Source organism: Ruminococcus sp., assembly GCF_016283395.1.
The window spans coordinates 1-57,671 of record NZ_JAEEMU010000051.1 but is presented as its reverse complement, the minus strand read 5'-3'; the positions used below and the strand labels follow the sequence as shown (position 1 = coordinate 57,671).

Annotated in this window: 44 protein-coding genes, 2 tRNA genes and 1 riboswitch (1 of these 47 running past the window's edge); of the genes, 15 read left to right on the top strand and 31 right to left on the bottom strand. The window is 42.0% G+C overall.

Annotated elements, in window-relative coordinates:
* Nucleotides 1–1,596, bottom strand: partial view of a hypothetical protein gene (locus tag QZZ41_RS13405; RefSeq protein ID WP_295073146.1) — the 5' portion only. It extends 885 nt beyond the left edge of the window; 1,596 of the gene's 2,481 nt are visible here — the first part of the coding sequence; the start codon lies at nt 1,594–1,596; its stop codon lies off the left edge, out of view.
* 542 nt (nt 1,597–2,138) lie between these two features.
* On the opposite strand from QZZ41_RS13405, the gene QZZ41_RS13400 reads away from it, so the two are divergent.
* The 5 genes from QZZ41_RS13400 (at nt 2,139) to QZZ41_RS13380 (ending at nt 10,320) form a co-directional block, all read left to right on the top strand.
* A complete protein-coding gene (locus QZZ41_RS13400) occupies nt 2,139–4,076 on the top strand; it encodes a nucleoside-diphosphate sugar epimerase/dehydratase (protein ID WP_295073144.1) in 1,938 nt (645 codons plus the stop codon).
* Nucleotides 4,077–4,348: 272 nt separating this feature from the next.
* Complete coding sequence (locus QZZ41_RS13395; protein WP_295073141.1) at nt 4,349–6,445, top strand: glutamine synthetase III; 2,097 nt, start codon at nt 4,349–4,351, stop codon at nt 6,443–6,445.
* Between the two features lie 176 nt (nt 6,446–6,621).
* Nucleotides 6,622–8,265 (top strand): histidine kinase N-terminal 7TM domain-containing protein, encoded by a 1,644-nt coding sequence (locus QZZ41_RS13390; protein ID WP_367267480.1) that lies wholly within the window; start codon nt 6,622–6,624, stop codon nt 8,263–8,265.
* Nucleotides 8,262–8,888: a response regulator transcription factor gene (locus QZZ41_RS13385; protein WP_295073139.1), complete on the top strand. Its 627-nt coding sequence runs from the start codon at nt 8,262–8,264 to the stop codon at nt 8,886–8,888. The genes QZZ41_RS13390 and QZZ41_RS13385 overlap by 4 nt, the downstream gene beginning before the upstream one ends.
* 109 nt (nt 8,889–8,997) lie before the next feature.
* Entirely contained in the window at nt 8,998–10,320 is a 1,323-nt protein-coding gene (locus QZZ41_RS13380) for a threonine/serine exporter ThrE family protein (RefSeq protein ID WP_295073137.1), read from the top strand.
* Nucleotides 10,321–10,352: 32 nt separating this feature from the next.
* Here QZZ41_RS13380 and QZZ41_RS13375 read toward each other — a convergent pair whose 3' ends face one another.
* The 10 genes from QZZ41_RS13375 to QZZ41_RS13330 form a co-directional block, all read right to left on the bottom strand.
* Nucleotides 10,353–13,112, bottom strand: coding sequence for an ABC transporter permease (locus tag QZZ41_RS13375; RefSeq protein WP_295073135.1), 2,760 nt, complete (start codon nt 13,110–13,112; stop codon nt 10,353–10,355).
* Nucleotides 13,109–13,792 carry an ABC transporter ATP-binding protein gene (locus QZZ41_RS13370; protein ID WP_295073133.1) on the bottom strand — a complete coding sequence of 228 codons (684 nt, stop codon included), beginning with the start codon at nt 13,790–13,792 and terminating at the stop codon, nt 13,109–13,111. Before QZZ41_RS13370 ends, QZZ41_RS13375 begins: the two co-directional genes overlap by 4 nt.
* A gap of 111 nt (nt 13,793–13,903) precedes the next feature.
* Nucleotides 13,904–14,908, bottom strand: a complete 1,005-nt coding sequence (locus tag QZZ41_RS13365) for a sensor histidine kinase KdpD (protein ID WP_295073131.1) — start codon at nt 14,906–14,908, stop codon at nt 13,904–13,906.
* A complete protein-coding gene (locus QZZ41_RS13360) occupies nt 14,905–15,576 on the bottom strand; it encodes a response regulator transcription factor (RefSeq protein WP_295073129.1) in 672 nt (223 codons plus the stop codon). The genes QZZ41_RS13365 and QZZ41_RS13360 overlap by 4 nt, the downstream gene beginning before the upstream one ends.
* An 86-nt stretch (nt 15,577–15,662) precedes the next feature.
* Nucleotides 15,663–16,607 carry a DMT family transporter gene (locus QZZ41_RS13355; protein WP_295073127.1) on the bottom strand — a complete coding sequence of 315 codons (945 nt, stop codon included), beginning with the start codon at nt 16,605–16,607 and terminating at the stop codon, nt 15,663–15,665.
* Nucleotides 16,600–17,712, bottom strand: a complete 1,113-nt coding sequence (locus QZZ41_RS13350) for an ABC transporter ATP-binding protein (protein WP_295073124.1) — start codon at nt 17,710–17,712, stop codon at nt 16,600–16,602. Before QZZ41_RS13350 ends, QZZ41_RS13355 begins: the two co-directional genes overlap by 8 nt.
* The gene (locus QZZ41_RS13345) at nt 17,705–18,727 is read right to left on the bottom strand and encodes an iron ABC transporter permease (protein ID WP_295073122.1); all 1,023 of its coding nucleotides are present in this window, start codon (nt 18,725–18,727) and stop codon (nt 17,705–17,707) included. The genes QZZ41_RS13350 and QZZ41_RS13345 overlap by 8 nt, the downstream gene beginning before the upstream one ends.
* A gap of 6 nt (nt 18,728–18,733) precedes the next feature.
* A complete protein-coding gene (locus tag QZZ41_RS13340) occupies nt 18,734–19,846 on the bottom strand; it encodes an ABC transporter substrate-binding protein (RefSeq protein WP_295073120.1) in 1,113 nt (370 codons plus the stop codon).
* A 1-nt stretch (nt 19,847) separates the two neighbouring features.
* Nucleotides 19,848–20,783: a hypothetical protein gene (locus QZZ41_RS13335; RefSeq protein ID WP_295073116.1), complete on the bottom strand. Its 936-nt coding sequence runs from the start codon at nt 20,781–20,783 to the stop codon at nt 19,848–19,850.
* 65 nt (nt 20,784–20,848) lie between these two features.
* Entirely contained in the window at nt 20,849–21,898 is a 1,050-nt protein-coding gene (locus QZZ41_RS13330; RefSeq protein WP_295073113.1) for a sirohydrochlorin cobaltochelatase, read from the bottom strand.
* 138 nt (nt 21,899–22,036) lie between these two features.
* Nucleotides 22,037–22,240, bottom strand: a riboswitch (cobalamin riboswitch).
* A gap of 249 nt (nt 22,241–22,489) precedes the next feature.
* Between QZZ41_RS13330 and QZZ41_RS13325 the strand changes: the two genes are divergently transcribed.
* The 4 genes from QZZ41_RS13325 to QZZ41_RS13310 all read left to right on the top strand — a co-directional run bounded on the left by QZZ41_RS13325 (nt 22,490) and on the right by QZZ41_RS13310 (nt 28,076).
* Nucleotides 22,490–25,213: a family 43 glycosylhydrolase gene (locus QZZ41_RS13325; RefSeq protein ID WP_295073110.1), complete on the top strand. Its 2,724-nt coding sequence runs from the start codon at nt 22,490–22,492 to the stop codon at nt 25,211–25,213.
* Between the two features lie 160 nt (nt 25,214–25,373).
* Entirely contained in the window at nt 25,374–27,749 is a 2,376-nt protein-coding gene (locus QZZ41_RS13320; protein WP_295073107.1) for a clostripain-related cysteine peptidase, read from the top strand.
* 126 nt (nt 27,750–27,875) lie between these two features.
* Nucleotides 27,876–27,952: transfer RNA gene (locus tag QZZ41_RS13315), tRNA-Pro, on the top strand.
* A gap of 40 nt (nt 27,953–27,992) precedes the next feature.
* Nucleotides 27,993–28,076: transfer RNA gene (locus tag QZZ41_RS13310), tRNA-Leu, on the top strand.
* Between the two features lie 216 nt (nt 28,077–28,292).
* On the opposite strand, the gene QZZ41_RS13305 is transcribed toward QZZ41_RS13310, so the two are convergent.
* Complete coding sequence (locus tag QZZ41_RS13305) at nt 28,293–29,873, bottom strand: dockerin type I repeat-containing protein (RefSeq protein WP_295073104.1); 1,581 nt, start codon at nt 29,871–29,873, stop codon at nt 28,293–28,295.
* Nucleotides 29,874–30,195: 322 nt separating this feature from the next.
* On the opposite strand from QZZ41_RS13305, the gene QZZ41_RS13300 reads away from it, so the two are divergent.
* Both QZZ41_RS13300 and QZZ41_RS13295 read left to right on the top strand, forming a co-directional pair.
* Nucleotides 30,196–30,750 (top strand): RNA polymerase sigma factor, encoded by a 555-nt coding sequence (locus QZZ41_RS13300; protein ID WP_295073101.1) that lies wholly within the window; start codon nt 30,196–30,198, stop codon nt 30,748–30,750.
* On the top strand, nt 30,737–31,672 hold the full coding sequence (locus tag QZZ41_RS13295; protein ID WP_295073098.1) for a hypothetical protein: 936 nt from the start codon (nt 30,737–30,739) through the stop codon (nt 31,670–31,672). The genes QZZ41_RS13300 and QZZ41_RS13295 overlap by 14 nt, the downstream gene beginning before the upstream one ends.
* A 38-nt stretch (nt 31,673–31,710) precedes the next feature.
* On the opposite strand, the gene QZZ41_RS13290 is transcribed toward QZZ41_RS13295, so the two are convergent.
* Nucleotides 31,711–32,730 (bottom strand): hypothetical protein, encoded by a 1,020-nt coding sequence (locus QZZ41_RS13290; protein ID WP_295073095.1) that lies wholly within the window; start codon nt 32,728–32,730, stop codon nt 31,711–31,713.
* Nucleotides 32,717–33,271, bottom strand: coding sequence for an RNA polymerase sigma factor (locus tag QZZ41_RS13285; RefSeq protein ID WP_295073091.1), 555 nt, complete (start codon nt 33,269–33,271; stop codon nt 32,717–32,719). The genes QZZ41_RS13290 and QZZ41_RS13285 overlap by 14 nt, the downstream gene beginning before the upstream one ends.
* Nucleotides 33,272–33,512: 241 nt before the next feature.
* Here QZZ41_RS13285 and QZZ41_RS13280 point away from each other — a divergent pair, with 241 nt between their 5' ends.
* Nucleotides 33,513–35,222, top strand: coding sequence for a hypothetical protein (locus QZZ41_RS13280; protein WP_295073088.1), 1,710 nt, complete (start codon nt 33,513–33,515; stop codon nt 35,220–35,222).
* A gap of 69 nt (nt 35,223–35,291) precedes the next feature.
* Here QZZ41_RS13280 and QZZ41_RS13275 read toward each other — a convergent pair whose 3' ends face one another.
* Both QZZ41_RS13275 and QZZ41_RS13270 read right to left on the bottom strand, forming a co-directional pair.
* Complete coding sequence (locus QZZ41_RS13275; protein WP_295073086.1) at nt 35,292–36,254, bottom strand: hypothetical protein; 963 nt, start codon at nt 36,252–36,254, stop codon at nt 35,292–35,294.
* A complete protein-coding gene (locus tag QZZ41_RS13270; RefSeq protein WP_295073083.1) occupies nt 36,247–36,801 on the bottom strand; it encodes a sigma-70 family RNA polymerase sigma factor in 555 nt (184 codons plus the stop codon). Before QZZ41_RS13270 ends, QZZ41_RS13275 begins: the two co-directional genes overlap by 8 nt.
* A gap of 223 nt (nt 36,802–37,024) precedes the next feature.
* On the opposite strand from QZZ41_RS13270, the gene QZZ41_RS13265 reads away from it, so the two are divergent.
* Both QZZ41_RS13265 and QZZ41_RS13260 read left to right on the top strand, forming a co-directional pair.
* Entirely contained in the window at nt 37,025–37,582 is a 558-nt protein-coding gene (locus QZZ41_RS13265; RefSeq protein WP_295073080.1) for a sigma-70 family RNA polymerase sigma factor, read from the top strand.
* Nucleotides 37,579–38,805, top strand: a complete 1,227-nt coding sequence (locus QZZ41_RS13260) for a hypothetical protein (protein ID WP_295073077.1) — start codon at nt 37,579–37,581, stop codon at nt 38,803–38,805. Before QZZ41_RS13265 ends, QZZ41_RS13260 begins: the two co-directional genes overlap by 4 nt.
* A 43-nt stretch (nt 38,806–38,848) precedes the next feature.
* On the opposite strand, the gene QZZ41_RS13255 is transcribed toward QZZ41_RS13260, so the two are convergent.
* Nucleotides 38,849–39,982, bottom strand: a complete 1,134-nt coding sequence (locus QZZ41_RS13255; protein WP_295073074.1) for a hypothetical protein — start codon at nt 39,980–39,982, stop codon at nt 38,849–38,851.
* 320 nt (nt 39,983–40,302) lie between these two features.
* Here QZZ41_RS13255 and QZZ41_RS13250 point away from each other — a divergent pair, with 320 nt between their 5' ends.
* Nucleotides 40,303–41,895: a sodium:solute symporter gene (locus tag QZZ41_RS13250; protein ID WP_295073071.1), complete on the top strand. Its 1,593-nt coding sequence runs from the start codon at nt 40,303–40,305 to the stop codon at nt 41,893–41,895.
* 80 nt (nt 41,896–41,975) lie between these two features.
* On the opposite strand, the gene QZZ41_RS13245 is transcribed toward QZZ41_RS13250, so the two are convergent.
* The 14 genes from QZZ41_RS13245 to QZZ41_RS13180 form a co-directional block, all read right to left on the bottom strand.
* Nucleotides 41,976–42,848, bottom strand: a complete 873-nt coding sequence (locus QZZ41_RS13245) for a dockerin type I domain-containing protein (RefSeq protein ID WP_295073068.1) — start codon at nt 42,846–42,848, stop codon at nt 41,976–41,978.
* A gap of 14 nt (nt 42,849–42,862) precedes the next feature.
* On the bottom strand, nt 42,863–43,540 hold the full coding sequence (locus QZZ41_RS13240) for a 5'-methylthioadenosine/adenosylhomocysteine nucleosidase (protein ID WP_295073065.1): 678 nt from the start codon (nt 43,538–43,540) through the stop codon (nt 42,863–42,865).
* A 104-nt stretch (nt 43,541–43,644) separates the two neighbouring features.
* The gene (locus QZZ41_RS13235) at nt 43,645–44,184 is read right to left on the bottom strand and encodes a hypothetical protein (RefSeq protein ID WP_295073062.1); all 540 of its coding nucleotides are present in this window, start codon (nt 44,182–44,184) and stop codon (nt 43,645–43,647) included.
* Nucleotides 44,184–44,963 (bottom strand): SDR family oxidoreductase, encoded by a 780-nt coding sequence (locus QZZ41_RS13230; RefSeq protein WP_295073059.1) that lies wholly within the window; start codon nt 44,961–44,963, stop codon nt 44,184–44,186. Before QZZ41_RS13230 ends, QZZ41_RS13235 begins: the two co-directional genes overlap by 1 nt.
* A gap of 16 nt (nt 44,964–44,979) precedes the next feature.
* Nucleotides 44,980–46,116, bottom strand: coding sequence for a DHHW family protein (locus QZZ41_RS13225; RefSeq protein WP_295073056.1), 1,137 nt, complete (start codon nt 46,114–46,116; stop codon nt 44,980–44,982).
* A gap of 11 nt (nt 46,117–46,127) precedes the next feature.
* Nucleotides 46,128–47,507 carry an MBOAT family O-acyltransferase gene (locus QZZ41_RS13220; protein ID WP_295073053.1) on the bottom strand — a complete coding sequence of 460 codons (1,380 nt, stop codon included), beginning with the start codon at nt 47,505–47,507 and terminating at the stop codon, nt 46,128–46,130.
* Entirely contained in the window at nt 47,497–48,096 is a 600-nt protein-coding gene (locus QZZ41_RS13215; RefSeq protein WP_295073051.1) for a toprim domain-containing protein, read from the bottom strand. Before QZZ41_RS13215 ends, QZZ41_RS13220 begins: the two co-directional genes overlap by 11 nt.
* 10 nt (nt 48,097–48,106) lie before the next feature.
* Nucleotides 48,107–49,189, bottom strand: a complete 1,083-nt coding sequence (gene holA, locus QZZ41_RS13210; protein WP_295073048.1) for a DNA polymerase III subunit delta — start codon at nt 49,187–49,189, stop codon at nt 48,107–48,109.
* Nucleotides 49,189–51,243 carry a ComEC/Rec2 family competence protein gene (locus QZZ41_RS13205; RefSeq protein WP_295073045.1) on the bottom strand — a complete coding sequence of 685 codons (2,055 nt, stop codon included), beginning with the start codon at nt 51,241–51,243 and terminating at the stop codon, nt 49,189–49,191. Before QZZ41_RS13205 ends, holA begins: the two co-directional genes overlap by 1 nt.
* Before the next feature lie 11 nt (nt 51,244–51,254).
* Nucleotides 51,255–51,794 (bottom strand): phosphoribosyltransferase family protein, encoded by a 540-nt coding sequence (locus QZZ41_RS13200; protein WP_295073042.1) that lies wholly within the window; start codon nt 51,792–51,794, stop codon nt 51,255–51,257.
* Nucleotides 51,795–51,806: 12 nt separating this feature from the next.
* The gene (locus QZZ41_RS13195) at nt 51,807–52,163 is read right to left on the bottom strand and encodes a histidine triad nucleotide-binding protein (protein WP_072949211.1); all 357 of its coding nucleotides are present in this window, start codon (nt 52,161–52,163) and stop codon (nt 51,807–51,809) included.
* A 54-nt stretch (nt 52,164–52,217) separates the two neighbouring features.
* Nucleotides 52,218–54,845 carry an alanine--tRNA ligase gene (gene alaS, locus QZZ41_RS13190; protein ID WP_295073039.1) on the bottom strand — a complete coding sequence of 876 codons (2,628 nt, stop codon included), beginning with the start codon at nt 54,843–54,845 and terminating at the stop codon, nt 52,218–52,220.
* A 450-nt stretch (nt 54,846–55,295) separates the two neighbouring features.
* Complete coding sequence (locus QZZ41_RS13185; protein ID WP_295073036.1) at nt 55,296–56,726, bottom strand: hypothetical protein; 1,431 nt, start codon at nt 56,724–56,726, stop codon at nt 55,296–55,298.
* A 154-nt stretch (nt 56,727–56,880) separates the two neighbouring features.
* Nucleotides 56,881–57,671: AMP-binding protein (locus QZZ41_RS13180; protein WP_295073034.1), on the bottom strand; the 791-nt coding region annotated here is incomplete at its 5' end.

The window sequence follows — 57,671 nt, the reverse complement described above, 5'->3', positions numbered from 1 at the left end:
TGCTGTGATAAGAGTGAAAAGCTTGTACTGCTGTGTTGAGAGAAGGATTATACCTGCTAATCCGAGATTTGAATATACAGCCGCTTCAGATTTGATCTTCTTGCCAAATGGTGTACAGAGTATAATTGCTGCAAAGCCTATGAGAAGTCCTGCGAGTATGCTCATGCAGATGATATTGTTAAAGTAGTATTCCTGTGAAACGATGTAATATCTTGAGATAGTCATAACTGCACTTGCAGGTATAACAGGTGTAAAGAGTCCTGCAAGTATCTTTACTGTTGGATCACTGCTGAATAAGTAAGAATCAACTATAACTGATGCTATTGCTGCGATCATAAGATAAGGTACAAATGAATTTGTTCTTATCATTCCTATGCATAAGAATGTTGTGAACATAACTGATAAAAAAGTGATAAGCTCTGCGAATTTGTTCTTTAATATAGGAACAAAGCGGTGTATAAAGTAGATGACCATTGTTATAAGTGAAAATGCTATTATGCCGAGTTTATCGCTGTATGCATTTGAAAGCGAAACGTATATCATAAATGAGAGTATCAGTGAAAGAACTGATTCAACGCCGATAAGAGTTGAGATCTTCTTGTAAATTCCGTAAAAAGCAAACTGAATGACAGCTGCTGCGATTATGAAATAGCTTGCGAATGTTGGTGCTGAAAGAGTTGTTATGACATAGCTTAATGCCGATGAGCCAAAGATAATTGCTGTTACTGTGCCTACATTTTTTACAGGTGCTTCGTATTTGCTGCTCTTGAGCGGAGCTGCCAGATATATGAAAGCTGTTATTACTATCTGAGCTGCTGCGAAAAGAACTGAACGCGAAGCATATGTGTCAGCTACATGTATAATAGTAAATAAAAGTGAGAGTGCTGCGGCTGAAAGTGAAGTGTATACAAGAACGATATTCCTGAAAAGCTTTGCGCCTATGAACATGAGAGCTGCTGCTATAATTGATGAGAATGCAAGCAGTGCAAATGCTCCGTCACCATCAAATGAGAACCATTTTCCCATTATCTGATAGTAGCCAGCTGTAAGTAATGCTGTGGATACGAAACCTGTACCAAGCACATAAAACGACATAGATGTGCCTGAGAGTTTAAGTGACTTTGATACTACGCAACTGAGGATATACGCGATAACTGCTGCTGCAACTATTATGAGAACTCGACCTGTGTGAGATGTGTTTACCCAGCTTGCAACGCCAAAGGCAAGTCCTGAAAGAACTACAAATACTGTACCGATAAGAAACAGTATATTTGAAACTGTCATATCAGGCTTTGATTTCTTTGGCTTTTCAGGCTCAGCTTTCTGCAACGCAGGTGAAGGAGCTTTTTCTGTCGGAGCTTGAGGACTTTTAGGAAGAGGCGTAGGAGTATTTCCAAAGCCTTCGGGAGCAATATTGCTGTTGCTGATATTGTAACCCGGATTGTTGTAATCGTAAGGCTGATTATTGTTATAGTAAAGATACTGTGGATAATTGTTGCTGTTCTTATTTCTGTCCGAAAGCTTAACTAAGCCTATTACAATAAGCGGTATCGTTATCGGCATTAAAATAAAGATAAAAGTCAATAAATCTGTCATAATGACCATCCTTTCTGTAAGGAGCTTTTGTTTTTGCTGTGACTATATAATATCACGTTTTCGGAATTCTTTTAAGATGTCGTTCGTCATTTTCTTCGTGACAAATGTCACTTTATGAATGACAAAAAGCACTCTCAAACAAAATAATTAATAAAATATGTATTTGATTAATGCTGATACTAATTAATTTTTGATTTACAAAGTGTTATATCATTACGAAGTACTTGTAGTATAAAACATCTAAGCAAATACAAAACGCTAAAAAATAGCTGAATAAATGACCTAATGAGCAGCTAAAATCACTGTGTTATTTGTGATATGTAACAAAAAATAATAAACTTTTTTAGTGATAACTGTTTTGCTCTTGATTTTTTTGCAACAATAAGTATAATTGAATTGTATTAGTTTAGATGAGATTTATATATAAATAAAATCTTTAGTTTACTGCATTAAATATTCTGTGATGTTTTAATAATATCTTTATACTTTATGTGGTGAGCGATCAAGCAATACAATGGTCGGGGTGAAGGGAGTTTTATATTATGAGAGATCTGTTTAGAAGCTTTAAGTGTCGGAAAATCGTTCTTGCTGTAGCTGACGTATTTATAATATGTGTTGCAGCACTTATCGCGAATTTTTGCTTGTCATTTGTCGGGCGGGACATTGATGAGTCAAAACTTGTGATATCAGGTGCTGTGAGTGCCATATGCTGTATCGGCGGAATGTTCATAGCGGGTGCTTATCACAAGCTGTGGCGATACTTCAACAGTAAAGATTATCTTACTTGTGTTTACGGTTCAATAGTCGGTATCGTTTGCTCAACGGCTATCGTTTATATAATCGACGGCACATATGAGCTAAGTTATTCATTTTTTCATCTTGCACTTATTGTCTTGGGTGTTTGTCTTTTCAGATACTTTTTCAAGACAGCGTTCATAACTCTTGCACAGCCAAAGTCCTTCAATGGTAAGCGTACAATGGTTATCGGCGGTGGTCAAGCCTGCAAGACTATACTCAAGGAAATACACAACGCTCAGAATTCTCCGTATTCGGAAGACAAGCAGGTAACAATGTTTGATCCTGTCTGCATTATCGACGATGACAAGGAGAAGATAGGTTCTGAGATCAGCGGTGTTCAGATCGTAGGAACTACTGCTGAGATCTACAGATTCGTCAAGGAGAAGAATATCGAACAGATACTCTTTGCTATCCCCTCTTGTTTTGAGGACGAGAGAAAGCGCATACTTGACATATGTGCAGATACTAAAGTACCTGTAAAGGTCGTTCCTTTTATCGGAAACCTTGTTTTTGACGATAAAAACAAGACTATCATCAATCAGATACGTGATATCAAAGTTGAGGATCTTCTCGGCCGTGATCCTATCAAATTTGATAATGCGGATATCAAAAACTTCATAGGCAGCAAGGTATGTATGGTAACAGGCGGCGGCGGAAGCATTGGCTCGGAGCTTGTTCGTCAGATATCAAAGTACTCTCCTAAGAAGGTCATAATCGTTGACATCTATGAGAACAACGCCTACGAGATAGAGCAGGAACTGAAGATGGAATACGGCGATGAGCTTGATCTTGTAACTCTTATCGCTTCTGTACGTGATTACTTCCGTATGAATCAGATATTCGATACTTACAAGCCCGATGTTGTTTTCCATGCAGCTGCACATAAGCACGTTCCGCTTATGGAAGTATCCCCTATGGAAGCTATCAAGAATAACATTGTTGGTACTTTCAATGTTGCTACACTTGCTCAGTTCCACAACGTTGAGAAGTTTGTAATGATATCTACAGATAAGGCTGTTAATCCTACAAACGTTATGGGTGCGTCAAAGAGATGCTGTGAAATGATAGTTCAGTATCTTGCACAGCAGCATGAAGGAAGAACTGAATTCGTTACAACGCGTTTCGGCAACGTTCTCGGTTCAAACGGTTCTGTTATCCCGCTTTTCAGAAAGCAGATAGAACAAGGCAGACCTGTTACTGTTACACACCCTGATATAATCCGTTACTTTATGACTATACCTGAGGCTGTAAGTCTCGTAATGGAGGCTGCTGCTATTGCTCACGGCGGCGAGATCTTCGTTCTTGATATGGGACAGCCTGTAAAAATAGTTACTCTTGCCGAAAATCTTATCCGTATGTACGGAAAAGAGCCGTACAAGGATGTTGAGATCAAGTTCACAGGTCTCCGCCCCGGTGAGAAGATTAAGGAAGAGCTTCTTATGAATGAAGAAGGTCTCCAGAAAACTTCCAATAAGCTCATATTTATCGGTAAGCAGATAGAGATCGATGAAATGTCCTTTGCTTTCAGACTCAATGCACTGAGAAATGCTGCACTTGAAAACAATGAAAAGATCGCTGTTGAAGCTCTGCATGATATGGTTCCTACATTTACCACACCTGATGAATTCAACAGCAAAGAGCTTAAAAAGGAAACTCTTGTATCTGCTGCGGAGTCAGCTTAATAATGTCAATAATGTTCCTTTCATGGGAATGTACGACGTACTGCCGATCAATGATCGGCAGTATTTTTGTCATACCAATTTTTGCACAAAACTCCGTCCTTGTCATAATATACCTTTTTTAACATGGAGTTGCGGTTATTTTGTATCAACATGGAAAAGTGATGTTGTTAAGGCTGTCCTTATATTGACAAAAAGCTGATGGAGTGATATAATTTTAAATTATGATGGAGTATTGTATATTAAGAGCTTCTATGCTCTGAGGAGGAAATTCTATGTCAATTAATATCCCCGAGATCTTTGCGTGCAATGTGTTCAATGAGGAAGTAATGAAAAACCGACTTCCCAAAAATGTTTATAAAGCTCTCAAGAGAACCATGCAGAACAGTGAGCCTCTTGCAGATATGGCTACAGCCGATGTTGTTGCAAATACAATAAAGGAATGGGCTATTGAAAAAGGTGCTACTCATTATACTCACTGGTTCCAGCCTATGACAGGCTCTACTGCTGAAAAGCATGACTGCTTTATCAGCCCTGCTTCAAACGGAATGGCTATTATGGAGTTCTCAGGCAAGGCACTTGTAAAAGGTGAGCCTGATGCTTCTTCTTTCCCCTCAGGCGGTCTGAGACAGACAAGTACCGCAAGAGGATATACAGCATGGGATCCGACTTCTTACTGCTTCGTTAAGGAAGGCAGCCTTTATATCCCTACAGTTTTCGTATCCTATACAGGTGAAGTACTTGACAAGAAAACACCTCTGCTTCGCTCTATGCAGGCTCTCAGCAAGACTGCTGTCCGCTTCCTCAAGCTTTTCGGAAACGACAGAGTTACAAGAGTTACCTCTACAGTTGGTGCAGAGCAGGAGTATTTCATCATCGATAAAAAAATGTATGATAAGCGTGAAGACCTTATCCTTACAGGAAGAACACTTTTCGGTGCAAAGCCTCCTAAGGGACAGGATCTTGACGATCAGTATTTCGCAAATCTTCGTCCGAGAATAGCTGCTTATATGGCTGATCTTGATGAGGAACTCTGGAAGCTCGGTATATATTCAAAGACCAAGCATAACGAAGTTGCACCTGCACAGCACGAAATGGCTCCTATATTCACTACTTCCAACCTGGGTACAGACCAGAACGAGCTTGCTATGGAAGTAATGGAGAAGGTAGCTCTCAGACACGGACTTGTTTGTCTGCTCCACGAAAAGCCTTTTGAGGGTGTAAACGGTTCAGGTAAGCACAACAACTGGTCTATGTCCACAAACGACGGTCAAAACCTTCTCGATCCGGGAGATACTCCTATGGATAATCTCCAGTTCCTTACTATACTCTGTGCTCTTATCAAGGGCGTTGATGAGTATGCAGACCTTATGAGACTTTCTGCTGCTTCCGCTGGAAACGACCACAGACTCGGTGCAGACGAAGCTCCTCCTGCTATCGTATCCATGTTCCTCGGTGAAGAACTTGAAGCTGTATTACAGGCTATAGAGGACGATACAGAGTACAAGACAAAGACTCGTGCTTTCAAGATAGGTGTTGACGCTCTTCCTTCATTCCCCAAGGACTCCACAGACAGAAACAGAACTTCACCTTTTGCTTTCACAGGAAACCGCTTTGAATTTAGAATGGTAGGTTCTTCCGATAATATTGCTTGTCCTAATGTTCTTCTCAATACTATCATGTGTGAGGAGCTCAGTCAGTTCACTGAAATTCTTGAACCATTCAAGGGCAAGGATAATTTCGATGCAGAGGTAAGAAAGCTCCTCAAGAGCGTTATCAAGGATCACAGAAGAATTATCTTCAACGGTGACGGTTATTCTGCTGAGTGGGTCAAGGAAGCTGAAAGAAGAGGACTTCCTAACTATGTTTCAACTGTTGACTGTATGCCTCACTATACTGACGAGAAGAATGTACGTATCTTCCGCAAATTTGAGATATACAATCAGAACGAGGTAGCTGCAAGAACTGAGATACATCTCGAAAAGTACTCAAAGACTATCCGTATCGAAGCACGTACAATGGTAGAAATGGCAAGAAAACAGCTTCTTCCTGCTACTATGGATTACGTTCAGACTCTTTGCGAGTCTATCGCTACAAAGAAGCAGATAGGCTTTACAAGCAAGACTGATGAGAAGATCGCAAATAAGCTCAACGACCTTGCTGACCGCTTCTATGAGTCTATCGAGAGACTCGAACAGAGAGTAACCGAGGCAAACGCAGTAAGCGGTATCCAGAAGCAGGCTGAATTCTTCCACGATGTTGTACTTGCTGAAATGGATATCATGAGAAGCATCGCAGACGAGATCGAGCTCAATATGCCTGCTGCTAAATGGCCTATCCCCGCTTATTCAGAGATCATCTACAACGTATGATAAAAGCCGCACTTGTTTTGGTGCCGACATAAATACTTTTATGCTTATTAATGAGAGTCCCCTTTTAAAGAGGACTCTCTTTTTTTTTCATGATAACTTCTATATTGCACCGCTTATAATTCGGCATATTTTTTACAAAAAAATATTGCCTAAAAACATCTCATGTGTTATAATAAATATATAATTTTTGTTTATGGAGGTGCATTACTACGTCAACAATAGTTTCCGCCGTACTTCTGATACTCGGACTGTGCGGTATGCTTATATCTGTCACATGGGTACTTCGCCGCGGTAACAGCAACAGGCTTACTCACCTTTTTCTGAGCTGTCAGCTTTCAATTGTTCTATGGTTGGTATCTGAGATACTTATATTGTTTTCATACACAAAACAGCAATTCTGGATAAGCTATGTAATAGGCAATATTGGAATAAGCTGCTTCGGCCCTTTGTGGCTTTGGCTGTCTCAGGAGTACACCTTCAGTTCAAAGAAAAAGCCTCGTTTTCTCTGGCTGCTCCCGCTTATTACAATATCTGCTGTATGCGTAGTACTGACTAATCCGATACATCATCTTTACTACGACTCATTTGTAGACAAACGTTTTACTTACGGACCACTTTTCTACGTATATCAGGTAATATACTATGTATGCATCGTCACAGGTATTACAATAATCTGCCTGAAGCATACAAGGAGCTCATCACAGATAACAAAGCAGTCTTTTCTGCTTATCCTTTCAGCAGCTATCCCCCTCGGAGTAAATACCCTTTCTCTCACGGGAGTTTTCCATTCAAAAGTTACACTTACACCGTTGTTCTTCGGAATATCAAGTATACTTATAATTATTGCCCTCGGACGATACGGACTGCTCAATATAAACAGCATAGCTATCCGCGAAACTATAAATAATATAGACAGCGGAGTAATGATCTTTGACAACAACAACAGGATAACCTATAAAAACAAGTTTTCAGAGAATATCCCCTTTTTAAAGAATATAAATACTTCCTATGAATTCATGCGGCTCATATCCGAAATGATGAACGAGGAGATACCAAGTGATTTCAGTCTTATGGAACTGAAATATGAAAATGAATATTACAACATCAAGCAGAGATACTGCCAGAACAACAGCGGAAACGATGTTGCGCGAGTAATAACTATCAATAATGTTACCGAATACCACGATCTTGCGAAAGCAGAAAAAAAACTCAGCCTTGAACAGGAACGCAACAGGATAGCGCAGGAGATGCATGACTCGGCAGGTCATACCTTTACAATGATAAGCTCTCTGGCAAGAATACTCAAATACGATGCCGAACAGCCAAATCCTGACAAAGAAAAAATGCTTGAGAGCATTTCCGAGATCGACGGACTTTCACGAAGCGGCGTAACGCAGCTAAGATGTACCATAAACAATCTTCGTGACGATGAATTCATGAAATCAGTCACAAGCGCAGTACAAACCGTTATCACAGCCGTAAGAGGCGTAGATATTGAGCTTTGCATACAGGGTGATGAAGACGAAAGACACAGCTTCTGCATAAAGGAGATGTATGATAACTGCCGCGAGACAATAACAAATGCTCTTAGATATTCCGAGGCATCAAGGATAGATGTTATTATCAAGTTCCTTGATAACGCCATAGAGATGTACATACTCGACAATGGAAAAGGCTGTGACAGTATTTCCGAGCATAACGGACTGAGAGGTATCCGCGAACGCACAGAAGCTTTGGGAGGTACTGTAAGGTTCTCCTCGGTCAAAGGTGAAGGTTTCAATACGATAATAAAAATTCCGATAGGTGGGGTGGAGAAATGATAAATGTAATTATAGCTGATGATGTAAAAATACTCCGAACAGGACTTAAAGCCGTCCTTTCGGGCGACAGTGAGATAAATGTTGTAGGAGAAGCTTCCGATGGTAAAGAAGCATATGAAATGAGCATAAGACTGAGACCTGATGTAGTCCTCATGGATATGCGTATGCCCGATTACGACGGCGGATACGGCACAAGAAAGATAAAGGATACTCTTCCCGATATAAAGGTACTGGTACTTACAACATTTGACGACAAGGAAACTGTTGACAAGGCTATCGCAAGCGGTGCAGACGGTTATATCCTCAAGGAAATGGACAATGACAAGATAATCAACTCTATAAAGGCAGTATCAGGCGGTATAAATGTATTCTGCAATAATATTTTCCGCTCTATAAAGAAAGATGTTGTTGTACAGCAGGACGCAAAGAATTTCGACCTTACAGAACGTGAGATAGATTTTATCCGTCTTATATGCGAAGGCTACGACAACAGAGAGATAGCCTCAAAGCTTTTCCTTGCCGAAGGTACAGTGCGCAACGGTATTTCCAGACTTCTCGAAAAGCTCGGAATGAAGGACCGTACACAGCTTGCTGTGTTTGCTATAAAAAATAACATTATATAAACTATCACTAAAACGGAAGGATTTTCTTCCGTTTTATTTTTCTTGATTTTTCATTATAAATGTGATATAATATAAAATTGGCTCAACAAATTACATAAGGAGTGTATTTATGAGTAAATTCAGAAAACAGCATATGCCCATCAACTGGCATGAGATCGTTGACAGCGAAAGCTCGGAACCTGCCATTAACGCCACGCTGAAAGAAAAGGCTACTCTCGTAGGCAGAGTCGGGCTGATGATGCTTTCGGTTGGAACAGGCGCATGGAGAGTCAGAGCTTCTATGAACAAGATAGCCCGTGCTCTCAACATCACCTGCAATGCGGATATCGGTCTGCTGTCGATAGAATATACCTGTATCAGCGGCGGAGAGATGTATACAAATGCTATCTCGCTGAATACCACAGGTGTAAATACAGATAAGCTGAATGAGCTTGAAAATTTTGCTGACAGCTTTGCAGAACGTGCAGGAAAGTATTCGGTACATCAGTTTCATATGATACTTGACAAGTTTCAGGACATGAAAGGCAATTATAAGGCGTGGAACTTAGGTCTTGCCTCTGCACTCGCCTGCTGCGCCTTCACCTTTCTTCTCGGAGGCGGACCTGCGGAAATGATATGTGCATTCTTCGGTGCAGGTATCGGCAATTTCGTAAGGAAGCTCCTGCTTGAAAGGCATATCACTCTTTTTGCCAACGTAGCCGCAGGCGTTGCATCTGCCTGCTGTACATATGTACTTTTCATAAAGCTTGCAGAGATGCTTTTTGATGTATCGGCAGTACATCAGGCGGGATATATCTGCTCCATGCTTTTTGTAATCCCCGGATTTCCTCTTATTACAGGCGGTATCGACCTCTCGAAGCTCGACCTGAGATCAGGCATAGAAAGAATAACATACGCACTCCTTATTATCATAATGGCTACACTCACAGGCTGGGTCAGCGCACTTATTTTCAATTTTCATCCGCAGGATTTCGTTGAATACAAGATATCTCCCCTGCTCCGCTTCTGCCTTATAATGCTTACAAGCTTCTGCGGAGTCTACGGCTTTTCACTTATGTTCAACAGCAAACGCAAAATGGCTGCGCTTGCAGGTGTTATCGGCATGATAGCAAATACCCTGCGTCTTGAACTTATAGATATTTTTTGCATACACGTAGGACTTGCCGCATTTATCGGTGCTCTCAGCGCAGGTCTTATGGCATCCGCAATAAAGCATTGGATAGGATATCCGCGTATAACTCTTACTGTTCCATCGATTGTCATCATGGTACCCGGTATGTTCATGTATAAGGCAATATACTACATTGCCCTGAATGACATATCAACAGGCGGACTTTGGCTCACAAAGGCAATTCTAATCGTTATGGCACTTCCTATCGGACTTATATTCGCAAGGATACTCACAGACAAAAATTTCCGCAAAAGCAGCTGAAAAAAGACCTTCCTTAACGGAAGGTCTTTCTTTTACAGATTTTCATTTTTCAGTGCGTCTATCGTATTATCCTTTCTGATCTTGATCATCGAGAACATCATTGTGGAGAAAACAACAATGAAAACACTGAGAACTGCAACTATAACGGCTGTCCACGGAATAAAGAACTCCGTATCTACTCCTTCATTTACAGCGCGATATATAAGATATGTAACAACTGCCGACACCGGCAGACCATAGAGAAGTGCCTTTGTACCGTACAAAATACACTCAAAATTCAGCATTTTTCTCATGCTCTTAGAGCCCATTCCCACAGACCTGAGCATAGCGAATTCTCTCCTTCTAAGGCTGATATTGGTTGTTATTGTGTTGAATACATTAGCTGCTGCGATAAGTGATATCAATATGATAAATCCGTAAGCAAATACCTTGATAATAATTATCATATTTCTGTTTGACTCAGCCTCATCTGCATAGTTGTACAGCCCATCAGTAGAAAGTCCGTTTTCCTTTAATGAGTTTTTCAGTGCATCATATCCTTCATAAACATCATCAGATTTTATGCAGAATTCAAAATGGTTTACATTATTTTCTTGCTTATCACCATATAGTAATTTAAAACTATTTAACGGGAAAACTATACACTGTGTGTCCGAATAAACGAAAAACGGTCTTTCATCTATAACTTTGCTTATATGTATGGATATATCCTTACTGCAATCTTCTGCAGGCACCTTTATCGAATTATCTTCAGTTACTTCAAAAGCATTCTTATCAACATAAACAGCATTTCCGTCTTCATCGAGCTCGTTGAAATAATATCCATCCATTTTATCATATACACGCGTACCAATATCAAATTCAGAAGCTTTGAACATTTTCAAACGCTTCATTTTCTCAGACTCTCCGTCAAAATACAGTGTATTATCCAGAGCTATACCATTAAGAGTGCTCTTGTCAAAAAATGCATCAGGATCGACATTGCAATCCTTTGCAAACTTTCTGAATGATTCATCATCTACAAAGAATATATCCATATTTTTATAATTCTTTCCGTTTTCTGACGGCATAGATTCTGATCTGTCAAATACAAATCCATCTTTGAGAGCACTGTCATTAATATACTTGCTGTCGATAGATACTGGTATATTATCATATTCGATAAATGTTGAATCGGTGATAAAGTCTGTATTCTTTATGATATCATTGATCTTCTCAGCAGAAATCTCCGTGATCTTGCTTGTATTATACATTGAATAGGTATAATCCATGCCCATAGTATCATGAGTGTCACTGACTGCACTGACAAGATAAGCAGTAAAAGAATAAGCTGATATGAACAGAACTATGCTCATAAAAAGACTGATAACAGTTGCGCGGTACTTCTTTTTGCTGCGCTTGAAGTATTTATGAGCCAGCATACCGGGAAGTCCGAATATTTTGGCAATGAACTTAGGTGTTTTGATATATTTTTTCTGTGTTATATCCGAATTCTGTCTGATAGCTTCAACAGCTGATATCTTAGTTGCTCTTTTTGAAGGTATCCACGCAGATACGGATATGGTGATAAAAGCGATCACACAGGCCGCGATTATAGCAACAGGTGAAACACATACGCGCAGCGGTTCCTGATAGCTGTTATTTGAAAAGGAAACAAATTTGCTTCCGATAGCAAGGAAGGTTATCCACATACCTACAATTCCGACGATTATACCGATAGGGATACCGATTATACTTAATGCATACGCCTCAAATCTGACCATTTTTTTCAGCTGCTTCTTTGTAGCACCAATTGAAGAAAGCAGACCGAACTGCTTTGTTCTTTCCGAAACAGAAATAGAAAAAGCATTATATATGAGCATTATAGAGCCGAACATTATAAGTCCTATAATTATAGCAGCCAATCCGAAAACAACACTGTAGAAGCTGTCATATCTTGACACACCTGTAAGCAAAAGTATCTCACTGTGAGTTCTTCCGCCAATCTCGTTATCCTTTATGAAGTCATATATATCCTTACCATTCTTCATACGGTAATATACACTGACTTCTGTATTATCATCTATATCATCAGCAACAGTAAGTGCTGTATATCCGGGAGCAACATATGGCTCAAAATCAGGACGCTCATAAGTGCCTACAACTGTATATTCTATTGTTTCTTTTACATCAATGTATTCAGATGAAAAAAACAAATTATCATTAGAATCATAACCATATACAGGACAATACTGTGTAAGAACAGCGTTATCATCATAAGCAGCATTTTCTTCTGAATCTATAAATGATTCTGCCGCCTGATCAGAGTCGATCTTTCTGTCACCAACTTCAAGAGTTATCTTATCGCCGTCTTTATAGGATACTCCGCCGTTTTCATCAAGATGATCAGGAATAATTATCTCATTTCTGTTCTGCGGCATACGTCCCGATTTAAGATGGACAGGGATAAGACCGTCTATATTCTCTTCAAAGCCGCATATATAAAGATAAGGCTTGTATTCGTTTATGCTGCCTATTTCCGCATATCCTATATAACTAAGACTGCCTGTACCTGCAACTTTATCCGAGCTTTTTATTTTATTATAAGTATCCACATCACTTTCGCTGACAAGTCCGTGCCACTTTCCGTCAACATACTCATAATAGCTAACTGCATACTTCTGAACAGAAGCGATAGAAGTAGTTACAGCACAAATAAGAGCTGTTGAAAGTATGATACCGATAATAGTTACGATAGTTCTTGTTCTGTTCTTTTTCAGTGATTGTACTGTTACTTTACTGAATACATTCATTTGCGTATCACCTCATCACGAGTGATCTTGCCATCTTCAATAGCAATTATCCTGTCAGCCTGCAATGCGATATTCTCATCGTGAGTAATTATTATAAGAGTCTGATCGTATTTCTGGTTAGAGAGTTTCAGCAGTTCAACTATCTCCTGACTGTTCTTACTGTCAAGATTTCCTGTAGGTTCATCAGCGAGAACAACAGCAGGAGCATTCATCAGTGCTCTTCCTATAGACACACGCTGCTGCTGACCGCCTGAAAGCTGATTTGGAAGATGTTCCTCACGTCCATTAAGCTTCAAAGTTTCAATAAGCTCTTTCAGACGCTTATCGTTGACTTTCTGACCGTCCATAAGAACAGGAAGAGTAATATTCTCTGTTACATTCAATACAGGGATAAGATTGTAGAACTGATAGATGAGTCCCACCTGTCTGCGTCTGAAGATAGCAAGCTGCTCATCATTCTGAGAGTAAACATCATTTCCGTCCATGAACACCTTACCCGAAGTAGGCTTGTCAACACCTCCGAGAATATGCAGAAGAGTTGATTTACCCGAACCCGAAGGACCTATTATTGCAACAAATTCACCTTTTTCTACTGAGAAGCTTACATTGTCAAGCGCACGGACTTCATTTTCGCCGCTTCCGTAAGTCTTGCACAGATTTTCAACTTTTAATATTTCCATATAGACACACCCTTTCTTAGTTTCTGAATACATTCTATCATGTCAAGATGACTATTCAGTGACTTTAAAATAACAAATCTGTCACAAAAGAAAAAGGCAGGAGCACCTGCCTTAAATCGTACCTTTATAAAATCTGATCGTAAACATTGCACCGCCGCTGTAATTCTCGGCTTTTAAAGTGCCGTTCTGTTCCGTGATTATCATACGTGCAAGTGCAAGACCGATACCGAAGCCGCCCTTATCTTCAGAAGCACGTCCCTTATAGAAGCGTTCAAAGATATGCGGAAGGTCCTCAGCGTCGATACCGCTGCCGCTGTCAGTGATGACTATTTCCGAATAAAGCGCATTTTCACTGCCAACGACCTTTATAGTACCTCCGTCGGGAGTATGCTCCATACAGTTCTTTACGATGTTTCCTATAGCCTCACAGCTCCATGCTATGTCACATTCAAGCTCACCGTCAGCCTCGACCACAAGCTCCTGACAATGCAGTTCGATAGGAACTCTTACAGGCATACAAGCCTTTTCGAGGAGCTGCTGCATGGTTATTTTTTCTCCATGGAATTTTACAGTACCTGCATCTATTTTGGACATTTTCAGAAGAGCATTAATGAGCCAGTCGATACGTGAAAGAAGCCCGTAAAGCTTATGAACGGTCTGCTCGCGCTTTTCAAATGATATATCAGGCTCAGCCAACATAGAAACAAGTATATTTATGGAAGTGAGCGGAGTTCTTATCTGATGCGAAACATCAGCAAGAAAATCCGCAAGATATACCTTGTCCTCAATAAGTTTAGACTGCTGTTCACGAAGTCTTACAGTCATTTTATGTATCTCACTCTGAAGCAGTGCAAGCTCACCTTCGTTGTAATCCTCAAGGCATATATTCTCATTTTCATGAAGTATCCTGTCAATATTGTTGGTGAGCTGTGATATCTTTCTGTATCTGAAAAAAACAGTTAAGAAATGTATAGCAGTAAATCCGCTGCACAAACCTATCACAGGAACAAGAAATCTGTCATCATATATCCATACTGCTATAACAGCCGCAAGCGAGAGAATGAGAAAAGCAATGACAGAACGAAAAATTTCAATATTTCTCAAAAGCTTCATCATAAGTCAACTCTGTACCCCATACCTCTTACAGTCTTTATGATCGTTGGATTTTGCGGATCGTCCTCTATTTTTTCTCTCAGACGCTTTATATATACAGTAAGCGTATTGTCATTGACAAATTCTCCTGCTATATCCCATATGGACTCAAGCAGCTTTGTACGTGTCATAACAGCTCCCCTGTTATTAATGAACACAAGGAGCAGTCTGTATTCAAGTGCGGAAAGGAAAAGGTCTTTTCCGTTCTTTGTGGCAGTACCCTTAACAGTATCCACAAGTACATCGCCGAGCTGTGCAACAGTACCCGTACTTCCTGTAAGTCTCAGAATATTCTTGATACGCGAAACCAGTTCACGGGGACGGAAAGGCTTAGCAATATAATCATCTGCGCCGAGGTCGAAACCGGTAACGGTACTGAATTCATCACCTGAAGCTGTAAGGAAAATAACAGGTATACAGGTATTTGCTTTTATAGCTGAGCATACAGCAAAACCGTTTCCCTCAGCAAGAGAAACATCAAGGAGCACAAGATCAAAAGGTTCATTTTCAACCATTTCAAGAGCCTTTGTCTGTCCGTTGGCGTTTTTTACGCTGAAACCTTCTCCCGAAAGGTATTCAGTAAGGTTTGCGATTATTTCCTTATCATCTTCTACAAGCAAAATTTTATTCAAGGCATCACAACTCCGTTCAAATAAACTTAACAATTGTATTATAGCACATAAATGCTGCAAAAGCAAGAAACAAAAAGCAGCACTTATCATGCTGCTTTTTCTTTGTCTTTTTGTAACGGTGAAATATTCACGATAATGATACCTGCGGCAACAAGAACAAGCGCAGCCGCTACCTTATACGGACCTGCGTCACTCTTTTCTGACAATAGCAGATACGAGAGTATTACGCCGAAAACAGGATTCATAAAACCGAAAACCGATATCATTGAAACGGGATTATGTTTCAGCAGTACTCCCCATATTGAAAACGCAGCCGCAGAAACAAATGCAAGATAAACCAGCATAAGAACTGCTTTGGTATTAGTGATCGTTACCCTTCCGCCTGCAATATAACCGATGGCAGTCATAAAAATGCCGCCTATAACGAACTGCCAGCCGCTTAGCAGCACAGTATCCTCTGTGCGAGAATAGCGTTTGATAAGTCCTGCTGAGAACGCATAGGACAGCGCGGACAGGAACACAAATCCCTCACCCGTAAATCTAAAACCTCCGCCGATACCGCTTAGATTAATAAGAACTACTCCCGAAAAACCGATAAGACAGCCTGCTATTTTACGTAAGGTGAGCTTCTCGGTACGAAATACCAAAGCAGCTACAATAATAGACAGAAACACATTTGAAGCCGTAATGACCGAGCTTTTCATGCCTGTGCTCCTTGTAAGTCCGATATAGAAAAATGTATATTGCAGTATAGTCTGAAAAAGTGACAGCTTTGCAGCTTTAGGAAATGAACTTTTTTTCGCAACAAGAGGCTTTCTCTCAATGATACTGCCGATAACGAGCGCAAGTATCCCTGCGAGAGTAAATCTAAGTCCCGCATACAATATCTGTGCAGCAGTATCATCTGAGGATATATGGGAATATCCGCAGCCAAGCTTTATGCACGGGAAAGCACTTCCCCACAGCAGACAGCACAGCATAGTCAGTGGCAGCACAACTATCTTTTTAGTAAGTAAAGGCTTTTCACTCATATGACTCTATACCTCTTAAAATACCCGTTTTTTCAGCTTCGACCATGAGCTGCCTGCATTTTTCATTCATAGTACCAAAGCTTTTCAGCGTACAAACAGCATTTCCGCAGCTTCTCATAAGTTCCAGTGCTTCCTTATATTTCTCATCTGAAACAGCTTCAAAAGCCTGCTCCGATACAAGCTCCGAAGCAAGAGCAGCTGCAACGGGATATTCGACATCATTTTCGTGGATTATACCTGCCGCAAAGGCGATACCCTTTCGGCGCAGACTTCGGTACAAAGCGATCGCGCTACCGCCTCCTCCTATAACGAACACCTCGGGAGGTGAAGAGAGCTTTCCAAGCTCAGGTGAACCGTAGGCTTCGCAGAAGCTTCCCTTTTCAACTCCGTAAAGCTCCTCAATACAGCCTCCCGAGAATATTTCCTGCGGAGTACCTGTGCGATAGATACCTTTACCCTTGATACATATGATAGTATCGGAAACGCGCTGAGCCAGCTCCAGCTCGTGGAGCGACATGATAACGGCTATATGACGCTCATCGGCAAGCTTTTTCAGTATCTTCATAAGCTCCAGCTTATACTTTATATCAAGAAAAGTGGTAGGCTCATCGAGTATAAGAATATCAGGCTCACGGCAGATAGCACCTGCAAGCATTATCCTCTGACGCTGACCGTCGCTTATCCTGTCGAAGTCACATTCAGCGATATCCTCAGCATCAACGAGCCTGAGTGCTTCTCTGACCTTTTCCCTGTCCTTATCAGACAGCACTCCCAGCCTGCCCGTATAGGGATAACGTCCTGTCTCAACAACGTCTATGCACCGCATATATTCGGTCTTTACCCTGCCTGTGAGAAGCACCGATACCGACCTTGCAAGCTGATTGCCGCTGAAATCTTCAAGCTTGTCTTTTCCGATATAAACAGCACCGCCCAAAGGACTGAGCTGTCGGCAGATAGTTTTCAGTATAGTTGATTTTCCTGCACCGTTAGGACCTATGAGAGTCAGTATCTTACCCTGCTCCGCATTTATCTCCACGCCCTCAACAATGACCTTTTTGGCATAACCTGCCGAAAGAGCTTTTGTACTCAGCATTATCTCATTCATTTCCGCCTCTCCTTTCCTTGTGAAGAAGCATATATATAACAACAGGCGCACCGAATACAGCAGTTACTGTACTGATACTCAGCTCTGTTGGAGCAAAAAGCGTCCTCGTTATCAGGTCACACAGCAGACAGAATACCGCACCTCCGAGAAAACAGGCAGGCAGTATACGTATAGGCTTTGCCGTACCAAATCCGCTTTTAATGATATGTGGAACTGCAACACCCACAAAGGAAACAGGACCTGCAAAAGCTGTAACGCAGGCGGAAAGCACACTTGAAAGCAGTATGAGAGAAGCTCTGAAAGCTTTGATATGTACTCCCGAATTTACCGCATATTCCTCACCCAGCTGATAAGCGTTCATAGGCTTTGACAACAGAAAAGCAAGTACACATGCAGGAAAAACTATAGCTGCCGAAGTAATTACATCGCCTTTTCCGATACCCGAAAAACTTCCCATTGACCAGTTATGCAGATTAACGATATTAGAGTCGTCAGAAAAATTCACCACAAGCTCAGTAATAGCCGAGCATATATAGCCTATCATTACACCGCACACAATAAGCACGGACATACGCTTTACCTTACCCGATATGAGCAGAATTATCCCCATTGATATCATTGAACCCACAAATGCCGCCGTTACCATGCCGAATGAATTCACAGCAAAGCCCTGTGACAATGAGAATACCATGAGCAGTGCCACCATAAGCTTTGCACCTGATGATATACCGAGGATATAAGGACCTGCAATAGGGTTTGCAAAGAAATTCTGAAGTAAAAATCCCGAGACTGACAAAGCCCCTCCGAGGATAACAGCCGCAGCAGTACGAGGAAGTCTCAGTCCTGTTATTATATTGTACGCAGCTTTATCCGTATCAGGCTCGCGGAGCGCATTTATCATTCTATGAACGGATATATCCGCACTTCCTGCACAGATATTCAATACAGCAAGAAATATAAGCATAACGGTGAGGATAATATATCCCCATATCATACGCTGCCGCTGAACTTTCATTCATTATCACTCCAGACGATACATAAAATTCATTTTGTCATCAGCTTCACCCTTGAAAACGCTGTGAAACTCCTTTATCATATCAGCAGCACCTGTTGTCTGCTGATAAATATTCTTTTCCGTACACCAGACCTCACCGTTTTTCACAGCCTTGAAATCCCTGAGCAGAGGATATTTTTTTATAATATCATCTATACTTGCGACACTTCCTGTGATATCGCTGTTATAGAAAATAATATCAGCATCACACGCCTTCTCATAAAACGACTCAGGCTGAATAGTCATTGAAGAAAGTGCGTTCTCATCAGTTTTCAGGTCATCATTGGTAAAAATGTACTCTCCCCCTGCCATTCTCATCATTTCGGGAACGTAATCCGAGGGCTTGCGGACTACCACACCGCCTGCGGAGTTGATATAGAAAAACGCAGCTTTTCTGCCTGTATTTTCTTCCGTGAGTATTTCTTCTATCTGCTTTGTCTTATCATCAAACAGCTTCTGCGCCTGCTCCTCGCAGTTAAAGATAAGCCCGTAAAGCTTTATCCACTCCATTCTGCCGAGAGGGTCTTTTTCATAGCTTGACCTCTCCACAAGAACAGGTATACCGAGAGCTTCTATCTGCTCCTTGACTTCAGGACTGTGATATATCATAGTAGATTCAACAGCAAGACCACATTCCTCTTCGAGGAGAGCCTCATAATCAGGCGCACTGTACTTGCCGATATATGTTATATCGCCGCTGTCTATCCTGTCACGGATACTCTGCAAGCTCCAGTCATCATACTTTGTGGAAGTCATGGTCACATCATCAAGCGCACCTGCCCCGTCAATAAGGTCCATAGCAGAAGAAGCTGCATTATACACATTATCCACGGGCTGCTGAATAACTACAGCATCACCTGCCGACTTCGGAGCTTCACTGTTCTCAGGCACTATAACATATTTGTCATCAGCAATAGTTACAAGTACACAGTCGTTGTCGATATACTCCGCTGAAAACTGCTGAGCATATTTCAGCTCCAGCATTTTTCCACCGTGAGAAACAGCATCTGTACTTTTTTTACTGCCGCAGCCAACAAGCAAAACTAAAGCAGCAGCTCCGCAAAATACACGTTTAAGCATTTTATTCGGTTATTGTGGAAGAATCAAAGAAAAGAGTATACTCTATCTCGTGGGGAGTACTCATAGCTGTAGTATCAGCCTTGACAGGCATTTTGTAGTCAAAGCCTGTAACAGGTATCTCAAATATAGAAAATTCCTCTGTACTTACAGGAAGTATCTTCTCATCGCCGACTATCATGTAATCGTACTTGTTGCTGCTCCAGATAATTTCAGCAGCAGCCTTACCGTCCTTTACAGTAAGCTTTGCAGGCGAAACAACAGATGCTTTTCCCGAGCCGCCCTCAAGCTTTACATCTACATTGTATTCTCCGTCCTTTATGCCGAGAGACTCAACAGTATTATATCTGCTTTCAGAGAAAGCCTCATCAGGAAGTGAATCAGCGCGGAATACAAGCTTTCTGTCGTACCACTGTTCCTTGCGCTTGCTGAAAGCAGCACAGTCAATCTCCTTGTCAAGGGCTTCAACAGGAACAGTGAAAGCCACTACATCGCCGCTCTCCTCTGCATTGATGTAATCGCTTTCGGAAGCCTTTGCTGCATCTTCGCCTGTACCCATGAATAAATACTCATAGCCGCTTCCGCTCATAGTCATTTTAGCTGTCATCTTACCGTCTGCAACTGTAAGCTTACATTCGGTTATCTTGAACATTGACGAGCTTGAATCAACATTTATATCGTACTCACCGTCTTTGAGTTTGTCAGCAGCAACAGCCACCATGCCCTCATATCCGACTTCCTGCTGAGGTGCAGTGACCTGTTCGGTAGTAGTCTCAGCTTCGGTCTCGGCAACAGTAGTAGTTGTTTCCGCTTCTGTTGTAGTCTCAACAGCAGCAGTTGTAGTCTTTGCCTCATTTGAAGAAGTTTTTTCCTTATCGCCGCATGAAGTAAGTACAGCAGCAGACAATAAAAGTGAGATCAGTGCGATTTTTTTATACATAAAAATTACCTCTTAGTGAAGCAGCCGACATAAAGTCGGCTGCGGTCATAATTTTACTTATATTATTACTTTACAGAGTCGATAGCCTTCTGAGCGTGTTCAACGTATATCTTCTGGATATCTTCGTTCTCACCGAGACCTCTCAGCACACACTCAACGTCATAACCCTCAGCAAGGAATATGGACTTCCATGAATCCTCTTCATCGCCTGCCATATCATTGTTAGCGTGGTCGCCTGCAACAACCATAAGCGGCTCAAGGACTACCTTCTTGTAATTGCCTTCCTTTACCTTTGCAAGAACATCTTCAACTGAAGGAGTTGCCTCAACAGTTCCTACATAGTAATTCTTGAAGCCGTCAGCTGTAAGGAGATCCTGCATCTTCTGATATACAGCATTTGACTCAGCTTCTGTACCGTGACCCATGAAGCAGATAGCAGTCTCTCCGTCATCATACTCCTTTGTCCATTCTGTGATAGCCTTTTCTACCTTAGCAAAGTCGTCATCGCTTGTAAGAAGCGGCTCGCCGATAACTACCTTGTCGAAAGCATCTGAGTATTCAGCGATCTTTCCTGTAACTTCCTCATACTCAAGACCGTTCATAAGGTGAGTAGGCTGAACAACGAGAGTCTTTACCTTATTGTCAACAGCTCTTTTAAGAGCAGCATCTATATCATCAATGAGAATACCGTCTCTCTTATTAACATGATCTATAACGATATTAGCTGTGAAACCGCGGCGTACAGAGTAATCAGGGAATGCCTTTTCGAGAGCATTCTCGATAGCACCGATAGTAAGACGGCGGCTGTCGTTGAAGCTTGTACCGAAGCTTATAACGAGGAGCTCACTGTCACCGATCTCGTCCTGATTTCTGATGTTATCAAGTGAAGCATCGCCTGTATCGTAGTTCTCCTCATCGTCCTCTTCCTCAGCCTCAGTAGTTGTTTCAGCTTCTGTTGCTTCGGTAGTATCAGCATCAGTTGTTACAGCAGTTGTAGTAGCTTCTGTTGCAGCGTTATTACCACTGTCCTTCTTTTCGCTGTCACCGCATGAAGTGAAGCAAGCAGCAGTAAGTGTAAGTGCAGCAGCGGCTGCGATCATTCTTCTCATTTTCATTTTCTTTTCCTCCTGTTTTTTCAGGAGACATAGGTCGTGCGCAAAAAAACCTTCCGCTCAGGCAGAAGGCATCAAAATAAACCCGTTAACTTTACGGGCAGCAATGGTACGATCAATGCCTCGTGATCCTGGGAATTATCCCATGTACCGATAAGCGGCAGGTTTCCTGACTTACAGGCAATAGCACATTTTTCTGCCTTCCCGTTTTTACACAGTGGCTGTGCGTGAGCACATAGAAAAATGCTGTCTGATTACAGTGACGAGTTCGTTCAGGTTTCGCACCTGCTTCCCTTTTACCCTTCCGTACCGAAGCTGGAAGGCACCGTTTACCTTATTTCATTTAAATTATCAATGAATACAAGTGACATTATAGCACAGATTTTCCATAATTCCAATAGTTTGGTTCAAAATCGTAACTTTTGACAAAAAAAGCTCATTCTTTTACAAAAAAATATATGCAAGAGCCCACGATATGAATATTTACACTATATGTAATAGTTTGAATACTTTTGTACACTTCTTATCCATTGACACTTTGACTAAAAAAATGCTATAATTATATAAACATTTCTATGTTTGGAGGGTATTAAAATGAAATTGAAAAAGTTAATATCAGCAGCTGTCTCAGGCTGCATATTCTTGTCGGCTTTCACAGGACTGAACTCTTTTGCAGCAAATCAGCGTGTATCCGTACATGATCCTTCCATAGTCAAGGATAACGGTACTTATTATGTATTCGGCTCACATATCGAAGCTGCCAAAACAACGGACCTGAAGAACTGGAGACGTTTCTCAAACGGCTATGCTACCACAAATAATGTGGAGTTCGGCAACCTTTCTCAAAACCTGAAGAAAGCCTTTGCATGGTCAGGTGAAGACCTTGAGGACTGCGCAGGCGGATTTGCCGTATGGGCACCTGACGTGGTATGGGATGCAGACTACATAAACTCTGACGGCAGCAAAGGCGCGTACCTTATGTACTTCTGCACCTCCTCAACATATATGCGTTCCGTAATAGCTTATGCCGCAGCCAAGAATATCGAAGGACCGTACACCTTTGTGGAAACACTCATCTATTCAGGCTTTACAAATAATGACGCATACGTAAAGAGCACAACAAAGAACGTCAACAAAAAGTACACTTCAACGAATATAGATGAGCTTATTGCCGCAGGACAGGTAAGCTTCAATAACAGCTGGTTCAGGAACAACGACTTCAACAACCAGCTTTTCCCAAACGCCATCGACCCTACCATATACTATGATACGAACGGAAAGATGTATATGTGCTACGGCTCATGGTCAGGCGGTATCTTCACCCTTGAAATAGACCCGAAAACAGGACAGTGCATACACCCGAAAACAGGCACTACCTCTGACGGCCGAATGGTGGACAGCTACTTCGGTACGAAAATATCGGGAGGCTACGGCAAATCAGGTGAAGGACCTTTCATCGAATACAACGCAGATACAGGCTACTATTATTTATGGGTAACATTCGGTGGACTCACTTCGACAGGCGGATATAATATGCGTGTATTCCGCTCTGCATCGCCTCTCGGACCGTTTACCGATCCCGCAGGCAGACAGGCAGTCCTCCCCACAAATCCCAATCTTGACTCCACAGGTCTTAAAGTCATGGGCAACTACAAATTCAGCTCACTGAGCAAAGCTTACATGGCTTGCGGACATAACTCCGTACTCCGCGATGATGACGGCAAATGGTATCTTGTATATCACACCCGATTTGACGACGGCGCAGAATTCCACGAGGTACGTGTACACTCCATGTACTTCAACGAAGAAGGCTGGCCTGTTGTAGCACCATACGAATACGCAGGCGATGAAATATCCGCATCGGGCTACGATGACTCCAACATTATCGGTGACTATGAATTCATCAAACATGGTACTTCCACAGACGGAAAGATAATAAACTACAGCAGCATAAAGCTAAATTCCGATGGTACAATAAGCGGTGCAGTTACAGGAAAATGGTCACAGTCACAGGAGAGCTCGGCTGCCGAGATAACTATAGGCGGTCAGAAATACAGCGGTTACTTCCTTGCAGCCAGGGACGAAAACGGCAAGAAAGTAATGTCATTCACCGCAGTAGGCAGCAATAATCAGACCATATGGGGCGTACAAACGAAAGAATTTAACGGCAAGGAGCGTCAGGTCGGTATCCCCGACTACACCGACAAGGACTCAAAGATAGTCTATTCCACGGATTTTCTGCTGCCAAGCAGCTATATCCCCTATATTTCAAGTACGGAGCTACATTCCGACGTATCATATTATATCATCAACCGCAACAGCGGCAAGGCTGTTGATCTGCCAAACGGAAGCCTTGATATCAGCACTAATATACAGCAGTGGGAATTCAACGGCAGCTGGGCACAGCAGTGGAAGCTCACAGCTATCGATGAAAAGTATTTCTATATACTTTCAGCAGGCGATGAGCACAAATGCATCGGACTTGCCGAAAATTCAAACGGTGACGGCGTGAACATTGAATTGCAGGAGTTCACAGGCGCAGAAAATCAGAAATTCATGTTAAAAAAGCAAGGCTCATACTACGGTATTGTTACCGCTTATTCCAATGAAAAAAGCGGTTTTGACGTATATGAATGGTCAAAGGAAAACGGCGGAAACATCAATCAATGGGAATACAGAGGCGATGACTGCCAGCTGTTCAGCCTTGAACCCGTTCACCCTGCCGTAGCTGACGGTTCATACTCCATACGTGACACTTCATCAGACTGCCTGTACAATTCTTCAGACAGAGAATTCGGTTTAGACAGCTATATGCAGATTCATGAAATAAACGGCGACTCATTAAATCACGCAGACGACCATATCTGGAAATTCACCAAGCTTGATGACGGCAGCTATACAATTATAAACAAGTACGGTGATGCACTCACATCTGACAGTGCAGGAAATATCACCACAAAGGAATACAATGCCGAAAGCTCACAGAAATTCAAAGTCACCTGCAATAAAGACGGCTCATATTCACTTGTACAGAACGAAAAATGCGTTACTGTTATCAGTGATTCTTCCGCACTCAACTACCGTCTTGAAGAATACAAGGGCACTGAAAACCAGAAGATAATACTCTCTCCCGAAAAAGCGCGTACAGGCGATGTGAATTACGATACAGACGTAACCGTTGCAGACCTTGTAATGCTCCAGAAATTCCTGCTGAAAAACGAACCTGTAACAAGCTCTGCATATGCAGATATAAACTATGACGGAGTTGTTGATATCTTCGACAGTATCGGACTAAGAAAGCTTCTCATAATCAAATAACCGATCTCAGCGCAGTTGCAAGCCATAAACTTGCCGCTGCGCTTATTTTTTACAAAATACAAATAATTCATTTTAACTTGACATTCTATGTGAAAGTGTGTAAAATATTAATAAGTAGGTCTATTTGACCTGCTAAAGAGAAAAAATTACGGAGGTTAATATGGATCCAAGACAAAACAGACCGCAGAACAGACGTAAAAACGTCACATCCGGCGGAAATGGAGCACATAGACGCGGCGACGGACTTGGCACAGGTCCTGTCGGTTCGGGAAGCTATTCAGGCGGATCAACAGGCGGCGGTGGCGGCGTAAAGAGAGCAGCTGCCGGCGGCGGCGGAATAATGACGCTCCTTATAATCGGTTTCCTTTTATTTAAATTTATGGGCAGCGGTGCAGGCGGCGGAGGCGGCAGCAACAGCGGCGGTTCAGGCGGAGCCGGAAATCTCCTCGGCTCACTCTTAGGCGGCGGTTCAGCACCATCAGGCTTTGATTTCAGCACTGAAGATACAGCCACAGGAAGTGCTACAAGCGATACCGCAGTAGATACATCTGTTGCAACAGGTTCAAGAGAGAAGCGCACAGTTATCAAGGGCAACAACGAGGACGTTGTAACTATAATGATATATATGTGCGGTACCGACCTTGAATCAAAATACGGTATGGCTTCTTCCGATATGCAGGAAATGGCAAGTGCTTCCTACGGTGACAACGTAAACGTTATCGTGTACACAGGCGGCTGCTCAAAATGGAAGTCAACAGGTATAAGCAATAAAGTCAACCAGATTTATCAGATAAAGAACGGACAGGTCATGAGGCTTTCCGATGATGAAGGCTCTAAGGCAATGACTGATCCTAACAACCTTGCATCATTCATACAGTACTGCTCAAAGAAATTCCCTGCTAACAGAAACGAGCTTATCCTCTGGGATCACGGCGGCGGATCAGTTACAGGCTACGGCTACGATGAGAAGAACAAGAGCAGCGGTTCAATGAGCCTTGCAGGTGTTAATCAGGCACTAAAGAGCGGCGGAGTTAAGTTCGACTTCGTTGGCTTTGACGCTTGCCTTATGGCAACTGCAGAAACTGCACTCATGCTCAACGAACACGCTGATTACCTTATCGCATCTGAGGAAACAGAGCCGGGTATCGGCTGGTACTACACAAACTGGCTCACAAAGCTTGGCAGCAATACTTCCATGGCAACACTTGACATTGGCAAGAATATCGTAGACGATTTCGTTTCCGAGTGTGCAAAGAAGTGCAGAGGTCAGAAGACTACTCTTTCTGTTATCGACCTTGCTGAATTCTCAAACACAGTACCAAAGGATCTCAATGCTTTTGCAAAGTCTGTGAGCACAAAGATCTCAAACGACGAGTACAAGGATATCTCAAACGCAAGATATTCTACCCGTGAGTTTGCCGAAAGCACACGCATAGATCAGGTAGACCTTGTAAACCTTGCAGAAAACGTAGGAACTCCAGAGGGTAAGGCACTTGCTGAAACTCTGAAAAAGGCAGTCAAGTACAACCGTACATCTACAAACATGACTAACGCATACGGAGTATCTATCTACTTCCCTTATCAGCGTACATCATATGTCGATACAGCCTGCAATACATACAATCAGATCGGTATGGACTCTGAGTATTCAAAGTGTATCAAGCAGTTTGCTAAGCTTGAAACAGGCGGACAGGTCGCAGCAGGCGGCACAGGTTCAGCACTCAGTTCACTCTTCGGTCTGGGCGGTTCATCAGGTTCATCAGGCAGCTCTGATATGATCGGTTCACTTCTCTCCAGTTTCCTTGGCGGCGGAAGAAGCATAGCAGGTCTTGACAGCACCAACACAGAATTCATGAAGGATACTGATGTTGACGACACAGCAGAGTACCTTTCAACTCACTACTTTGACGCATCAAAGCTCACATGGGAAAAGCAGAACGATTCTTATACCATGAAGCTTGCTGACAATCAGTGGGAAATGGTTCACAAGCTCGACCTTAATATGTTCTACGATGACGGTCAGGGTTACATCGACCTTGGACTCGACAACATCTACGACTGGACAGAAGAGGGCGACCTTATAGCTGATACAGAAAAGAACTGGCTCTCTATCAACGGAAACGTTGTAGCATACTATCACACCGATACAACAAACAGCGGTGATGATACTATCATTACAGGTTATGTACCTGCTTTACTCAATGGTGAGCGTGTAAATCTCATAATCGTATTCAATAACGCTAATCCAAACGGCTTTATCGCAGGAGCTTCAACAGACTATGTTAACGGTGAAACAAACGCTGTAGCAAAGAACCTTACAGAGCTCAGTGTTGGCGACAAGCTTGATTTCATCTGTGATTACTATGATTACGATATGAATTATCAGGACAGCTACATGATCGGCGAGCAGGTAACAGTTTCAGACAATATGACAATTAGTAATACAGACGTAGGATCAGGCGCGTGCCATATCCTCTATCGTTTCTCTGATATTTACAATCAGGATTACTGGTCAGAGCCTATCGTTATCAAATAAAACGCAAAGAGCAGCTTACAGGCTGCTCTTTTTATCGCAATGATATTGTAAAAAAATAAAATTATTATTTTATTGATATTTTTACTTGACATCGCCGCTCATTTGAGGTATAATATTAATACTGTCCGAGGTGTGGCTCAGTTTGGTAGAGTACTACGTTCGGGACGTAGGGGCCGCAGGTTCAAATCCTGTCACCTCGACCAAAAGGCGGTATATCATCAAAAGTATACCGCTTCATATTATGCCGCTGTGGTGGAATTGGCAGACACAAGGGACTTAAAATCCCTCGGTAGCAATATCGTACCGGTTCAAGTCCGGTCAGCGGCACTACAAGCTGAGCCAGCTTGACCGCAGACGCGTTGTCGCTCGCAAGCTCGCTCATTTTTTATGTTCCTTACTCGCACATCGCTTACGGCACTATTATCCATTCTGTACAATTAACATATAGACGTCGATCAATCGACGTTTTTTTAATTTTTATGCCCCTGCACTTGATGTGCAGGGGCATTTTTCGTTACATACAATTAATTATCATATAAGTATTCAGTTTATTTCAAGCAGTATCTTCTGTATAGCCTGAGCATCGCCCACTGTCAGTCCGTCGCCGTCCATGTCAGCATTTGCCTTGCCCTGTGCTGTCAGGTGAAGCTCTGCTGTACCGTTTTCGCCGTATTTATTAGGATTTGCAAGTGCCTGCATGATAAGTACTACGTCTGACATATCACGCTCACCGTCACAGTTTGCGTCGCCTTTTACATTAACAGTAGCATACTCCCAGTATACCTTTTCGCCGTTGATAATGTGTACGAGGGTGAAGAGCTCATGGCTGATACCATTCTGCTCAGCAAATTCCAGCATCTGCTTCTTCTGGTCAGTCGTTACATTTTCAACTACATATTCAATAATGAGAGGCGGATAGTAGCTTGGATACTCTGCACTTGTCAGGCACTTTGCATCAAGACCATTGTCCTCAATATACTTGTTCAGCTTATCCATTGCTTCCTGTACTTCAGCAGAGACTGTTGTAGTTGTTGTTATAGGTACATCTTCAGGAAGTGTTGTAGTTGTTGTTACCTGTGTATCATTATTTTCTTTCGGCGGATCAGAACAAGCTATGTAATCGTAGTAGAAGCCTGCAAAATATTCATTGAACTGAACATAGTTCCAAGCCGCATACATACTATTATCCGCCTGAGCTGTTATAGGTATGATCTCAAAAGCACAGTACTTAGTGTAACCTTCGCCTTTATCTACAGTTAAAGCTCCTCTCTGTTTTATTCCTCTCTGTTTTATTGCAAACATATCTGTCGGAAGTCCCATTTCTTCGATGATCTTGTCATCTTCCCAGCATACCTTGTAATCTTCTGCAAGAGCTTCATTTGATACAGGGAACGGATTAGCTTCAAGAAGAACCCATACTCTTCCGATCTTATTCATTTGTGCCATATCATCTTTTGACCATAACCTGTATTTCATACCATCTGTCATTTCATTTTCGGCAAACAGAGCCTTGAATTCATCAAGTGACATTCCTCTGATGTCATCGAATGTGATATCAGAGTCGGTAGCATCGACAGCTGTATATCCTAACTCCTCGGCTGATACATATTCAGACTGCTTTATGACACTTCCCTTGATACGGTCTGTACCTGCTATCTTGTATATCTGCTCGGGAGTTAATGAGCATCTCAGAGCTGTTCCTGTAAAGTTCGCCTCTGAAACGTCAATTCCTATAAAATCGCAGACTTCTTTTGTTTTAGCAGCATAAGCTTCCTCATACTTCTTCTGTGAAAGATCATTTTTATAAGCCCCAACCATTTCGTTGATCTCTTCTTCTGAATATACTGATGCATCCAGTGTGGTTTTATATTCCTCAGTGGCTTTGTTTACCCTTGGAATAATTATAGAATAATCGATCTTGAATGTACACCACATCATTACGTCTATCTTTTCAAGTCCTGCATCAATGTCTTTTTTCAGTTCCTCTGAAATCCTGATGTTCTCCTCCGCTTCACTCGTCTGAACTGCAACAGTCTGCTGTTCAGCTGCAAAAGCAGTAAATGGAACAGTTATACAGCTTGCCAGCATTGAAGCTGTCAGCAAAATATTGATCATTTTTTTCATACTAAGACCTCCTTTAAAAAGTGTCGTAAAATTTTACGCTATCGGATAAGAATGTTTTGAATGTATCCGATGTACTTATTTGCCTTTTCACTAATTAGTCGCAGCTTTCATATCCCAAATCGCAGTTTTTTCAAAAAAACTTTTCAAGCTGCGAAAATTATGTTATAATAACCATACCGACAGCTTTGTTATTGTACATATATTACAAATCTCAAAATTCCTTTTACAGGTATGCGATTTTGACAGCTTTTTATACGACTAATTAATAGAAGAAATGTATACACAGTTGAATTTCACGATCATTTTTTGAAGGGAGAATACTATGAAAAACGGTGCTGAATGTTACAGCCGTTTTCTCTCAGGAGATAAAAAAGCGATCGAAGAAATAATCCGCGATTACAAAGATGGACTTATTTTTTACCTTTTCAGTATAGTCGGTGATATCCACACTTCGGAAGAACTGACTATAGATACATTTATCAAGCTTTTTTCCGAACAGCCTAAATTCAAGGGTGAGGGAGCTTTCAAGACATGGCTCTATGCCATAGGAAGGCATACTGCTCTCGATCATATAAGAAAGAGTTCAAAACGCCGTGAAGTCCCACTTGAAGAAGCAGCTGATATCTCAGGTGAAGAAAGCATTGAGCAGAGCTATATTAGTGACGAGGAAAAGATCAGGCTGCGCAGAACTATAAACAGGCTAAAGCCTGAATACAGTCAGGTATTGTATCTTATTTACTTAGAAGGTTTCGATCACGATGAAACGGCAAAGATAATGAAGAAATCTAAAAAGCAGGTCATCGATCTGCTGTACCGTGCCAAAGGCGCATTGAAAAAACAACTGGAAAAGGAGGGATATTCGTATGATGGACTATAAAGAAATGGCTGAAATAGTCACTAAGGAAGTCGATGCCATTCTTGAACGCAAGCGTATACGTTCAATGCGTATCAAACGGGTATCTCTGACTGCTTCGGGACTTTGTGCCGCTGTACTGGTCTGCTTCGGAGTATGGAAACTCCGTCCTTCTCTCGAAAATAAAAACAACTTTGATGATACCAATATAGTTATAACTACCGTGACAACAGCTGAAACTACAGTAACATCCACACAGACTACTCCCCCACTGACGACAGCAACTAAGACGGAAACGACAGCCTCTTCCGCAAAAACAACTTCTATTTCAACAAAAGCTGCGGAGACAAAAACAACTGCTGCAAAAGCTACTGCGGCAGTTCCTATAAGGACGACAATTCCTTACAGAACAACTTCACTTCCTGTAACAACGAGAAAAGCTACAACAACCACAGCTGCTTTAACGACAGTTTCTCCCCCAGTGTCAACAACTGCGACTGCTGCCCAGACATCAACTACAGGCAAAGTCCACGTAACGACTGTATCGCCGACAACAGGAGTTTTCGTAGTCACCACAGAACCTGTCACAACTGATGTTACAACACCACCCGGAGGAATAACCGATCCACCGCCCAATAAGAATACTATGACCGAGATATTCCTTGCTTCAACTGCCACAATCGAAATAAAGAAGAACGGTACTTACGTTGACTACGAAAAGCATAACACCCTTATAGAAAACGAAAGGATAGGCGACTTTATCAGTTTGGTATCATTAAAAATGATACACCCTGACGGAACAAGGCAAATAATATCAATGGGTGTATACACTATAAAAGATGTGGATATGGAAGAAGCCGTTGCTTTAAGACTGGTAAACGAATACAGCTTTACCGAAGGATACTACCTGTTCACCGATCCGAACTATCAGAAAAACGATAACTGAACAGCAAAAAGCCCACTCGAATGAGTGGGCTTTCGTTTCTATGAACCGTCATCTTCTTTTCTGTAATTATAGTTTCTGAATTCAAAATATTCATCGGTATCATTCAGCCTTACAGCAACAGCCTGTTCGGAACTTCTTCCTTTTATCTCATAAACTTCCATTGTCTGCACTATTTTATTTTTATTTGTAATATATATCGTTACTCTTGCCTTGCGGATAAAATCTCCTATTTTGATTTCTACTGCGCTTGTTGGATTACTTTCGGCAGTACCCTTATCATATCGTACATTATCAAGGCTTACGCTTACGGGGTATAACTTGAATAATGAATTGATATCGGTTGGCATGACCGAAGTCGAAGTAGTAACAGGCTTGATAACAGGTTCTTCTGTCACACGAGTGCTTACCGTTGAGATTATAGTGGAATTAGCGGAAGTTTTTTTAGTTGTAACAGGCCCTACAGGTATGTCTGCAATCGTAGTTTTTACAGTAGTCCACCCATCTTCTAAGCTCTCATTTACTACCGATGTGATCATATGGGCGATCTCTTCTCCCGACCATGATGTAGTTGAAGTCGCTATCGGAACCTCCGTAGTATTGCTATATACCGTGGTATGTGTTATTTTTTCAGTCGTCTTAGCTGTAGTCCTGCGAGTAACGGTATTATTCACAGCAGTTGTTCCTTGAACCGAAGTTTTTGCGGTTACAGCATCCGCTGTTTCCGTACTTTTGGCAGTAGTTTTTATAGTAGTGACCACATTTGCAGTCACTGTAACAGTTGTATTTTCAGCTGTCGGAGCAGCTGTAGTTACAGTATCAGTCGGAGCTTCCGTAGTGATAACAGTATTAGAGTCATCAAAGCTGTTGTCAGGCTTATTGATCGACGGCAGTATCTTCCATACGCCGAAGCAGACTATCAGCACCGCACAAAGTCCCGATACTGCATAGGAGATATGACGTATCTTAGCTGCTTTTTTCTGACGCTGCTCTAATATCTCATCGCCCTTTTCAAATATTCGCTCGGCGATCTTCAAGGTCTTTTTGTCATATTCCCTCATATCTGAAGCCCTCCTTTTCTAAGATATTCCGTAAAGACTCCTTTGAACGATAGAGAAGATTTCTTATTTGTCTCTCCGATCTGCCCATTATCTTAGCCGTTTCAGTGTTGCTGAAATTCTCGAAATATATAAGATACAGTACCTGTCTGTAATCATCGTTCAGCTTTTCCAATGCTCTGAGGAGATGTTTTTTGTCCTCATTTTTGATATAATCCTGCTCTATATCCTCCCTGTCCGCCACCTCATAAAAGTCATCAACAGGCACTTCATCAAGCTTTGAGGCTTTTCTGATATGGTCGATCGCAGTATTCCTTCCTATAGAATAAAGCCATGATCTGAACGAGGACTTCCCCGAGAATTTCGGTTTGTCCACATAAAGCTTCAGAAAAGTCTCCTCCGCAATTTCCTCAGCAAGGCAGAAATCGCCTGTAATGCTGTTGATAAACAGAACCAGTCCGCGGCGGTAGTTCTCTATTATATCAATAAGAGCATTTTTATCACCATCAAGGAAACGGCGGTAGCTACTTGCACCGTTATCCATATTAAACTCCTTTCGCAGGCGCATTTTCTGTGCCCGTTTTGGTTTAGTGATATGTCTCTTCATATATAAGTCGTAAAAAAAGAGAAAATGTCTCACCTAAATTATAAATTTTCCGAAAAAATTTTTCAACGTATATTTTCTGAATTTTTTTGGAAAAAGGGTGAGACAAAACGCAGATTTTTACGACTTATTAGTGAAAACAAAAATCACGCCTTATAATTTTATTTAAGGAGGTCTTATTATGAAAAAGAAGATAATGTCAATTATAGCAGCTGCGGCTATGGTATTCGGCGGAGCTTCCGCACTTCCTGCAAATGCTGACTCCCCCAATCTTGTTGAAACAGCTGCAAAATCATTCAGTTACAAGGGTATGACCTTTGATGAAGCTGTTCAGGACATCTCAGGAAATTACGTATGGCTGAGCGGCGGCAAGGATAAAGCAACTCCCGACTGGAGATTCAACCGCTCTCTTGTTACACTTGACGAAAACAACAAGTTCCACATTATTAATATAGAATCTGTTGTTACAGCTATAAAAGTGGAAGAAGGAACGGTGCTCCCATATGATGATATCAAGGCAGCTGTTGAATCCGAGAACCTAAAAATGCCTACTTTCCGCAAGAACGGCAAGGAATATGAGATAATCAGTGCTGTATCAAGAGAAGCCTATGACTATACTCTCGAGCTTTTAAAGGCTTGTCCCGAAGTAACTGCCATAAATATGCATTACAAACTCTATGAGGATACTGCAAATTACGTAGGTTTAGGCGGCGTATACTACAGCGGTGATATGACGGCTGGTGAATTTACAGACAAATATCCCGACTTCACAGCCGAAAAGAGCGATGTAGAGGGAAAGCTATTTTTTACATATAATGGAAGAAATGACCTTTACCGTAGCAAAGACAATACTCTTTATGAGACCGTGAAGAGTATTCAGGGTAACGGCGACAAATTGGAATTCATGTGGGGAATGACCGAGCTTGCGCTCCTTAATCCTGAGATGTATTACTGCAACGAACCTGTTATTATTGACGGTACTATGGGCGATGCCAATATTGACGGCTATGTTGATCTCTCCGACTCCATTATGATAATGCAGTCGCTGGCAAATCCCGATAAATACGGTATCTCCGCAGACGGCGGCATAACCGCACAGGGACAGGTAAACGGCGACACTGACGGCAACGGACTCACAAACAACGACGCAAGAGAGATACAGATGAGCCTTCTCGGTCTCGGCAGTGTGCCTATCCCACAGAAGGACGATGATATCACCCTTATCAACTACGATTACGTAGACTTTACAGAAGAAGACAACAACTTCACAGTAAAGGTAAATGAGACGGAATACATAAACTGTGGCGCAACTCTCGGACTTTCTGCAATAGGCGAAGAAATGGGCGAATATGAAGTCCTTGACCATGAAAAGAACGGCAGCACAGGAAAGGTATTCGCACTGAACGATATTTCTACAGAGTTAGCAGTAGCCGTACAGTACAGCGGAAGCAACAATTACCATGTTTACCGCAATATGTGGTATGAGCCACAGACAGTCGGTCAGATCATTGATGACTTTGATCTTGAAAACACTTTGAGCATCAACCACGTTTACTGTCACGTATATAAGCCTGCTTTCAAATACGAAAAGTATACAGCTGACCAGGATTATATCTATAATATGCTCTTCGGAGACAGAGATATTGCTGCTTCATCGAGCCATGATGATTATCTTGGCAACATCTCTCAGATAGACCGCACAGCCGAGAACTACTGTGAACTTGAAATAGGCTGTGATATACCGTTCTTAGGCAGATACGGCTTTGGTATCAGGGTATATCCGAATGGTGCAGTTCATACCAATATGGTAGAACGCGGAACTACATTCTACATCAGTGAAGAAAAAGCACAGGAGCTTATTGCGAAGTATAGTGCCCCAGCAGAGAGCTGAAACTAATATCAAAATGATAAAAGCCGTATTCGCAATGAATACGGCTTTCTCTTATGTTTATTGATGTTATCAGTCAAAGATGTCAAGACGCATACCTATTTCTTCGCCGTGCTGTCTGAGATAAGACAGCTGAGTTTTTGTAAGCCATGCCTCTTCGGGCGGCTGAGTCCACTGGTGATCTGGCGTTTTTCGCCATATCCAGCCGGAACTCAGGTTAATATAATACCATGTTCCGTCAGGAGCAAGCAGCACATATTCGGGAAGACCGTCACAGGTATCAGGCGAGTAACGCAGACTTGCAAGACTTTCAAATATATCAAAGTTTGCAAAGCCATCAGGATCATCGACTATAGGCTTTGTTGCGATAGGTTTTTGGCTGCCGTCAGGAGAAGTTACTACAGGAAAATCCTGCGCATGGTTAATAAAGTCCTCAACATTATCAGACTTTGTAGCAATAGGCAGTTCTGTACCGTCGGGCGTAGTTACCACAGGAAACTCTTTTGCATGATTGATGAAGTCTTCTGTACCTGTCTCCTGTGTTTGTGTGGGGTTATCGCTTTGTGGTTGAGAGATCAGGTTTATTTCTGCGTACATCGGATCAAGGGCAGTAGTTACTGCTGGTTTGTTTTCATCTTTCACAGCAGCAGTAACGGTTATATCTGAGCTTTCTTTTGTTGCTTTTTCGTTTTTCTTTGTATTTGTAGTCGATGACTCACCGTCGGTCACACGTTCAAATGGCGAAGTCGAGTCAGTCGCCGATATATCCGACGGCAGAGCTGGATCATCAAGCATAGGCGGACGATTTCTGAACATAAGTACACCTCCTGCGCTGAGACCTACCACCAACAGAAAAGCAGCTGCGACAAGGGCAGTTCTCTGCCATTTCTTCTTATATACCTCAACGCCCGAAACAATGATGTTTTCTTCTCTTTCATTCTCCGATGACGATTTATCTTTTGATTTTATCTCAGCCTCTTTTATAAGATCGTCGTCAATAAGGTCAATGACTTTAAATAATTTCAGCTTATTCATGATCGTAACCTTCTTTCTTTAAATAAGCTTTTAGCTTTTTTCTCATCCGAAAAAGATAAGTTGCGGCTGTGCGCTCCTTTATATCGTAGTATTCAGCGATTTTAGCAAGACTGTCACCGTACCAGTAACGCCTTACGAATATTTTTCTGTGCAGCTCGTCCTGTGTCCTGATAAAGCGGCTTATAGCCTCGGCAAGAGCTTTTTCCTCGCCAATATCCTCTCGATAATCTGGGATACATTCGGAAAGTTCTTCCAGCGAAACAGCAAATTTACTGTTCCGTTTTTCTGCGGAATTGTATTTCAGCTTGTCCAGAGCCTTGTTCTTGACGGTATGGCACAGATATGTTTTAAGGTCATTCGGCTCATCAGGCGGTATATTGCTCCAGACTTCGTAATATGCCGAATTCACACATTCCTCTATGTCCTGACGATGAGAGAGAATATTACCTGCGATATAAAAGCAGAGCTTATGGTATTTTCGCTGCAATTCACCGATTGCTGTCTCATCTCTTTTTCGGAATAATTCTATTATCGAATTATCATCCATGGCTGAGCCTCCTTTCATGAGGCATGAGGTCCTCTTACCTATATAGTTGAATTATTGCGGCTGATATTTCACTTTCAAAGAAATATTTATGCGTATCCTTATAAACGCTCTGTACTAAATTATAAGTACTGAATGAGATCATTGATATTTTTTTTCGCAGAGGTGCAATGTTTTCTGTTTTTTTGCGTCTAATATAATGAGGGACCTCGAAAGGAGGGATCATATGGACGATACCTCTATTATTGAACTCTACCGGAACAGAGATGAACGTGCTATATCCGAGACCGAGAAAAAGTACGGTAAGCTCTGTTACCGTATTGCAGAAAACATACTGAAACAAAAGGAAGATTCGGAAGAATGTGTAAACGACACATTTATGAAAGCCTGGAATTCTATCCCGCCCGATCGTCCTATGCACTTTTCTGCCTATTTATGCCAGATAACCAAAAGGCTCGCACTGTCCAAATACCGCTATAATACTGCAAACAAGCGTCAGAGTGACGGCTGCCTGTCATATGAGGAGCTTTCCGACATAGTATCCGATAAGCAAACTCCAGAAGATGCACGTATCATGTCAGAACTCAGCAATTCCATAAACGCTTTCCTTATGAGTGAGGATAAGCAAAATCGTATAATATTCATCAGACGATACTGGTATTATGACAGCATAGAAGCAATCGCTGAGTCATTTCAGCTAAATGCCAAAACAGTAGGTTCAATTCTTTTTCGCATGAGAAAGCGACTAAAAAAGTATTTAGAGAAAGAAGGTTTTGAGCTATGACGACCGAGATGCTTGATAAGGCAATTAACGGCATACGCCCCGAACTCATCGAAGAAGCCGCAGATATAAGTACTGTTGTCAAAGAGAAAGCTGAAAATCCAGACGCCGTAGTTCTTGTACAAGGCGTAGAAGCCTATCGCAGTCCTGTATGGCGAAAGCTTCTTGCAGCAGCTTCTGCACTTGTTCTCGTAGGAGGTGCAGTCACAGGCGGAGCATTAATAATTAAGAACCGCACAGCAAAGCCTGCTGACAACTTTAACGACACCACTTCTGCACAGCAGATAACAGAAGAATCAACTATTGCCCAGGCGGAAGAAGCTACAGAAGCTGAAGTTACTGAGATATCGGAGGAGAATACCGTCACTGAAACAAATTTTATAGAATTGCAGCTACATGAAACTCCGCATTATGCCGAAACACATGACGAAGCAAAAGAGCTTGCCGCTGAGCACAGTATTACTATCCCTTGGAACGAAAGACACAAATACAGAGTTGATACAAAGCATTACGCGGAGCTTCTGCAAAGTGACGGCTATGATATCAATTCTCTTGAAGCAAAAAGCTATATCTACCACATGATGCTCAACAGCTATCTTTACTATGATACCGCTAAAGGAACTATAAATTTTCCTTATTCCAATGACCTCTCACATTATACATCAGTAGATTTTCAGGATGATTTCAATAAGCGGGAAATCTATAATAAACATTCCAATTATTCTGATATTATTTCGGAAAAATTTATAAGCAGTGAAAAAGTAATAGATAAAATCTATAACGGTAATAATTACACAGTAATTCCAAATGATTGGCAATATGAGATAAAACTTACTGAAGATAACTATCGATATATTGACGTATCTCCTCCTGATTACAGCTTTTCAACATATATATGTAATGCGTTCATGGGATTTGAATTTAACGTACTCATGCCCGATCAAATAGCCTTACCTTGGCTAATGCGTTTTGAAAACTGGCAAATAAATAATATATCAGAACGTATCGGCAGAACAGTAGCCGAATTATCTGGAATTAACGATAAAGGCAATGATTTTACTCTCGCTGTTGATATTTATACAGGAATACTTATCGAATATACAGTCAGCAGCAACGGAACAGTTATTGATTATTTAAAAACGACAGATCTTCAGGTGGATATCCCTGTCGAGCATATCGAGCCTGATCTTACAGACTTCACAAAGATCGAACTTTTTAAAAAATAATAAAAAAACGCTTCAGTGTTGAACTGAAGCGTTTTACTTATATTTACTGGAATATAGGCGACTCACTCACGAGCTTGTCCCTGTCCCATTTCTGTATTTTTTTCACACCGTCAGCACAGGTAAGTATACCTTTTCCGTGGCGCAGGTCACTTTCCCACTCGCCTTCAAAAACATCGCCGTTTTTAAAGTAAAAAGTACCCTTTCCATGTTTGAGGCTGTTTTCAAAACGTCCTTCAAACCTGTCTCCGTTACTGTAACAGAAAACGCCATGACCGCTTTTTACGTTATCGCACCATTCACCGTCATACTTGTTTCCGTTTTTGTAGCTGTAAACGCCGACACCGTTTCTCATATCGTTTTCGTATTCGCCTTCGTACACATCGCCGTCAGCAAATCTGAAAACCCCTTTTCCCTGCTTTACGCCTTCATTGAAGCAGCCTTCGTAAACATTGCCGTTTGTATAAGTAAAGACACCTTTTCCGTGCATTTTTCCCGTAAAGCCGACTTCGCCCTCATATCTGCCGTTATCGAATTCGATAACTCTTTTAGCATCTGGAGAAGGCTTTGGTGTACCGCTGATAAGCTCCTCTGTGATGACCTTTCCCTCTTTATAATTACGCTTATAAACGCAGTTGTCCTCACGAGTCTTGAAAAGAGCTTCGCCCTCAAGCAGACCTTCTATCCATTCACCCTCGATGACATCGCCATTTTTGTATGTAAAAACACCTCTGCCGTGATATCTGCTTCTGCTCCATGAGCCAACGTACTTCGCCTTTCCGTTCTCATAGAACTCAGTACCCTCACCACATTTCCAGCCATACATCCATTCCCCGTCATATTGGAGCTTGCCTGTCTGCCAGTACTGCTTACCATTGCCGTGAAATCTGTCGTCCACGAAATCTCCTGCATAAACAAGGGACTTACTTGCCTCGTCACCCTCGCCCTGTCCGATATCATAATAACCCTTTGCATATTTTCTTCCGAAACCGCAAAGCTTGCCGTCTTTCCACTCGCCGTCATATTCAATGTCAAGGTCGTTAATAAATACTCCGCGTCCGTCGGGCTTTCTTGATGAACCGACATGACCTGAATACATACCTGTACCCAGCACAGAGCTTGAATAATTCATATTATTTGCTATACCTTTGCTAACTTTAAGAAAATCCAGCATTCCCATATTATCTTCTCCAAATCATCACTTTCAGATCTTTAGGGAGAATCTGACGAGTTGTATTATTAAATCCATTATTAAATTAAAGCATAATTCATCGCTTCTATTGTACCATATTGCAAATACAAAGTCAATAATACACGATTTAATTTTTACAGTTTGATTGGTATAACAAATTATTTACGTAAAATAGCTATTTTTCATAATTAGGTATTGACAAATTATGAATAATATAGTATAATTAGACGTGGTTTATAACTTTAATCATTTAAAGCTTTACAGGTTTATCATTTTACACTGTAAGCTACTGAAAGGTCGGGATACAAATGGGCGCAAAAGTCGCTACATTCGTCATACTTGCCATTTACATCGCTATAATGGTAAGTATAGGAATTTACATGTCAAGGCGAACTAAGTCATCTGAAGACTTCATGCTTGGCGGAAGAAATGTTGGTTCATGGCTGACAGCATTCTCATACGGAACGACTTACTTCTCAGCAGTTGTTTTCATCGGATATGCAGGTCAGTTCGGCTGGATGTACGGAGCATCAGCAACATGGGTAGGAATAGGCAATGCGTTGATCGGCAGCCTTATACCATTCTTCCTCTTAGGAAAGAGAACACGTCTTATGACAAATCACCTCGGAGCCAAAACAATGCCTGAATACTTCGAGCATCGTTTCAACTCCACAAAACTCAAAACAGCATCAGCACTTATCGTATTCATATTCCTCATTCCTTATACAGCATCTGTATACAACGGACTTTCCCGTCTGTTCGGAATGGTATTCAAGCTTGGCGAAAACGGTCCAACATACATAATCATCGCAATGGCTGTACTTTCTGCCATATACGTAACACTCGGCGGATACAAGGCAACAGCACTCAACGATTTCTTCCAGGGCATCATCATGCTCATAGGTATCGGAACAGTCGTAGCACTTACAGTACAGAAGAAAGACGGTCTTTCTGCTGCACTTGATGCGCTCAACACTATTTCCGACGGTAAGACCGAAACAGGTACCCTCGGTTCAATGTTCGGACCTGATCCGATAAACCTTCTCGGCGTCGTTATCCTTACTTCACTTGGTACATGGGGACTTCCTCAGATGGTACAGAAGTTCTACGCTATCAAGGACGAACAGGCTATCAAGAAGGGTGCAATAATTTCCACATTCTTTGCTATCGTAGTAGCAGGCGGCTCATACTTCATGGGCGGATTTGTAAGACTCTACTGCACACTTGACGGTACAGACGGCTCGGGCAGAGCACTTATTGATACAGTTGACGGAAAGCCTGTATACGATACAATGGTACCTGCACTTATACATCAGGCACTTCCAAGTATTCTTATCGGACTTGTTGTTGTACTCGTTCTTTCTGCTTCACTTTCAACTCTTTCATCACTGGTACTTACATCAAGCTCAACACTTACAAACGATCTTATCAAGCCACGCATCAAGGGCTTCGATGACAAGCATCAGGTAAAGTTCATGCGTATATTCATTGCAGTATTCCTTATAATCTCCGTAATAATCGCCTGCAACAAAAACGCATCAATCTCAACACTCATGTCCTACTCATGGGGAGCACTTTCAGGTGCATTCCTCGGACCATTCCTCTATGGTCTGTTCATGAAGAAGGCATCACCTGCTGCTTGTGCAGCAAGCTTCATCACAGGTGTTGGCATAAGCGTAACACACATGGTACTGTTCAGCATGAATATCGAAGCATTCAGCGGACTCAAGCAGTCCATAATCGAAATGAACTGCCCGTTAAATCTTCTCTCACCTATCAATGCAGGAGCATTTGCAATGATCGTATCACTTATTATCGTACCGATAGTAAGCAGCTTTACAAAGGCACCTGAGCAAAAGGTAGTTGACAACGCATTCAGCAGTCTCAATAAGTCATTATAAAAAATTATCGGGAACATTTTCATGTTCCCGATTTTATTTACAGCAACAAAAAAGCAGCCATAAGGCTGCTTTTTATATTATCACTTTCTGTTCTTTACGAAATCATTGAGTGAAGAAGTACCGTCACCTGAAGAAAGGTAAGCATAGTAAGCAAGGAGGTTACTTGCATCAACAGAGTCAACAAGACCGTCACCGTTGATATCAGCAGCAGCTCTCTGATTACCGTCAAAGATACCGTCCTTACCTGATGAAACTCTTGAATACTCCTTCATGATACCTGAAACGTCAACAGAGTCCCACTTGCTGTCGTTATTGATATCGCCGAGCTTTCTGTCAGAAGCCATTATAGCAAGCGGCTTGCTGCTATCGATAGGATCATACTCCTTGAATGTACCGTCACCGTTACGGAGAATGATACCGCTGAAGTAAGCACCGCTGCTGTAAACCTTGAGGTTATATAAGCCGCCCTGAGCATTATCATCGAACTTAGCCTTGAAGCAAGCAAGCGGATATGAATCGGACTTCTCACCGTTAAGCTCCATAGGCTTTTCAGAAGAAACCTTTGAGTAGTTTACAGCGATCATATTAAGATCCTCAAATGTATTGAGGTTCATGCTGTCATCAGTCTCAAATCCCTTATAAGGAGCACCCTTGTAAAGCTCATTAGGACCTGTAAGGTCAGAAAGCTTGAGTGACTTGTCAGCAATAGCCTTAACGAAGATCTGACCTGCCTTCTTGCTTTCGTCCTTTATGTATACAGCACATGGGATAGCCGAAGTATTTTCCTTTGTATTTACAAAGATACCGCCAAATTTAAGTGTTTCAACACCGTCAGCCTTATCATCTACAGTAAAATAAACAGATGGTGCCTCATCAGCTGCATTTACAGTAAATGCTGAGACCATACCGGCAGCAATAACTGCTGATGACATAATTGATAATAATTTTTTCATGATTAAAACTCCTTTCAGAGCAGCTCAGCCATACGAAGTACTATCTCCGCAACTCGCTTAGCTGCGATCTTTTCAAATTCGTCAAACGACATTGCTCCCTCATCATCTGCATTATCTGAAATGCAGCGCACACTGACATAAGGAAGCTCATTGAGAAAACAGCAGTGACCAACTGCCGCACTCTCCATATCAACGGCATAAGGATCGAATTTTTCCTGTATAGCTTTTTTTACAACATTGCTTGTAATAAAAGCATCGCCCGAAACGATACGGCCTCTGAAAGACTTAACGCCAAACTCTCCGCAAACCTTTTCAGCAGTATCCATAAGCGCGCCATTCGCCTTGAATACACCGCAATAGGGTGGATAATCCTTGAGGAAATGAAGGTCGAGATCGTGAGGAAGAACTTCTGTGGATATAACGACATCGCAAACCTTAACTGCACTGTTCATACCGCCTGCGATACCCGTATTTATCACACAATCGGGGTGGAAATTATCTATCATGACCTGTGTACAAACCGCTGCATTCACCTTTGCTATACCGCAGCAGGCGTTTATCACAGTTTTGCCGTTTTTGGTGTTGATGTAAAAGTCGAAGCCTGATATGTGCTTTATTTCTGCTTCACCGAGAATTTCTCTGATATCAGCAAGCTCTGATGGCATTGCTCCGATTATTGCAATAGTATTCAAAATATCACTCCTAAGTCAAATTACTTTTTTATTATAGCACATAAATATTAATAAATCAAGTATAAAAGAAAAGACCGCAGCCGCTTTGCAAAAAACGGTCACGGTCATCTTTTTTTACGAAATTTAGGCATAAGCCTTTTCCGATAGAGGTTATACATAACTACAAGATCGATATCATAGACAAGAAATACCAGATTGGATATGCCGAGCATTATGTAAGCCCCGTATTTTCCAATCTCATCAAATTCCTCCAGCATCTCATCAAGTCCGAAGATATAGACAGTAACGTAGAAATAAGCTATGATACACACATTGAAAACAGCAAGCTTTATCAAAAGCTTAATAAGCTTCAGCGGTATCTTCTCGATATAAAATCTGAGTATTGGATAATGTCCGAAGAACATTATAAAAACAAGAGCCGCTTCCTTATCGAATGTTACGAAGATCGACAGCAGGCTGACGGCGAGATAAGTAAGGAACGCCCAGCCTGTGTTGACTTCAACAGCGATTATCATAAGAAGTATCCCTGCTATCCCGGGAAGCAGCAGATAAAGTACAGGAATTACTCCTGCAAGAAACATCGTAACAAGACAAAGAGCGGAAACGATGCCACCGAGAGCTACTCTGTAGCTGATATCTCTCATTATTTCAATGCCCTGTCCTTCCCGTCCGAGGTCTTTTTAGCCTGCTGAACATTGTATACGATAGCTGAAAGTATCTTATAAGGCACAAATCTTGAAGCGAAAGCACCAAGCTTTACGGTAAGTCCGGGAATAGCAAACAGCTTGCCTGTAAAAGCCTTATGCAGAGCGTATTCAGCGGCATAATCAGCAGTTATGGGCTTTACTGAAAAGCTTACGCCTGCGCGGTTATTGAAGTTAGTAGCAACAGGTCCGGGACAGAGAACAGTGATAGTAACATTCGACTTTGATCTGCGGAGCTCCTCATATATAGCGATAGAGAGCTTGAGCACATAATTCTTGGTAGCGTAATATGTTGCCATGAGCGGTCCCGGCATAAAGCCTGCAACAGAAGCAACATTGAGGATAGTACCGTAATCCCTTCTCTTAAAGTCGCGCAGAAAAAGCTTTGTAAGTATATGAAGAGCCGTTACATTAAGATCTATCATAGCAAGCTCGTCATTCATATCAGTCTCATCAAATTTACCGAAAAGACCGTATCCTGCATTATTGACCAGCATATCCACATCTTTTCCCTTGCAGAACTCGTAAACTCTGAATACCTCTTCACGCTTTGAAAGATCGGCAGCGATTATCTCAGTACCCTTTCCGATAGTTTTCTGCATTTCTCTGAGCATACTCTCATTGCGTCCCGTCAGGATGAGCTCCCAGCCTCTCTTTGCAAGTTTTCTTGCAATACTCTGTCCGATACCTGATGTTGCACCTGTAACTAAAGCCTTCATAAGATCAGATCCTTTCTTAAAAAGATATTTTTTCATCAAGATCATTGATACCGAAAAGGAACAATGTCTGTCCGTAATTGTTTATGTTTATGATATCAGCAAGAGGTCGGTCAAGCTGATCGGGAGATACGACAATGATCTCGCTGTAATGCTGAATAAGGAACGGAATGAAACAATCCCCATAGCTGTCCTTGATAACGAGAAGCTTTTTTTCGTTCTGGTTCGACGTTTTTATTTTAAGCACAGGCACATCTTCTCCGAGATACATCGAATACTTATCACTTGAACCAAGCCTGCTCCTGTCATAGATCTCCCCTTCCGACACCGAGCCGTCATTGAGCACTCTCTCGCAGGATACCACCTCGGCACCGTCAGGATAATAGTATATATCAAGTATATCAGCCTTTGGCTTATCAGAAAGAGTCCTGTTATAGAGATCACCCCTGAAGCTGTCCGAAACGTGTTCAATGGAATACTTGTCATAAGAAGTTGGCTGAAAACCGAGCTTCTGTATCACAGTCTTATAAACACAGTATGCCCCATAGCTTGTCCATTTAGTATCATTGCGGTAGAAAATGTAGTTATCCTTCATCATTTTAAGGATATTGTAAGCATCGATACAGCGAATCTTACTGCTAAGCTGTTCATAAAGTTCATTTATACGCTGACTGTCCGAGCGGCTTATAAAATCCGAAGGAAGGATATCACCGTATATCCCCGTAGACGACGGGATAGCAGCAAAGTAAACTGTTGTAGTATCCTTATACTCCTTTGAAAAGGAATTGACAAAGCTTATATTATCCGAAAAAGCCTTTTTATCCTGTTCAGGTATGACTGTATCAAGCAATCTTTCACTGCTGACGTAGACACCGTTCACAATACTCTCAGTCATTTGCTCCTGCATACGGTTGCTTGCATATATCCATTTACTGCGTCCCACAAAATGGTCCGTTACATATCTGTCGGTCTTTTCAGACCATTCTCCATTGTACATTTCCTTAAAAGAGGGCTCAGGCAAAGCTGAAAGCTGTCTGTTTTCATCAAATGACCACTGTATCTTTTCCCCGAAAAGAGACATAAGGCTCAATGAAGAAATGACAGTCAAGGATAATACAGCCGTAATGATACTCATTGTCCTGTTAAGCTTATTCACATTACCCCTCCTTACAAATAGATAAGAATCATATCCGAGCTTCCGCTGTATGAGATAAGTGCAGTGCATATGATAAGCGTTGCCACAGCGATCAGAGGTGAAGCAACAGCAATAATATTATGTATCTTTACCTTTCCCGAACGTACCATCATATTTCTGAAAAGGCTCGTGGAAGCATACATAGTTATCAAAAGAAGAACAATATACGATTTCAGAAGATAGAAGAACTTCGCATCTGCTATCACGCCATTTCCGCCTAACATCGCCAGAAGATATTTTACAGAAAAAGCAAGGCTGTCTCCCGAAAGGAATACCGTACACAGTATTACCACAAGGAAAGTATAAATAATACCTGTAAATTTCATTACCTTCTCAGGAAGCACATAGTTTTCAATAATGAGAGCAATACCCATTATTAATCCCCATATTACTCCATTGAATGAAACGGTATACCAAAATCCGAAAAGAGTCCATCCGCCAACAAATACTATCTCTCTTATCCATTTTTTTGTACACGCACTGTACAGCGGCTTGGTAATGTACCTTCTGAGCCACTGTATTACCTGCGACTGCCACCGTGCGGCAAAGTATTTTATTCTTGTACTGAGCAGCGGATAATTGAAGCTCTGAGGGAATTTCAGACCAAAGCAGTAAGCAATTCCCGTACCCATATCAGCAAATCCCGACAGGTTAAAGTAAAGGCAGAAAAGATAAGCAGTAATGCCTGTCCATGCAGTTGCAGCGGAGATACTGCTCACGTCGCTGCTTCGTACAGCAGAATAAAGCATATAAAGATTATCCGCAGCGATCACCTTTTTAGCAAGACCCTTTATGAACAATGACATACCTATACCGATATTTGTAAGGTTTTCATTGCGGCTGTCAAGTACTTTGGCAAACACACCGTATCTGAGCAGCGGCCCCATAATAAGTCTCGGGAAGAACATGATATAAAGCGTATATCTGACAAAGCTCATGTCCGCCTTTATTCTTCCCTTGTAGGTATCTATGAGCGTACCAATGGCAGAAAGAGTAAAAAAGGATATTCCTATGGGGTAAAAGCCTTCAGGCGCATGAAGCATATCATGCAGCCACATAAAGTACTTCGTTCTGAATCCGAATATCATTATCAGGTCGAATATGATACCGATAGTGAGCGGTATCGCAGCAAGCTTCTCGTTTTTTCTCAGCTTGCCTATCGTTTTGCCGAACAGGAAATTCACAATGGAATAAGCAGCGATATATAAAAAGAAATAGAGACTTATAAAGCAGCAGAAAGCCATACTCTCAAAAAGCATTACATATTCTCTGAACCTTTTCGGCGTCAGATAATAGAGCAGCAGAGCAACCGGCAGGAACCCGTATATAAACATCAGACTGCTATATACCATTGTTTTCCTCCTTTATCTTCTCCGTCAGCTCCGCAAGTTCACTGCTATTCATCATGGTACACAGCACCTCCACCAGAGCACCTGCGGAAAGCTGTCTCGGCAGCCCGAGACTGACCTGAAGCTTCTCACGGAACATACTGCTGTTTGCACTGCCGCTGAGTCCAAGCTCATAGAGCGTGAGCTTAGTAATATCTGAGCGTGTACCCTTTTCGGAAGCAGTGATGCCTGCCTTTCTGAAAGCCTCTTTCAGAATATCCGCATCTATTCCCTCAACGCCTAGCTTTCCCTCGGCGGAGGGCTTAGTCTTGCGTTTTTCCTTGCCGAAAACATCGGGGATATACACATTTGTTATCCTGCCGCTGCCAACAGCTCCTTTGATATAGCCGCGTATCTTGCGACCTGCCGCATCAGAATCCGTGAGTATGATAATACCTGTTTTATTTGCATAATAGCGGATAAGCTCAAGCTTTTCCGTATCCTTGAAAATACCGAAGCCGTTGGTAACGATGATAACAGCGTCAACTATCGACGAAAGCTTTATCTTATCGTATTTACCCTCCACGATAATGGCTTCATCTAACTTAATCATAAGACCTCCGCTAATTTTTAGTCATAAGCATTTTAGTCACTGTCTGTTCAAGTACAGTTTTTTCGTCGCAGCCCCCTGAGTTAAGGGTGATATTGGTATCCCTCAGTATCCTGATACACTCCCTCAGCCTGCGTATGCTCATTTTCGAGCTGTCACGGAAAGCATTCTTCACCTTAAACTCCCATACATAAGCGAAATCCGCTTTCACATCAGCAACCTGTTTTCCGCATTTTCTTGCACATGAAGCACGGTACATATCAATGAACGAAGCAGTTATATTTGCCAGTACAGCACCTCTGTTGTCCCTGTCCTGCATAAGTTCATCAAGAGCCTCGAAAGCTGCCCTTTTATTGAATGCAGAAACAGCGTCTGCCAGCTTGAAAAAGGTAACATCGCTCTGCCTGTGAACGAGATTATGGATAATATCCGCAGTTATCTCGCCGCTTCCCGCATAAGAGCAAAGCTTGTCTATCTCATTCTTTATGGTAAGGGTATCGGACTGACACATCACAGCCAGCTCACGGGCATTGTCAAGGGATATAAGGCTGCCTCTTGCTGAAAAGCTTGCAGCGATATCCTTGGCGAGCTCATTTTCGCTTTTGATAGGACACTCAACAAGCTCACCGTTTTTCTCTGCAAGGTCAGCAAGCTTCTTGTTCTTATCCTTGATAGTGCTCCTGCCTGTTTTATAATCAGTTTTTACCGCTATCTCAAAGCCTGTAACATTGAATATGACCACAGTCTGAGACGGTATATCTTTAAGTACTTCCAGAAGCTTTTTATTGAGATCGTCACTGCGCAGACCTGCCATGTTTTCACGGGGCTTTTCGCAGTTATAGTCATTAATGAGTATACAGTTGTATTCCGACATCATAGGCATCATCTGTATCATATCATAAAGCTCGGAGGTATCGAGATAACGACCGTCAAGCTTATTGAGAGCAAACTCCTCATTGTCCCCCACCGCAGCCTGTATTATCTGCTTTGTAAGCTTTTCCACCTCGGGGATATTCTTGCCGAAAATATAATACAGATTTTTCAGTTCACCTTTTCTGAGCTGAGCCTTTATAGTCTTAGGATCAGTCTGTGGCATCAGAGCCTCCTTATCATGCAGCTGCCCTTCTCCGACAGCACTATCTCAAAATTATTGTTATCGTCAAGGCAGATAATATTATCCGCGCTCTTGTCTGTATCCTTTGGAGCTTTTCCGTAACACACTGCAATATCACTGTCAGAAGCATTTATATCCGCAGACTTCACAAAAGCTATCTCACCGTTTTTGTCACCAACAGTAAGTATGCCGTCATCATACCTTATATGAAGATCATCATGTTCTATGGACACAGCCTTGTCATGGAAATACATCATATCCTTACACGATGCACCAGTTATATCCGTATCGCTGAATACGAACCATTTCCCGATATCAGTGAATTCCAGTTCCTTATCATATGAAGCAAAAGCCGATTGCACCTTTGCCGTGAGCACAGCGTTTTCAGCCGCTGAAATACCGTTTCTCATAAGGTATTTTCTCACATAGGAAGCCGAGCGGTAATTACCGCTGAGGTCGATTATATCCGTACAGCCGTCCCTGCACACCACAACCGCAGCATTATTGCCCTTTCCGAGAACAGCTACTGTGAGAACGGAATTCTTCATTATACGATGAACTCCCGAACCTATAAACACAGCTCCCACCGATAAAGAGATACATATACTGATAAATCTCCTGCTGCGGAACAAAGCAGCTGCAACAACAGTCATAAATGTACATATCAGAAGTATAGCGACTATGGTTTTGCTGTCGCAGGAGAAATGCGTCCACCTTATATGAGCCAGTCTGTCCGACATCTCCAGTATAACATCATTTATCAACTTTGAAACAGGTAGCAAGTCAAACACGCCGCCTGTAAGCGCGTAAACAAGTCCGATCACCATTGACAGTGAGCAAAGCGGCACAACTATGAGATTAGTCAAAGGTGATATAAGCGACGTTTCGTCAAAGAACAGCACAGAAAACGGGAATACGCACACAGTAGTGCATAACATCACCGCAAAGCTTCTTATCAGCTTTTGAAGCGGCTTTTCCTTCGGCATAACATTTGTCATATACTGTGCAAAAACTCCGATACCAAAGGTACCTGCAACTGACAGGATAAAGCCCTCATCATAAACAACATATGGCTGTAACAGACATATGAGTAATACAGCTCCTGCCAGCGAATTAAAGGTATCGTTCTGCCGTCTGAAAAGCCTTGCCGCATACATGAAATTCATCATTATGGCAGCTCTCACAGCAGAAACAGGATAGTCAGCCATAGCCGTAAGGAATATAAGGATAAGCTCCATTGCGATAAATGAGAGATACCTGTTTACATGAAGTATACTCAGCAGCGTCATCAGAACAAATACGGCAACCGAAACATGAAGTCCCGAAACAGCCAGCATATGCCCGATACCGCTGCGGTATACAGCCGTTTTCAGATTTTCGTCCATGCCTCGCTTTTCGCCAAAAACCATGCCTGCAAGCAGGTCACCACTGTCCTTGCCAAGCTCGGTACGGAAATCGAAAATAATATCCTCCCTGTAGCCGACAATAAGCTTTTTAAGTCTGCGGCTGTCCCTTGTTTCTACTCTTACACCCTCGGCATTTCCGATACTCAGAAAAACTCCATCGGACTTATAGTATCTTTCGCTGTCAAAGAGATAATCCTTTGACGGCTTTGAAAAGTCACAGCTTTCTATGGAAATGATATCGCCGTAGTCCGCCTCACAGGAACTGCTGTAAAAGCTGACTTTTGCAGATATATCATCATTTATCCTGCCGCTGAGGATATATGACGCGCTTCCGCCCTCATAGCGAACGACATTGGCTACTTCACCTTTAAAGCTTCCGCTTTTGCCGTCCATAGCGACCGCAGGATAATATCTTACGGCAGAATAAGCCGAAAAGACGCAAATTGCCGCCGCGAAGAATACTCCAAGAACTATATAGTCGCCTTTCTGTGCTCCGTACTTTCTGACAATAACAAGTGCAGCAGCTATCATTGCCGAAAGAACTATCAGCAGCGCAGGACTTGTAAAAAATGAAGCGAAAAATAATCCCGCCATATACGCTGCCGCAGCACCAATCATTTTTCGCTTCATAATTTTATTCCTTATTTAAAGAAGAGAGGTAATTTCTCAAGGAAGATGATATCCTTTCTGTCAGCAGCATCACCCTCAGCGAGAACAGCCGACTTACCTGTGATATCTCCGCCTGCCTCAGTTGCAAGCTTTTCAAGAGCAGTAAGAGACTCGCCTGTGCTTATAACGTCATCAACGATGAGCACCTTCTTGTCCTTGAGCATCTCAGCTTTTTCCTGAGAGAGATAAAGTGTCTGCTCATCAGCAGTAGTTATAGACTTTACAGTAACAGCAATAGGATCTGTCATGTAAAGCTTTACGGACTTTCTTGCAACCACATAAGGTTTGCCGCTGCTTCTTGACATTTCGTAAGCAAGCGGGATACCCTTAGACTCAGCAGTAAGGATAACATCGAAATACGGAGACCTTTTAAGAAGCTCACTTGCAACAGCCATAGTAAGCTCAACATCAGAGAACATTACAAAAGCCGCAATATCTATCTTGTCGTTGAGAGGACATATAGGCAGCTCTCTTTCAAGACCTGCAATAGTCATTTTATAAGTATTTGCCATAACATCTTCTCCTTATTCAGTCTTGCCGAGAGACTCAGGTCCCCAGCCCATTTTAACGCCTGCAAGCATATGGAAGTGAAGATGCTTGACTGTCTGACCTGCGTCATCTCCGCAGTTATTGATTATACGATAGCTTTCGATACCCTCAGCCTTAGCTATCTTGGCAGCAGCCTCGAATACCTTTGCTACAGCATTTGAGTTTTCCTCAGTGATCTCGTTTGCGCATGAGATATGTACCTTTGGTATTATCAGATAGTGAACAGGAGCTATAGGAGCGATGTCCTTGAAAGCAAAAACAAATTCGTCCTCATAGACCTTTGTACTTGGAATTTCGCCGTCAATGATCTTGCAGAATAAACAATCCATAATAATTCTCCTTTGTATCAAGATGTACGGAGCGGAGATACCGCTCCGATATATTTATTAAAGTGATGCGCTTACTATTTCTTCAAATTTGCCCATAGCTTCATCGATCTTGGAGATATCTCCTGCACCTGCCATAGCACCGTCAGGCTTTCCGCCGCCCTTACCGCCTGTAACAGCAGCTATCTCACGAACGATCTTGCCTGCGTTAGCACCCTTTGCAACAGCGTCCTTTGTGCAGACACAGTAGAAAGTACCCTTTTCGCCGATAGTACCTGCAAAGAGAGCGATTATAGCTTCGTCCTTGTCCTTTACGCTGTCGCCGAGCTTTCTGAGAGCATCGGGAGCAGAGCCGTCCATTCTTGCAGAAACTATCTTCACGCCGCCGACTTCCTTTGCATTGTCAAAGAGAGCAGCAGTCTTTGAGTTAGCTATCTGCTGAGTAAGGCTTTCCAGCTTCTTGTCCTTCTCCTTAGCCTCAGCTGTCATAGCTGCACACTTCTCGGGGAGCTCTGTGATATTAGCCAGCTTGAGAGCCTTTGCGGACTTGATGATAGTATTCTTGAACTCGTTGAGAAGAGCGATAACGTTCATACCTGTTACAGCCTCGATACGTCTTACACCTGCTGCAACAGAGCTCTCAGAAACTATCTTGAAAAGACCAATCTGAGAAGTATTTGATATATGAGTACCGCCGCAGAATTCAACTGACTTGTTTGCAGTTACAACGCGGACAGTATTGCCGTACTTTTCACCGAAGAGTGCCATAGCACCAAGCTTTCTTGCTTCCTCGATTGGCATTTCCTGCATAGTAACAGGGAATGCAGACATTATCTCAGCATTTACTATATCCTCGACTCTTGCTATCTCCTCCTCAGTCATTGCACTGAAGTGGTTGAAGTCGAAACGGCAAGCCTTTTCGTTAACAAGCTGTCCTGCCTGATGAACATGATCGCCGAGCACCTGTCTGAGTGCGTGCTGGAGAAGATGTGCAGTAGTATGGTTACGCATGATAGCCATTCTGCGGTCTTTTTCTATCTGAGCAAGTACCTTGTCGCCCTTTGAGATGCTTCCCTGCTCCACAGTAGCGATGTGGAGGAAATGTCCCTCAGACTTTATAGTATCATCAACAGAAGCGATATTCGCACCATTGATTATCATACCTGTGTCGCCTACCTGTCCGCCGCTCTCAGCGTAGAAAGGAGTAACATCGAGAACGATAACGACATCATCGCCCTCTACAGCAGTTTCAACTTCATTGCCGTCCTTGTAGATGGCAAGTATTTCAGCATCCTCAGCCTCAAAATCGGTATAACCTGTGAATATAGTAGCAGGAGCGTCTACCTTTATGCTGTTGTCAGCCCATGAAGAACCAGCCTTAGCAGCGTGGTCAGCCTTAGCTCTTGCTCTCTGCTCCTTGGCAAGCTCTGTAAAGCGGTCACGGTCAACGCTATAGCCCTTCTCCTCGCAGATCTCTTCTGTAAGGTCTATAGGGAAGCCGTATGTATCGGAGAGCTTGAATGCATCGTCACCTGAAAGAACTTTACCGCCCTCAGCAGCAAGCTTTTCTGTGAACTGATTGAGAAGCTCAGTACCCTTGTCGATAGTCTTTGCAAAAGCTTCTTCCTCAACACCGATGATCTTCTTGATGTAGTCGCGCTTTTCAGCAAGCTCGGGATAAGCATTTGCATTCTCATTTATAACTGTATCACATACCTCTGTAAGGAAAGGTCTCTTAACGCCTAAGAGTCTGCCGTGACGTGCAGCTCTTCTGAGCAGACGGCGGAGAACGTAGCCGCGTCCCTCATTTGAAGGAAGAATACCGTCACCTACCATGAATGTTGTGCTTCTGATATGATCGGTGATAACACGGAGAGAAACGTCCTTCTTAGCGTCCTTCTTGTACTCAACACCTGCAATTGAAGAGATATGCTTCATGATATTCTGAACGGTATCAACTTCAAATATATTATCAACGCCCTGCATTACGCAAGCAAGTCTTTCAAGTCCCATTCCTGTATCGATGTTCTTGCTCTTCATCTCAGCATAGTGACCTTCACCATCGCTGTCGAACTGGCTGAAAACGAGGTTCCATATCTCGATTACTCTGTCGCAGTCGCTTGCCTGCTCGAAGCTCTCGAAAGGACCGTAAGCCTCACCGCGGTCGAAGTGTATCTCAGAACATGGACCGCAAGGACCTGAACCGTGCTCCCAGAAGTTATCCTTCTTACCGAGACGGATAATTCTTTCGTGAGGGATACCGATATGATTTTCCCATATCTGTTCAGCTTCATCATCGCTCTCGAAAATAGTTATCCAGAGCTTTTCAGCAGGGATAGCGAGAGTCTTTGTAAGGAATTCCCAAGCCCACTCGATAGCCTCAGTCTTGAAGTAATCGCCGAAAGAGAAGTTACCCAGCATCTCGAAATATGTACCGTGACGAGCTGTCTTACCAACGCTTTCGATATCGGGAGTTCTTATACATTTCTGACAGGTGGTAACTCTCTTGTTCGGAGGAGTAGCCTGTCCGAGGAAGAATTTTTTAAGAGGAGCCATACCAGAATTTATAAGAAGAAGGCTCTTGTCGCCCTGAGGCACAAGAGAAGCACTTGCCATTCTTGTATGGTTCTTGCTCTCAAAGAAAGATAAATACTTTTCACGTAGATCGTTAAGACCTGTCCACTGCATAAAAATGATCTCCTTTTAATTAATTCATAATTCATAATGCGTAATTACATCACGCATCAAGGACACTGTTACAGTTTAATCCGTATTTCCGAATTAAAACAAAAAGAGCCCCGCCGCCATAAATGGGACGAAGGCTTTCGTGGTACCACCCAAATTCAAAAGGAACAAATTCCTTTCCTCGATATCCTTAACGCAGAAATACGCCCCGATTTCTCAGAGTAGCTCAGGGGTAGCACCTGTATCATGCGTAAAAGCTCACACCTACCGCTTTCTCTCTGCACCGCATTTGTTACAGTCATTCCCGTCATTGCTATACTTTATTATTATAACGCTGTTTCACTCAAAAGTCAATGGTTTTGCAAATATTTCTGAAAAAACTGCTCATATCAAGCCATATGATTTTAAAATCTCAAGATTTTTTTCTTTTACAGCTATTTTTTCCTACAGTTATTATATTTTACTTGCAAGATATTCATTATTTTTTTTCATTCTATTTTTAATTTCTTCCATTGTTTTTTCATAATCACTTGCATTATTATATATTTTATCACGTTTTTGGATTTGCTGTATTCTAAAATCATTGATAGTATCTATGTAGTTTTCAAGTGAATTTAGATTACTTCCATATTTTACCGCATATTTTTTCTCCAAGTCGCTCCAATATGCAAATTCATTCATCATATCACTGTGGTCGTCAATTACAAAATACAATAAACCTTCATTATTCTTATCTTCATTATGAAAATCCTCGTCAAATGAATAAATACGAAGGTTTGAGTTATAACACCAAAAATACTTTATGCATTCTTTAAGCGAATTAACGCTATCCAAAACAGGTAAAACATATTTTTTTAGGTGCCTCAGAGCCAACTCTAAAGCAGATAGCAAAGTTTCGTTATCATCAAAACTATAATAAGACTGTTTTTCAAAAAAGCTTTTTCCGTCCGGATCCTCATATAAGTTTTTCATCCAATACTTTTTGGTATCACTTAACCAATTAGTATTAAACAATATACTTTGATCAAAATTTATTTCATTTCTATATATAGTTGCCACACCTGAATATATTATAAACTTTGTTTCACTGCCTATTACTTTGGCAAATGTGATTATATGCAATATTTCATTGTTTATCACTCTAACGAGATACGGATATCTGCATTTTATTGCCTTAAATCCTAACGGTTCAAGTGCTTCGCCAAATAACTGCTTAAATGCTGCATTTAGGGTAAGCTTTTTTGGCTGAGTTTCGACCGTTTTGCCGTTCTTAGACATAGTTATAAAAGACCTTGCCGACTTAAAATCAAGGAAAACACAATTTGTATCTATTTCATCTGCATCTTCTGCCGAAAAATTAATATTACAGGAATCCATACCGATGATCGGTGCAAGCTTTGATACCCCGTCTTCAACGAAGACTTCATCCGAGCTGCATATTTGGGTAAACTGTTCCCATGAACTGTCCTTACTCAGAAATGACTTCCATATCTTTTCCGACGGCTGCGGAATATCATCGCCGAAATAATCATCAGCTCGTCCGATCGTAAACGTATCAGCTTTTTTACCGTTTTTGTCATACAATTCCAATATAGCACAGTCGCTGTCGATACAAACTGTATTTACACAAACTGTCCCAAGCATTTTCGCAAGTCTGCCCGTGTCCTTTTTAGATTCTGCATTTCCCTGTCCATAGGATTCCGAGGTTATTGTCACCCAATTGCAGTTATCAGCAAATTTCAAGATATATGAAAGTTCGCTTTCATCATCGTCACATGGAATATAGCCTTCTTCTGCCATTTTGCTACAAAAATTCTCTATAAATTCTTCTCTGCCGAGCTTTTCGTTGTTGTATATCTGAGTAGATGTAAAAAAGTTTCCCATATTAGTTCTCCTTGAAGAAAAAGCTGTCTTTATATAAGTATATAGCATATTACTTCTTATGTCAATCAGCGGTAAAGAACTCCCGTCAGCCTGTGAAAAAGTTAAGGGAGAACCTTTCTGCGGAAAGATCCCCCCCTTATTATAAACTATAAATTTATGCAGTAACGATACTGTCTGCCTTGTGGAGCTTGAGCTTTTCAACTGCCTGCTCTCTCATTTTGTACTTGAGTATCTTTCCTGCTGCATTCATTGGGAATCCATCTACAAAGTCCACATACTTAGGGCACTTGTGCTTTGCCATACGTGCAAGGCAGAATTCCTTTATTTCCTTTTCAGTAGCAGTCTCGCCGTCCTGGAGAACGATACAAGCCATTATCTCTTCGCCGTAATCCTCATCAGGAACACCGATTACCTGTACATCCTTTACCTTAGGATATGTATAGAGGAAGTCCTCTATTTCTTTTGGATAGATGTTCTCGCCGCCGCGGATTATCATATCCTTGATACGGCCTGTTATCTTGAAGTAGCCGTCAGAAGAACGTCTTCTTGCAAGATCTCCTGTATGGAGCCAGCCTTCGGGATCAATAGCTGCTGCAGTTGCTTCGGGCATCTTATAGTAGCCCTTCATTATATTGTATCCTCTTGCTACGAACTCGCCGTCAACGTCGTCGGGAACTTCCTTATTAGTCTCGGGATCAACTATCTTGCACTCAACTCCGAAGATAGGTCCGCCGACTGTATTTACGCGCTGTTCAAGGGTATCTGTCGTCTTGCTCATGGTGGTAGCAGGTGAAGCCTCGGTCTGTCCGTAAGTGATGCATATCTCGCTCATGTGCATCTTCTCAACTACCTCTTCCATTGTCTTGATCGGACAAGGCGAACCTGCCATGATACCTGTTCTCATGTATGAGAAATCGGTCTTTTCAAAGTCAGGGTGTCCCAGCA

What these genes read in the sequence shown, in the direction of transcription:
- QZZ41_RS13400 (WP_295073144.1), top strand. Translation starts at nt 2,139, where the DNA reads ATGAGAGATCTGTTTAGAAGCTTTAAGTGTCGGAAAATCGTTCTTGCT.
- QZZ41_RS13395 (WP_295073141.1), top strand. Translation starts at nt 4,349, where the DNA reads ATGTCAATTAATATCCCCGAGATCTTTGCGTGCAATGTGTTCAATGAG.
- QZZ41_RS13385 (WP_295073139.1), top strand. Translation starts at nt 8,262, where the DNA reads ATGATAAATGTAATTATAGCTGATGATGTAAAAATACTCCGAACAGGA.
- QZZ41_RS13380 (WP_295073137.1), top strand. Translation starts at nt 8,998, where the DNA reads ATGAGTAAATTCAGAAAACAGCATATGCCCATCAACTGGCATGAGATC.
- QZZ41_RS13375 (WP_295073135.1), bottom strand. Translation starts at nt 13,112, where the DNA reads ATGAATGTATTCAGTAAAGTAACAGTACAATCACTGAAAAAGAACAGA.
- QZZ41_RS13370 (WP_295073133.1), bottom strand. Translation starts at nt 13,792, where the DNA reads ATGGAAATATTAAAAGTTGAAAATCTGTGCAAGACTTACGGAAGCGGC.
- QZZ41_RS13365 (WP_295073131.1), bottom strand. Translation starts at nt 14,908, where the DNA reads ATGATGAAGCTTTTGAGAAATATTGAAATTTTTCGTTCTGTCATTGCT.
- QZZ41_RS13355 (WP_295073127.1), bottom strand. Translation starts at nt 16,607, where the DNA reads ATGAGTGAAAAGCCTTTACTTACTAAAAAGATAGTTGTGCTGCCACTG.
- QZZ41_RS13350 (WP_295073124.1), bottom strand. Translation starts at nt 17,712, where the DNA reads ATGAATGAGATAATGCTGAGTACAAAAGCTCTTTCGGCAGGTTATGCC.
- QZZ41_RS13345 (WP_295073122.1), bottom strand. Translation starts at nt 18,727, where the DNA reads ATGAAAGTTCAGCGGCAGCGTATGATATGGGGATATATTATCCTCACC.
- QZZ41_RS13340 (WP_295073120.1), bottom strand. Translation starts at nt 19,846, where the DNA reads ATGCTTAAACGTGTATTTTGCGGAGCTGCTGCTTTAGTTTTGCTTGTT.
- QZZ41_RS13335 (WP_295073116.1), bottom strand. Translation starts at nt 20,783, where the DNA reads ATGTATAAAAAAATCGCACTGATCTCACTTTTATTGTCTGCTGCTGTA.
- QZZ41_RS13330 (WP_295073113.1), bottom strand. Translation starts at nt 21,898, where the DNA reads ATGAAAATGAGAAGAATGATCGCAGCCGCTGCTGCACTTACACTTACT.
- QZZ41_RS13325 (WP_295073110.1), top strand. Translation starts at nt 22,490, where the DNA reads ATGAAATTGAAAAAGTTAATATCAGCAGCTGTCTCAGGCTGCATATTC.
- QZZ41_RS13320 (WP_295073107.1), top strand. Translation starts at nt 25,374, where the DNA reads ATGGATCCAAGACAAAACAGACCGCAGAACAGACGTAAAAACGTCACA.
- QZZ41_RS13305 (WP_295073104.1), bottom strand. Translation starts at nt 29,873, where the DNA reads ATGAAAAAAATGATCAATATTTTGCTGACAGCTTCAATGCTGGCAAGC.
- QZZ41_RS13300 (WP_295073101.1), top strand. Translation starts at nt 30,196, where the DNA reads ATGAAAAACGGTGCTGAATGTTACAGCCGTTTTCTCTCAGGAGATAAA.
- QZZ41_RS13295 (WP_295073098.1), top strand. Translation starts at nt 30,737, where the DNA reads ATGATGGACTATAAAGAAATGGCTGAAATAGTCACTAAGGAAGTCGAT.
- QZZ41_RS13290 (WP_295073095.1), bottom strand. Translation starts at nt 32,730, where the DNA reads ATGAGGGAATATGACAAAAAGACCTTGAAGATCGCCGAGCGAATATTT.
- QZZ41_RS13285 (WP_295073091.1), bottom strand. Translation starts at nt 33,271, where the DNA reads ATGGATAACGGTGCAAGTAGCTACCGCCGTTTCCTTGATGGTGATAAA.
- QZZ41_RS13280 (WP_295073088.1), top strand. Translation starts at nt 33,513, where the DNA reads ATGAAAAAGAAGATAATGTCAATTATAGCAGCTGCGGCTATGGTATTC.
- QZZ41_RS13275 (WP_295073086.1), bottom strand. Translation starts at nt 36,254, where the DNA reads ATGAATAAGCTGAAATTATTTAAAGTCATTGACCTTATTGACGACGAT.
- QZZ41_RS13270 (WP_295073083.1), bottom strand. Translation starts at nt 36,801, where the DNA reads ATGGATGATAATTCGATAATAGAATTATTCCGAAAAAGAGATGAGACA.
- QZZ41_RS13265 (WP_295073080.1), top strand. Translation starts at nt 37,025, where the DNA reads ATGGACGATACCTCTATTATTGAACTCTACCGGAACAGAGATGAACGT.
- QZZ41_RS13260 (WP_295073077.1), top strand. Translation starts at nt 37,579, where the DNA reads ATGACGACCGAGATGCTTGATAAGGCAATTAACGGCATACGCCCCGAA.
- QZZ41_RS13255 (WP_295073074.1), bottom strand. Translation starts at nt 39,982, where the DNA reads ATGGGAATGCTGGATTTTCTTAAAGTTAGCAAAGGTATAGCAAATAAT.
- QZZ41_RS13250 (WP_295073071.1), top strand. Translation starts at nt 40,303, where the DNA reads ATGGGCGCAAAAGTCGCTACATTCGTCATACTTGCCATTTACATCGCT.
- QZZ41_RS13245 (WP_295073068.1), bottom strand. Translation starts at nt 42,848, where the DNA reads ATGAAAAAATTATTATCAATTATGTCATCAGCAGTTATTGCTGCCGGT.
- QZZ41_RS13235 (WP_295073062.1), bottom strand. Translation starts at nt 44,184, where the DNA reads ATGAGAGATATCAGCTACAGAGTAGCTCTCGGTGGCATCGTTTCCGCT.
- QZZ41_RS13230 (WP_295073059.1), bottom strand. Translation starts at nt 44,963, where the DNA reads ATGAAGGCTTTAGTTACAGGTGCAACATCAGGTATCGGACAGAGTATT.
- QZZ41_RS13220 (WP_295073053.1), bottom strand. Translation starts at nt 47,507, where the DNA reads ATGGTATATAGCAGTCTGATGTTTATATACGGGTTCCTGCCGGTTGCT.
- QZZ41_RS13215 (WP_295073051.1), bottom strand. Translation starts at nt 48,096, where the DNA reads ATGATTAAGTTAGATGAAGCCATTATCGTGGAGGGTAAATACGATAAG.
- holA (WP_295073048.1), bottom strand. Translation starts at nt 49,189, where the DNA reads ATGCCACAGACTGATCCTAAGACTATAAAGGCTCAGCTCAGAAAAGGT.
- QZZ41_RS13205 (WP_295073045.1), bottom strand. Translation starts at nt 51,243, where the DNA reads ATGAAGCGAAAAATGATTGGTGCTGCGGCAGCGTATATGGCGGGATTA.
- QZZ41_RS13200 (WP_295073042.1), bottom strand. Translation starts at nt 51,794, where the DNA reads ATGGCAAATACTTATAAAATGACTATTGCAGGTCTTGAAAGAGAGCTG.
- alaS (WP_295073039.1), bottom strand. Translation starts at nt 54,845, where the DNA reads ATGCAGTGGACAGGTCTTAACGATCTACGTGAAAAGTATTTATCTTTC.
- QZZ41_RS13185 (WP_295073036.1), bottom strand. Translation starts at nt 56,726, where the DNA reads ATGGGAAACTTTTTTACATCTACTCAGATATACAACAACGAAAAGCTC.